Annotated in this window: 44 protein-coding genes and 1 pseudogene (1 of these 45 running past the window's edge); 22 read left to right on the forward strand and 23 right to left on the reverse strand. The window is 37.6% G+C overall.

Features of this window, described 5'->3' with window-relative positions; translation table 11 throughout:
• The first annotated feature begins 642 nt into the window (after positions 1–642).
• The 3 genes from PALI_RS05060 to PALI_RS05070 all read left to right on the forward strand — a co-directional run bounded on the left by PALI_RS05060 (position 643) and on the right by PALI_RS05070 (position 7,614).
• On the forward strand, positions 643–3,903 hold the full coding sequence (locus tag PALI_RS05060; protein WP_193155104.1) for a methyl-accepting chemotaxis protein: 3,261 nt from the start codon (positions 643–645) through the stop codon (positions 3,901–3,903).
• Positions 3,904–4,046: 143 nt separating this feature from the next.
• Positions 4,047–5,039, forward strand: a complete 993-nt coding sequence (locus tag PALI_RS05065) for a fatty acid desaturase (RefSeq protein WP_182702944.1) — start codon at positions 4,047–4,049, stop codon at positions 5,037–5,039.
• 1,204 nt (positions 5,040–6,243) lie between these two features.
• Complete coding sequence (locus tag PALI_RS05070; protein WP_193155105.1) at positions 6,244–7,614, forward strand: linear amide C-N hydrolase; 1,371 nt, start codon at positions 6,244–6,246, stop codon at positions 7,612–7,614.
• A 482-nt stretch (positions 7,615–8,096) separates the two neighbouring features.
• Here the strand turns inward: PALI_RS05070 and lodB are convergent, their stop codons facing one another.
• The 4 genes from lodB to PALI_RS05090 form a co-directional block, all read right to left on the reverse strand.
• Complete coding sequence (gene lodB, locus PALI_RS05075; protein ID WP_193155106.1) at positions 8,097–9,212, reverse strand: lysine-epsilon-oxidase maturase LodB; 1,116 nt, start codon at positions 9,210–9,212, stop codon at positions 8,097–8,099.
• Positions 9,213–9,217: 5 nt separating this feature from the next.
• A complete protein-coding gene (gene lodA, locus PALI_RS05080; protein WP_193155107.1) occupies positions 9,218–11,302 on the reverse strand; it encodes a CTQ-dependent lysine 6-oxidase LodA in 2,085 nt (694 codons plus the stop codon).
• Positions 11,303–11,714: 412 nt separating this feature from the next.
• Positions 11,715–13,895, reverse strand: a complete 2,181-nt coding sequence (locus PALI_RS05085; RefSeq protein WP_193155108.1) for a GAF domain-containing hybrid sensor histidine kinase/response regulator — start codon at positions 13,893–13,895, stop codon at positions 11,715–11,717.
• Positions 13,896–14,303: 408 nt separating this feature from the next.
• The gene (locus PALI_RS05090; RefSeq protein ID WP_193154366.1) at positions 14,304–15,923 is read right to left on the reverse strand and encodes an IS1634 family transposase; all 1,620 of its coding nucleotides are present in this window, start codon (positions 15,921–15,923) and stop codon (positions 14,304–14,306) included.
• A gap of 93 nt (positions 15,924–16,016) precedes the next feature.
• Here PALI_RS05090 and PALI_RS05095 point away from each other — a divergent pair.
• Positions 16,017–16,979, forward strand: a pseudogene (locus PALI_RS05095) (DNA topoisomerase IB).
• A gap of 80 nt (positions 16,980–17,059) precedes the next feature.
• On the opposite strand, the gene PALI_RS05100 reads toward PALI_RS05095, so the two are convergent.
• The gene (locus tag PALI_RS05100) at positions 17,060–17,536 is read right to left on the reverse strand and encodes a YqhA family protein (protein ID WP_077535876.1); all 477 of its coding nucleotides are present in this window, start codon (positions 17,534–17,536) and stop codon (positions 17,060–17,062) included.
• Positions 17,537–18,018: 482 nt separating this feature from the next.
• Between PALI_RS05100 and PALI_RS05105 the strand changes: the two genes are divergently transcribed.
• A complete protein-coding gene (locus PALI_RS05105; protein ID WP_193155109.1) occupies positions 18,019–18,513 on the forward strand; it encodes a hypothetical protein in 495 nt (164 codons plus the stop codon).
• A gap of 253 nt (positions 18,514–18,766) precedes the next feature.
• Here PALI_RS05105 and PALI_RS05110 read toward each other — a convergent pair whose 3' ends face one another.
• The 8 genes from PALI_RS05110 to prs all read right to left on the reverse strand — a co-directional run bounded on the left by PALI_RS05110 (position 18,767) and on the right by prs (position 28,519).
• On the reverse strand, positions 18,767–20,473 hold the full coding sequence (locus PALI_RS05110; protein ID WP_193155110.1) for a SulP family inorganic anion transporter: 1,707 nt from the start codon (positions 20,471–20,473) through the stop codon (positions 18,767–18,769).
• A gap of 278 nt (positions 20,474–20,751) precedes the next feature.
• The gene (gene dps, locus PALI_RS05115; protein ID WP_077535873.1) at positions 20,752–21,276 is read right to left on the reverse strand and encodes a DNA starvation/stationary phase protection protein Dps; all 525 of its coding nucleotides are present in this window, start codon (positions 21,274–21,276) and stop codon (positions 20,752–20,754) included.
• A gap of 236 nt (positions 21,277–21,512) precedes the next feature.
• Positions 21,513–21,881, reverse strand: coding sequence for a DUF2237 family protein (locus tag PALI_RS05120; RefSeq protein WP_182702954.1), 369 nt, complete (start codon positions 21,879–21,881; stop codon positions 21,513–21,515).
• A gap of 66 nt (positions 21,882–21,947) precedes the next feature.
• Positions 21,948–23,816, reverse strand: coding sequence for a bifunctional glutathionylspermidine amidase/synthase (gss, locus tag PALI_RS05125; RefSeq protein ID WP_193155111.1), 1,869 nt, complete (start codon positions 23,814–23,816; stop codon positions 21,948–21,950).
• Positions 23,817–24,010: 194 nt separating this feature from the next.
• On the reverse strand, positions 24,011–24,517 hold the full coding sequence (locus PALI_RS05130) for a hypothetical protein (protein WP_193155112.1): 507 nt from the start codon (positions 24,515–24,517) through the stop codon (positions 24,011–24,013).
• A 721-nt stretch (positions 24,518–25,238) separates the two neighbouring features.
• Positions 25,239–25,658 (reverse strand): CBS domain-containing protein, encoded by a 420-nt coding sequence (locus PALI_RS05135; protein ID WP_193155113.1) that lies wholly within the window; start codon positions 25,656–25,658, stop codon positions 25,239–25,241.
• Between the two features lie 400 nt (positions 25,659–26,058).
• Positions 26,059–27,654 carry a nicotinate phosphoribosyltransferase gene (locus PALI_RS05140; protein ID WP_193155114.1) on the reverse strand — a complete coding sequence of 532 codons (1,596 nt, stop codon included), beginning with the start codon at positions 27,652–27,654 and terminating at the stop codon, positions 26,059–26,061.
• A gap of 10 nt (positions 27,655–27,664) precedes the next feature.
• Positions 27,665–28,519: a ribose-phosphate diphosphokinase gene (prs, locus tag PALI_RS05145; RefSeq protein WP_193155115.1), complete on the reverse strand. Its 855-nt coding sequence runs from the start codon at positions 28,517–28,519 to the stop codon at positions 27,665–27,667.
• A gap of 186 nt (positions 28,520–28,705) precedes the next feature.
• Here prs and PALI_RS05150 point away from each other — a divergent pair, with 186 nt between their 5' ends.
• The 3 genes from PALI_RS05150 to PALI_RS05160 are packed head-to-tail and all read left to right on the forward strand — an operon-like array spanning position 28,706 to position 32,649.
• Positions 28,706–29,404 carry an NUDIX hydrolase gene (locus tag PALI_RS05150; RefSeq protein ID WP_193155116.1) on the forward strand — a complete coding sequence of 233 codons (699 nt, stop codon included), beginning with the start codon at positions 28,706–28,708 and terminating at the stop codon, positions 29,402–29,404.
• A 19-nt stretch (positions 29,405–29,423) separates the two neighbouring features.
• Positions 29,424–32,105 (forward strand): DEAD/DEAH box helicase, encoded by a 2,682-nt coding sequence (locus PALI_RS05155; protein ID WP_226894493.1) that lies wholly within the window; start codon positions 29,424–29,426, stop codon positions 32,103–32,105.
• Positions 32,106–32,124: 19 nt separating this feature from the next.
• Positions 32,125–32,649 (forward strand): hypothetical protein, encoded by a 525-nt coding sequence (locus PALI_RS05160; RefSeq protein WP_193155117.1) that lies wholly within the window; start codon positions 32,125–32,127, stop codon positions 32,647–32,649.
• A gap of 288 nt (positions 32,650–32,937) precedes the next feature.
• On the opposite strand, the gene PALI_RS05165 is transcribed toward PALI_RS05160, so the two are convergent.
• Complete coding sequence (locus PALI_RS05165) at positions 32,938–34,077, reverse strand: alkene reductase (RefSeq protein ID WP_193155118.1); 1,140 nt, start codon at positions 34,075–34,077, stop codon at positions 32,938–32,940.
• A 113-nt stretch (positions 34,078–34,190) separates the two neighbouring features.
• On the opposite strand from PALI_RS05165, the gene PALI_RS05170 reads away from it, so the two are divergent.
• Positions 34,191–35,108, forward strand: coding sequence for a LysR family transcriptional regulator (locus PALI_RS05170; protein WP_226894494.1), 918 nt, complete (start codon positions 34,191–34,193; stop codon positions 35,106–35,108).
• A gap of 7 nt (positions 35,109–35,115) precedes the next feature.
• Here PALI_RS05170 and PALI_RS05175 read toward each other — a convergent pair whose 3' ends face one another.
• Entirely contained in the window at positions 35,116–36,195 is a 1,080-nt protein-coding gene (locus tag PALI_RS05175) for a methyl-accepting chemotaxis protein (RefSeq protein ID WP_138586111.1), read from the reverse strand.
• A gap of 168 nt (positions 36,196–36,363) precedes the next feature.
• Here PALI_RS05175 and PALI_RS05180 point away from each other — a divergent pair, with 168 nt between their 5' ends.
• The 3 genes from PALI_RS05180 to PALI_RS05190 all read left to right on the forward strand — a co-directional run bounded on the left by PALI_RS05180 (position 36,364) and on the right by PALI_RS05190 (position 39,260).
• On the forward strand, positions 36,364–36,513 hold the full coding sequence (locus tag PALI_RS05180; RefSeq protein ID WP_193155191.1) for a hypothetical protein: 150 nt from the start codon (positions 36,364–36,366) through the stop codon (positions 36,511–36,513).
• 537 nt (positions 36,514–37,050) lie between these two features.
• On the forward strand, positions 37,051–37,857 hold the full coding sequence (locus PALI_RS05185) for a trypsin-like serine protease (RefSeq protein WP_193155119.1): 807 nt from the start codon (positions 37,051–37,053) through the stop codon (positions 37,855–37,857).
• A gap of 209 nt (positions 37,858–38,066) precedes the next feature.
• Positions 38,067–39,260 (forward strand): IS4 family transposase, encoded by a 1,194-nt coding sequence (locus PALI_RS05190; protein ID WP_193155120.1) that lies wholly within the window; start codon positions 38,067–38,069, stop codon positions 39,258–39,260.
• A 470-nt stretch (positions 39,261–39,730) separates the two neighbouring features.
• Here PALI_RS05190 and PALI_RS05195 read toward each other — a convergent pair whose 3' ends face one another.
• On the reverse strand, positions 39,731–40,030 hold the full coding sequence (locus tag PALI_RS05195) for a hypothetical protein (protein WP_193155121.1): 300 nt from the start codon (positions 40,028–40,030) through the stop codon (positions 39,731–39,733).
• Positions 40,031–40,083: 53 nt separating this feature from the next.
• Entirely contained in the window at positions 40,084–41,253 is a 1,170-nt protein-coding gene (locus PALI_RS05200; RefSeq protein WP_193155122.1) for an acyltransferase family protein, read from the reverse strand.
• Positions 41,254–41,403: 150 nt separating this feature from the next.
• On the opposite strand from PALI_RS05200, the gene PALI_RS05205 reads away from it, so the two are divergent.
• Together PALI_RS05205 and PALI_RS05210 are read left to right on the forward strand one after the other, a co-directional pair.
• Complete coding sequence (locus PALI_RS05205; RefSeq protein WP_193155123.1) at positions 41,404–42,549, forward strand: sensor histidine kinase; 1,146 nt, start codon at positions 41,404–41,406, stop codon at positions 42,547–42,549.
• Positions 42,527–43,141, forward strand: coding sequence for a response regulator (locus PALI_RS05210; RefSeq protein WP_055016941.1), 615 nt, complete (start codon positions 42,527–42,529; stop codon positions 43,139–43,141). Before PALI_RS05205 ends, PALI_RS05210 begins: the two co-directional genes overlap by 23 nt.
• Positions 43,142–43,666: 525 nt before the next feature.
• Here PALI_RS05210 and PALI_RS05215 read toward each other — a convergent pair.
• Complete coding sequence (locus PALI_RS05215) at positions 43,667–45,550, reverse strand: propionyl-CoA synthetase (protein ID WP_193155124.1); 1,884 nt, start codon at positions 45,548–45,550, stop codon at positions 43,667–43,669.
• A gap of 350 nt (positions 45,551–45,900) precedes the next feature.
• On the opposite strand from PALI_RS05215, the gene PALI_RS05220 reads away from it, so the two are divergent.
• Complete coding sequence (locus PALI_RS05220; protein ID WP_193155125.1) at positions 45,901–46,317, forward strand: nucleotide triphosphate diphosphatase NUDT15; 417 nt, start codon at positions 45,901–45,903, stop codon at positions 46,315–46,317.
• A gap of 123 nt (positions 46,318–46,440) precedes the next feature.
• Here the strand turns inward: PALI_RS05220 and PALI_RS05225 are convergent, their stop codons facing one another.
• A complete protein-coding gene (locus tag PALI_RS05225) occupies positions 46,441–47,388 on the reverse strand; it encodes an alpha/beta fold hydrolase (RefSeq protein ID WP_193155126.1) in 948 nt (315 codons plus the stop codon).
• A gap of 223 nt (positions 47,389–47,611) precedes the next feature.
• Between PALI_RS05225 and PALI_RS05230 the strand changes: the two genes are divergently transcribed.
• Positions 47,612–48,799 (forward strand): GGDEF domain-containing protein, encoded by a 1,188-nt coding sequence (locus PALI_RS05230; RefSeq protein WP_226894495.1) that lies wholly within the window; start codon positions 47,612–47,614, stop codon positions 48,797–48,799.
• A gap of 14 nt (positions 48,800–48,813) precedes the next feature.
• On the opposite strand, the gene PALI_RS05235 is transcribed toward PALI_RS05230, so the two are convergent.
• Positions 48,814–49,824 carry an AraC family transcriptional regulator gene (locus PALI_RS05235; RefSeq protein ID WP_077535857.1) on the reverse strand — a complete coding sequence of 337 codons (1,011 nt, stop codon included), beginning with the start codon at positions 49,822–49,824 and terminating at the stop codon, positions 48,814–48,816.
• Between the two features lie 97 nt (positions 49,825–49,921).
• Between PALI_RS05235 and PALI_RS05240 the strand changes: the two genes are divergently transcribed.
• Positions 49,922–50,368 (forward strand): SRPBCC family protein, encoded by a 447-nt coding sequence (locus PALI_RS05240; RefSeq protein WP_193155127.1) that lies wholly within the window; start codon positions 49,922–49,924, stop codon positions 50,366–50,368.
• Positions 50,365–51,186: a sterol desaturase family protein gene (locus PALI_RS05245; RefSeq protein ID WP_193155128.1), complete on the forward strand. Its 822-nt coding sequence runs from the start codon at positions 50,365–50,367 to the stop codon at positions 51,184–51,186. The genes PALI_RS05240 and PALI_RS05245 overlap by 4 nt, the downstream gene beginning before the upstream one ends.
• Before the next feature lies 1 nt (position 51,187).
• On the opposite strand, the gene PALI_RS05250 is transcribed toward PALI_RS05245, so the two are convergent.
• Positions 51,188–51,568 (reverse strand): hypothetical protein, encoded by a 381-nt coding sequence (locus tag PALI_RS05250; protein WP_077535854.1) that lies wholly within the window; start codon positions 51,566–51,568, stop codon positions 51,188–51,190.
• Positions 51,565–51,933, reverse strand: a complete 369-nt coding sequence (locus PALI_RS05255; protein WP_226894496.1) for a hypothetical protein — start codon at positions 51,931–51,933, stop codon at positions 51,565–51,567. The genes PALI_RS05250 and PALI_RS05255 overlap by 4 nt, the downstream gene beginning before the upstream one ends.
• 195 nt (positions 51,934–52,128) lie before the next feature.
• Here PALI_RS05255 and PALI_RS05260 point away from each other — a divergent pair, with 195 nt between their 5' ends.
• From PALI_RS05260 to PALI_RS05270, 3 genes are all read left to right on the forward strand, one after another.
• Positions 52,129–52,548 carry a VOC family protein gene (locus PALI_RS05260; RefSeq protein WP_193155129.1) on the forward strand — a complete coding sequence of 140 codons (420 nt, stop codon included), beginning with the start codon at positions 52,129–52,131 and terminating at the stop codon, positions 52,546–52,548.
• 382 nt (positions 52,549–52,930) lie between these two features.
• Positions 52,931–53,902: an LNS2 domain-containing protein gene (locus PALI_RS05265; RefSeq protein ID WP_226894497.1), complete on the forward strand. Its 972-nt coding sequence runs from the start codon at positions 52,931–52,933 to the stop codon at positions 53,900–53,902.
• A 172-nt stretch (positions 53,903–54,074) separates the two neighbouring features.
• A complete protein-coding gene (locus PALI_RS05270) occupies positions 54,075–55,760 on the forward strand; it encodes a hemolysin D (protein ID WP_193155130.1) in 1,686 nt (561 codons plus the stop codon).
• Between the two features lie 278 nt (positions 55,761–56,038).
• Here the strand turns inward: PALI_RS05270 and PALI_RS05275 are convergent, their stop codons facing one another.
• Positions 56,039–56,917: an AraC family transcriptional regulator gene (locus tag PALI_RS05275; RefSeq protein WP_193155131.1), complete on the reverse strand. Its 879-nt coding sequence runs from the start codon at positions 56,915–56,917 to the stop codon at positions 56,039–56,041.
• A 179-nt stretch (positions 56,918–57,096) separates the two neighbouring features.
• Between PALI_RS05275 and PALI_RS05280 the strand changes: the two genes are divergently transcribed.
• A protein-coding gene (locus PALI_RS05280; protein WP_193155132.1) for an iron-containing alcohol dehydrogenase crosses the window boundary here: on the forward strand, positions 57,097–57,671 show its 5' portion. The gene runs 571 nt beyond the window's last position; 575 of the gene's 1,146 nt are visible here — the first part of the coding sequence; the start codon lies at positions 57,097–57,099; the stop codon falls past the right edge of the window.

Here is a 57,671-nt window from a genome sequence, read left to right on the forward strand (position 1 = left end):
TTACCAGGCTTCAAATTAAAGAAACCCGTTACAGCAATGTGACGGGTTTTTTGCTATCTGGGATTTAGCTAATAGCCAAGAGCCCAAACCGAACTTAATAGTGAAACCAAAGCTTCGAGCGATGATAGTGTGCATTTGCTATGTGGCTCTCCACCGCTGTAGGCACTACGACATCACAAGGCTTCAAATTAAAGAAACCCGTTACAGCAATGTGACGGGTTTTTTGCTATCTGGGATTTAATAAATAGCCAAGAACCCATGCTGAACTCAGTAGTGAAACAAAACAGCTCGAAGGCGAGCCCGCCCCGACGCAAAGATAGTATCCCATTAGCACTGTAGCTCTCCACCGCTATGGGTACTACGACATTCTACTGCGTAGGGCACCGACTTCAAATTATAGAGAGCCTGAATCTAACGATTCGGGCTTTTTTACGTCTGCAGAAAAGTAAAGTTGGATGAATAATATCAATCTCCATAAGTATTGAAAAATTTATCATCCTATAACGTCATTCTCCCATCGTTAAATTGACTCCATATCGAAGTAATATTGGTATTAACATTTCGAAAAATTATCTGTGTTTGCTCACGCTTTAAAATATTATGTCCTACACTAGGCTAAGTTATCTTTTATAAGGATATTTTATGACATTGTCTAGCGGTTCAATTTGGGATACGTTTCGCAATATTGGGTTAACTAAAAAGCTTATTTTTTCCTTTTTATTCGTTGGATTAATCCCTTTAATGCTTGTTATTGGCCTTGCTCTTTTTAGTTCATCAACTGCGTTAAACAAGCAAACTTATGCTCAGCTTGAGGCTGTAAGTGAAATAAAAAAAAGCGCTATTGAGCGCTATTTTGATGATATAAAGTCCCAGTTATTGTTTTTGTCCCAAAGCCCAGAGGTTTTGGTTGCAGCAAATAAATTTATTGAAACATTTAAGGAGTCTGAATCTTCATTTATCCTAAATGAATCTGAAAAACAGCACCTTTCTGATTTTTATTTAAATAGCTTTAATCCGAAGTACATTATTGAGAACGAGCAAAAAAAACCACCTACAACGATATTTCCACAACTTTCACAAAAAGCGCTCTTTTGGCAGTATCAATATATAGCCGATAATCCTCATCCTCTTGGTGAAAAAGCAAGCTTAAATCAATCTTCAATGGCTAATAGCTATAATTTAGTGCATCTTAAGTTTCATCCTTTTTTATATAATTTTGCAGAAAAATTCGATTTTTACGATGTATTTATTGTAGATAATATGTCAGGTAATGTGGTTTATTCGGTTTACAAAGAAGCTGATTTTGCTACATCTTTAACTAACGGCCCTTTTTCTAAGAGTAATTTAGCTAAAGTATTTAACCAAGCTAAAGATATTGCTGAAACTGAAGTTGTTTTTTCGGATTACCAGCAATATCTTCCTTCCTATGATGCACCAGCGAGCTTTATTGCTACACCTATTTACACCCAAGGAATTCATACAAGCACCTTAATTTTTCAATTATCTATCGATGCTCTAAATGAAATTATGACTGAACGTGCTGGTTTAGGTGTAAGCGGTGAGACTTATTTAGTTGGGCCTGATTTTTTAATGCGGTCTGACTCTTATCTTGATTCTAAAAATCGTTCTGTTATTAATTCATTTCGTAACCCTGCAGCAGGAGCTGTAAAAACAATTGCAACAAAAGAGGCCTTACAGGGTATAGCTGGGCAGCAGGTGATCACAGATTATAATGGATCGTTGGTATTATCTTCTTATAAACCAATTTCGATTCTAGGGATTCAATGGTCTTTACTTGCTGAAATTGATAAACAAGAAGCTTTTGGTGCCGTATCTCACCTAACAATGTTACTCGTTATTACGCTGATACTTTGTATTGCTGCGATTTTAACTATTGCGATTTTGTTTTCTCGGACTTTAACTCAACCAGTGCAATTACTAGTTAATACTATGCGCCATGTTGAGCAGCAAGGTGACTTTTCAGTACGCTCCCCTGTGCTTTCCAAAGATGAAATAGGCTCAACAGCAAGCGCTTTTAATAGTTTGTTAGAGGCATTACAAAGCTCTATTTCGCAAACGAATACTGTAATGAACAAAATGGCTGCAGGAGAATTTAATCATAGGATAACAGTGGTATGTAAAGGTGAACTTGAATCATTAAAGCAAGCTACTAATAACTGCGCGAGTTCATTAGAACAAGCGATGACAGAATTAAACCATGTTATTGATGATATGAGCCAAGGTAACTTTAGCAGTCAAATAGCAACGCCGATGCAGGGGGAGCTGGCGACCCTTAAATCGAACATAAATGGCTCATTACAATCATTAAATGGCACCATTGGTGAGATAGTTGAAGTAATGGGGCATATAGAAGAAGGTGATTTTAAACAGCAAGTAACCGTAGCCGCAAAAGGAGCACTGGGACAACTGAAAGAAAGTGTGAATAATTCGGTACAAGGTTTGTCAGGGGCAATTAACAGTATAAGCGAGATAATGAGCTCGTTACATGATGGTGATTTTTCTAAGCGTATTGAGCAGCCTATGCAAGGACAATTAGGGTTTCTTAAAAATGATATCAATGCTAGCGTTGATAATTTAGCTCTGATAATAAAAGACATTAGTAATGTAATGGCGGCAGTAAGCCAAGGTGACTTTAAAAAGCATGTTGATTGTAGTGCAAATGGTCAGTTACTTACGTTAAAACAAAATATTAATGATTCTATTATGAGTTTAGATAGTGCTGTGGGTGATATATCAAATGCAATGCTAGCGATCAGCCAAGGATGCTTTGATAAAAATATTGATACCATAATGAACGGTCAATTAGATTCATTAAAATATGATATTAACAGTTCAATAAATAATCTGAGTGTTATTATTTCAGAGCTTGCACGGGTAATGGCTGCTATGCGTAATGGTGACTTTAGTCAGCAATTAGAAACGCCAATGCAAGGGCAATTGGCCCAATTACAACGTGATGTAAACAGCTCTTTAACCATTACTGGTGATGCAATCAGCGAAGTGACGGGAGTACTAAGTGCGTTAGCGCAAGGAAATTTAAATAAGCAAGTTCAATCTGATTATAAAGGCGTTTTTGCTATTTTAAAAGAAGACGTTAATCAGACTATAGAAAAATTAACCAGTGTTATTATGAGCATTCAAAATAGTGCAAATCAAGTTTCGCAAAGTGCATCTGAAATAGCTTCAAGCAACGTTGAAATCAGCCAACGAACGGAAGAGCAAGCTGCAAACTTAGAGCAAGCCAGTGCTAATAGTAAGAACATGCTCGATGAGATTATACAAATTGCGAGCCAGTCCTCTGAAGCAGTTAAATTAGCAGGTAAAGCACAAACTTCGGCGGCTGAAGGTGGTGAGCTGTCAATACAAACCGTAAGCGCGATTGTTGAAGTAAACAACTCAAGTAAAGACATTAATGAGATTGTTTCAGTTATTGATGAAATTGCCTTTCAAACAAATTTATTAGCCCTTAACGCTGCAGTAGAAGCTGCGCGTGCAGGTGAGCATGGTCGCGGTTTCGCTGTGGTCGCAAATGAAGTAAGGCAGCTTGCTGGACGCAGTGCAGAATCCGCTAAACAAATTAAAAGGATAATTGGAAACAGCAATCAAAAAATAAATCAAGGAACAACTTTAGCTAATACATCGGGCGGAAAATTAAAACAAATAGTTAGTGCAGTGGAAGCTGTAAATTATATGATTATGTCAATTAATGACTCTACGAGTACTCAGCAACAGGCTATTAAGGAGGTAGATATTGTTGTACAGCGTTTGACCGCTTTAATTCAAGAAAGCTCTGCTATTACGGAGGAGACAATGGCTGCTGCAAAACAAATGGCTGATCAGGCAAATGATATGCGTAAATTATTACAATATTTTTCGTTTTAAATATTCAGCATGTTAATTTTAACTGAGGGTTTAAAGAAAAAAAATGTCTTCGTATTATAAATTTGCAGGTGTTTTTAGGTATATTTTGGCTCTGAGCACCGCTTCGGTTACTATCGTTACAAATTAAATACTGACTGCTACTTATGAACACGTTAAGCGCTAAACAAAATATTCAAGCAATTGTTAAAGCTATTAAAACGGAAGAAGCACTGCTTCGTCAAAAGCATCCATTACTAGCTCATCAAAATACGTTAGGGCTAATTATTTTACTCTTGTCACTGAGTGCATTAATAGGTGTTGGCGTTTTATATTATCTAACCATCATACCGGCTTGGATGTGCATCATACTTGCTGCAATTGCAGCGTCTATCTCTCATGAGCTTGAACACGACCTCATACATAAACAATACTTTAGTAATCAACCACTCATGCATAATTTTATGATGCTAACAGTATGGTTAATGCGGCCAAATACTATTAGTCCTTGGTACAGACGTAAAATGCATTTACACCATCATAAAACATCAGGCACGCAGCAAGATTTAGAAGAACGCTTAGTTGGCAATGGCATTAAAAACCCGTTTTTACGTGCTTTAGTTATTACTGATGGATTGCTAGGGTTGGTTATTTCTCAAAAACGCTTTAAAAAAGAAATTGATGGCTTTAGTTTTATGAGTGTTTTTAATGCAGGATTCCCAATAGCGACAGCGTACTTTATTATTTTATATAGTGTAATAGTGTTCCATATTGTTAATTTATTTATGCCACTTTCAATAAATTCAGCTAGTTGGTTATTAAGTACTATAAACGTGTTTGAATTTTTAATGGTCGTGCTTATTGTACCTAATATCATTCGTTCTAGTTCACTTAACTTTGTTACTTCAAGTATGCATTACTATGGCGGCGTTAATAATATGCTAGAGCAAACACATGTACTAACGAGCCGTTTATTTATGCCGTTTCATTTATTTTGTTTTAACTTTGGCCACACACATACTATTCATCATTTTGTGCCAAATCAGCCGTTTTATCTACGCCAAATGCTCAGTAAAAAAGCGCTTAAAGTAATGAAACAACACAACGTGCGTTTTAATGATTTTGAAAGTATTAAAAATGCAAACTTATACAATCATTAATTAACCAGAGTTTCATTTAGAAAAATGTACTAAATGCCGCAAACAAGCTCTGTTTTTAAATGTACCTACCTCTATACCTAAAGAATGGAGCCGCTACCGTCAGTTATTTCTAAGTACTTAACAAACTTAGGGACGTTAGTGAATAGAGTATAGATCTTGCTAGTTTGACGCTGCTGTAATGCTATTACAGTAGTGAGCGGTATCGCAGTCTTACTTGGTTATTGTTTTTAAGTGAAAGCACGCCCTAGGGGCTGTTGACCTTTCAGGGTTAAAATTTGTTCAATCTAGGGGCGATTTAATCGCGGCGTGAGGTTTGTAACCTAGTGGGCTAAGTCAAAACCGAGCAACAAAGAGTTAATCGTCCCTAGAAAGAACCCAAAGGGCAGCGCATGTTTGGCATTTATACTGCGTTATCGCCTATTTATGCTGAATAAATAATGTTTTTAATACAGCACAGTTTAGGGGAGAGTATTATGTATTACTTAAAACAATAATAAAAAAGCGTTTATCCTACCAATCCGCAATGATACTTAACCTGAACTCTGGTTAAGAGATTTACTAACGTATTGAATCATGGTGATATTTAAATTTATTTTTTCTAGCCAGAGATTTTCAGTGAAAACAAGGCGAATTTACGCGTCAATAGCGGGCCTATTGCAAATAAATTCAACGCAGTTAGCGCTGAAAATAGCTGCTCAAGATAGATTTATTATCCAGAGTTCAGGTTACTGAATCAATTTGAGGATTAACCCGACGCTAACTGCGTTAAAATTTCTGATATAGAACAAAAACAACGAAATATAGTCTTGTTATCGACAAAGTTTTCTTACCTCAAAATAAACCTCTTAATTAAGTGAATTGGTATTAAAGAGATATTATTGTCAGATTTATTCATAGCAGTATTTACAAATGTGGGTGTTATTTTAGTTTTAATCCTAAAAGTACCAAAGGTTTTTATAAGCTTAATTTGGTCTTTGACTTTATTAGGTTTTTTTATTTTTTACTTTATTTAAAAGTGTTGAGACTGGTATAAGTTGATATTTACATCATGGCGAGATGAAAAGTCAATGCTTTAAACTTTGTGTTCCGATCTTGTGTAATAAGCTGTAATAGGCCTTTGTATTAATAGCTGTTAACTTAAATCTTACTGAAAAATATAAATACAGTAAATTTTATTTTAATAGTTAATATAAGGAAAATCACGATGTGTACAGATTTCTCAATTAAAGCCGTAAATTCTAACTTTCAAAAAAGTATTCCAGTGATAGGCCGCTCAATGGAGTTGGGGCCAGATTTAAAATCAGAACTATTTTTTAGGCCTAAAAAGTATATATATAAGCAAATTACCTTAACATCGAGTCAGTCAGATTTACAGGATGACTCTGCACAATTCGTTCTTCGCGACGATATTGATGTTATTAATGAACACCTTCTTGCTTGGACTGGTGATTATGGCTTTGTTGCTATGAATGGGTTTGAGCTTGCTATAGCTAAAACGTTAGGTGTAGAAGAGACATTTGCGAATATCGTCACTAACGGATTAAACACAGAAGGCTTAACTACCGGATCTATGGTATTAGCGCAAAGTGAGTACCAGTATCCAATATCAGAAGCGTGTAACAATCAAGATATTATTTACTACCCTAGCCTTCCTGCGTGGATATTATCAAGTTGTAGCACTTGCCAAGATGTTATTAATGGATTGGACTATGACAAATTGGTGTTAAACAAAGGTGGATCTGATTTAAAAGAATGCGACTCAGATAAAAAAGATAAAATTTTAGTTGTTAGTCCTTTTTCTAAAGCTCCAAATGCAATGAAGTTTCATTTTCCTGTGCATGATGCTGAAGGGAATAGCATTGTTTTAGAATATGCTCAAGGGAAGCTAACCATAACAGACCTTAATCCAATCGGTGTTCTTACTAATGATCCTTTAATTGCTTGGCAACAAGAAAATGTTCGTTATAACTATGTAAATGTAATGCCATTTAATTTTCAGAATGAACAAGGAGAGCCAACGACACCGAGTGTAAGTGCATATGAAAGTGCAGCCTCTAATTTTCAGTGTAATTCCTATGCGCAAGGAACTGGATTTTCAGGTGTTCCAGGAAGTTCAACACCCGTGGATCGTTTTGTGAGAGCGGCAATGATGACTAATTTTTCATTTCCAGTTACACAATTCACGTCCCAATATGAAATAGATGAAGCGAATGATTTTAAGTCTAATGTAGCCAAAGATGCTGAATTAATGAAAGAAGTGCCCTCAATAAACAACAATATTAAAGTAGGAAAAGAAGATGCGACTACGCTGGCTTTTCATATATTAAATACGGTCGATATTCCATTGGGAACAAGTCGAGATTCACAAGGCGAAAACGTCCATGATTTCACACAGTGGGTTACTGTATCTGATTTAAAAAATAAAATATTTTCAGTTAGAATGTACCAATCACCGCAAGTGTTTAGGATTAATTTGATGGAGTTAGAGCTTGAAGGTTTAAAAAATTACACTCATCAGTTAGACACAAATATTAAATCTATGGATATAACAACCCAAATAAATAAAAACTCTTAATCTTATATTTGAAAAATAAGTGCTAGATAGGTTTCATTTTAAAATTAATAATAGTTTTTTTTGAATTCCTATTTAGCACGAATTCTGCCTGAATGTTTTATACAATATTGAATTATAACTGTATTTAAGGTGTTTTAGCTGGGTGTTTTCAGTGAGGCAATAGAGTGGGCCTAGGGCGTGTTGATCTTTGTGGATTGAAATTTGTTCAATCCAAGGGCGATTTAATTGCGGCGCGAGGTTTGTAATCGAGTGGGCTTGGTAACGGCTCCTGCGTTACTCTAGTGGCTTACTATCCCTGTAAAGAATAAGTAAAATCCGAGCAAAGCTTCGGCGTCCTGCTCACGCCCCTTACCTACATCCGTTAAGGCAACAAAGAGTTAGTCGTCTCTGAAATAACCTAAAGGGTACGCATGTTTGGCATTTATGCTGCAGAAAAGCGGCCAGCGACAGCCGCTCTTAAGTTATTGTCTAAGTCACTTGACTTATAGTTGCTGCCGTTTAGCCCAAAATGAGACATCGCTCCAGCGCTGCTCTTTGTTGTAAAACTGCAGCTTTAAATTTAAGTATTGCTCAAATTGGCGAGCTAGATCTTGCTGATATGTTTGACTGTTTGTATTAAAGCCATTAGTGCTAGTTGAGTTGCCTATGATGGTTGCCACTTGGCAACCTGAGGTCATAGCAAAACCAAGGCCCATTGATGAAATAGGATCAAAAGCACAGGCAGCATCACCAACAGGTAAGTAGTTTTTTATATGCGTAAAATGGTTAAAGTGTGTTCCCGCAGGTCTGATCCATAGGTTATCATCAATAAAGTGTAAACCTTCTATTCTTCTAGACATATACTCACTCTTTTCGAGGTGGTTTTGCCATTGTTGTTTTCGGTTTAATTTCATCTTTGAAATTAACTCGAAGTCACTAAAATAGGTAACAACAAGAATGCGATCGGATAGGGCTGCACTATACCACCAGCCAAACTCGTCACTTTCGATAAGCTGAATTTGCTCAAGTAATGTGGTGTCTGTTTTATAAAAAGCTCCAACTCCAGTTAGTCGGTCGTATTGCGTAACAGATGCACCTAAAGATTTACTCAGCGACGAATTTCGTCCAGAAGCATCCACTAGGTATTTACAAACTATTTCAAACTTGCCCCGTTCAGGATGACTAACTTCAACAAGGTAACGGTCATCTTTTAATTGCGTCACTGTTTTGCTTTTAGTTCTTGGAAATACAATGCCGCCACGGCTTAGTACATTTTCAAGCAGTGTTAAATCAAATATCTCTCGATTAACTTGAAAAGTTGCTCGATCTGGTGCAAAAATAGCGTGCCGATTGGCAGACTTATCACTGCCCCAAAATGCACTATTGCCTTGTGTGGGAGTAAAACAATTAGAAGTAAAGCTAGATTTTGGGACTTGTAAATAATCCAATACCGAAAACATGCTTGCGGAGACGCTTTCACCAATTCGAAGTCGTTGTAGATCAGACCCTTCTATTAATGTTACTGATAAGTCTGTGTGATTGAGCAAGTTTAATGCGGTGCTGGCCCCACCTGGGCCAGCACCAACAACCAGCACATCACATTCGTGTGCATTAATCATCTTAATTACCGTCTTGTACGAGTACCGCTGCGTGGTACGGATCTGCCTGCTGGCTTCGCCGTAATGGGTTTAGACATTTTCTCTTCTAGTCCTTTAAGCAATGCTTTTGCTTTAGAGCAGCCAGATGAGAGATGGCTTTTAACATCTTCTGGAATGTAAAAAACAGGGATATCGGTTCCATCATCTTGTGGATTTCCGGTAATATCAGATACGGGTACGTCTTTATAAGCGAATAATTGGTGGTTACGCTCAGTCTCAGTAAAGAACGGAAAATTAGGTTCTTGAGCGTTTTGATTACGAATAAAGCCAAGTGAAGACCAATTTTCCACCATTTGCACAAAACTATTAATACCCCGTGCATAGTTAACTTGTTGACCTGCTGGTAAATGGGTAGCTGATTGATCATCTAACTGATTTGTTAGTACATCCCATGGGCTTTGTGGTGGCCACCAGTAACTGTAATAACTTGGTGCGAGGGGAACCATATGCGGGTTTTCTTCTGTCCCTTCATTGACTTTATTAATTGTTGGCTCAGTGAAGTTAACATTTTGAACCGTACAATTGAAAAAGTCAGCCTGCCATGGACAGGCCATGCGTTTGGTTAAATCACCAGGCTGGCACCCACCACCTTCACATTCATCACGAGAAGGGGTTAAGCCGCTTGGGAAACCATGGCCCATACTTTGATCTTTAATAACATAAGGTGCCGCGTAAACTACCGGATTTTGTAAACTCCAAGTGACTTCAATACCTGGACACATTGGCAAACCAACACAATTACCAGCACTGCCTTGGTCAGCTTGAAATACACCAAAACTATCTAGTGCTGATGTGGTTGAGGGTGGTTTTTCATTTGAGAAATTCCCACTAGCCCATTGGCTTAATAAGAAATATTGAGTCTGAGTTAAGGTTAGAAACTTATCGACAATATTATCTTCGGCATTACTGACAGAGTTACTGCCTGAATTCATTGGCATTAATGGCAGATGGCCTTCAGCTCCATATTCAAACAGCTGTTGATTGGTTTGTTCAAAAGGTGGTGTTTGTTGTACTGTAGCTAGATCGACCGGCCTTCTGAAATATTTAAAGTATGCTTGCCTATTATCTTTGTTCTCTTGTGAGTTATCTTTAAAGTCAAAAATATTTGACACGAATGCCGACATTGATTGAACGTTAGAAACCCACTGGTAGCGGCTAATACGCTGAACTATTGGTTCAATATCACGATAATAGTTAGCTTGATAAGACGGTTGAAATTCTCCGTTGCTATACATCTCTGAACATAGGTTTTGCTCTCGAATTGCAACGTCAAACATAGTGTCACTCAAATTAGAAATGTTTACAATTTCTGGTGCAAAATCGGGCGATCCTATAATTATCCATGCTGATAGTTTTAATTCTTTACCGTCGTTAAAGGTGATGGTGCAATAGACCGTGCCATCGGCCGTATCATCATGCCAAGTATCAGCACCACCGTATGACTCTAGTGGTTCATTACCGCCTGCACTACCGTAGCCACCAATTACAATTAAACGGCCTTCATTATCAGTTAATATATCACCCAAAGATTTAATTTCAGTCCCTTGGCAGGGTGGTGGAGGAAAGCTGACGGGGTAGTTATTGGGGGCACCTGTTTTATCAAAGGTTGCTTTGGCGTTTGCGCCGAATATTGTTCTTGGTCCTGGATCAATAATTAAGCTGTGGCGATTGGTCTCAGCTGCATTACGCAAAGGCGTGCCGCGACTATCGTAGCTATTATCATCTCCTAACAGTAGATTACCTTGTAATTCATTGAATTCGTACCAAGCCGCTTTTTTATTCGCAATGTGCACAGTCCATGTGATCGCTTTTACATTATCATTTGTTAAAGTGAGCTCGTTATTGTCTTCGTCAATAATTTTAAACGGCTGCCCTTGTCTTCGGATCTGTCCTTTGGAATCCTTAAAGTTGCTTACTGGGCTATCGATTTTATTGCCCCATTCATCAGCTTCAAAGGGTAAACCACCTATTTTATCCGGTGCTAAATAAAATTGGCCTTCGCTATTGCCAAGTCTAGCCACACCAACAGAAGGGTGAAGTGAATAGTTCATATTTATATCCTTTAGATACATTAACTACTGTATATAACAAAGCACCTGTTAAAAATAATTTTAACAAAGCTCACTAATTGGGCTGAAAAAGTATCAGCAGAGTAAATAAATGTAGCAGCAAAGTAGAAATAAACATATTTCACTTTATTACACGACATAGCTTCGCTTTGATTTTTCCAAGTTTAAGCACGGGCCTTTGTAATGCTCTAAACTGCCGTATTATGGGATTGAGGTTAGCGCAGCTTTATTGTAAATGTCGCTTACGAAAGCTATCTTTTTAAGTGGTGAGTTAAGCGAGTTTATGCGCTTTTTTATAAAGCTTATTAAGATTTAAAATAGGTTGCTTGATTAGTCATCTTTGCGAGCCTTATATCGCTATGTTTATTGGGGTGAAGCAGGCTATAGATAAGTCTTATAAAAGTTTAAGCTGCTTGGATAAAAATAAGGTTGTTACATCAGCTATTTTAATAAGTGACTCTTTATCTGTATGGGTCCATGATACTTTTGAGCCAACACTTTCGCAGCAAACAACACCTAATGGCCTTTTGTCGATAAAGAAAATATAATCAAGTAAGGAACACACATTACAGGGTTCAAAGTATACTTTAGTGAAATCTTTTGTTATTTCATTATTTTTTGCATCAGAAGCATCAAGTACTTGGTTGCTTAAAATATAGTTAAAGTACGCAGGAAAGTCCTGAGCCTTTAAAACCATGTCCAGAATTACCTCATCATTTTCATCAAGGCACATTAAACAATTTATTGCCGTATAGTCGTTATTAAATAGCCAAAGACTGACTCTATTAGCATTTGGGATGAGTCTTTTTAATTCTCTACAGGTTTGGTTTAGTTTTAATTGACTAGAAATATTAGGATCACTTATTTTAACTGCTAAATTTTTGAGAGTGGTTTTTTTTGGGTTATATACATTGAGAAGGCTATTGAGCTTTTCTTTATCAAATGGTTTCATTAAATAACCATCCATACCAATGTTTAGATAATGCTCAATATCTTGCTTCATTGTATTGGCGGTCATCGCGATAATAGGAATTACTGTGTTTGTTTGCTTAGATCTGATTAATTTAGTCGCTTCTACTCCATCCATTTCAGGCATTTGAATATCCATGAAAATTAAATCAACAGAATTAGCGAAAAAATAGTCAACACACTCTTTACCATTTTCGGTGATCACTATATTAGCATTGTGAGCTTGTAGCATTTTACTGACTATAATTTGATTTACTTTATTATCCTCTGCGACTAACACCGTACAGCCCTGTAAATCTGTTATTTCTTTTTTCTGTTTTATGATTTCACATGCTTGAGAAACTTCAAAATTTTGTTGATAGCTAAATACAGAGCCTTCTCCTTCTTGGCTTGTAAAATTAATTTTGCCATTCATTAAGCTACTTAATTTTGCACAGATTGCTAAGCCAAGGCCAGTGCCGCCGTACCTTCTTGAGGTTGATGCATCGGCTTGATGAAATTCTTGAAACAAATTACGCTGTGCGGTTTTGCTAATGCCAATTCCTGTATCAATAACTTCAAATAAAATATCTTGTGTATTTATTGAGTTTTTTTTCACACAAACTTTTAAATTTACCAAACCTTGTTTGGTAAATTTAATTGCATTTGAGCATAGATTATTTAAAATTTGAGAGATCCGAATAGGATCACCTTTTAAGGTAACAGCGACATTTTCATCTACAGTTAAAACAAACTTAATACCTTTATCACTTGCTTGTTTTTTCAGAGGTTGAACCGCATCGTTAATAATTTCATGGAGGTTAAAATTAATATTTTCAATATCTAATTTGCCAGCTTCAATTTTTGAAAAGTCTAAAATATCATTAACAATGCTTGATAATAAATTTGCAGAATTTAATATACTTTTTAAAGCGTTGTCTTTCTCTATGTTGGTTAGCTCAGTTAGTCCAAATTCAGCTAAATTCAAAATTCCATGTAGGGGAGTTCTGAGCTCGTGTGACATATTAGCCAAAAATTGGCCTTTTAAAGTATTCGCTATATCGGCTTCTTTTTTTAGTTCTTCTAGCTTTTTATTATATAATTTTTGTTTTTCAAGTGAGGCAGTAAGTTTTTTATTGTTTGCTCTTAGTTCAAGTTGTGCAATTACTTCTTTGCCAAGTATAGTTAAGGCATTAACTTGTCTGGCGTTTAGTTTTTTTGGCTTGTCACTGATAACACACAAGGTCCCAATTGTGCTGCCTTTTGGAGTAACCAGTGGCGTTCCTGCATAAAATCGTATGTTTGGCTCACCCATAACGAGAGGATTATCGTGAAAACGCTCGTCAAGTAGTGCGTCTTGAATTTCGAATACTTGATCTTGAAGTATTGTATGAGAGCAAAATGCAATATCCCTCTCAGTCTCATCTACCTCTATGCCATATTTTGATTTAAACCACTGCCTTTCTGGATCGACTAAACTAATAAGCGATATGGGCGTTTCACAAATATCAGAAGCAAGTTGAGTTAAATCATCAAATACTTTTTCGGCTTCAGTATCTAATATCTCATACTCATACAAGTCTTGTAGTCTTGATTCTTCATTTTGAGGGATTTGTGCTTTTATCATCGTTTCTTCCTGTGTTTATACATCTAATATAGGAGTTATTACATAAGAATAGCAACTTTGTTACTTAAATTAGGCTAAAAGTTATAGGTATTAAATTGCTCACTTTATACTTTTATAATCACTTATTTTTGCTTCTTTTCTCATTAATTTTTTCTTAAATTAATTGTGCGTAATTTAGTTATAGAACGTAGTAAGAAATGTTTATTAATGGGTATCGTATTGTTCGAGGAAGAGTTCAAAAATATATCTACAGATAAGTTTATTAATACGTTGGACAGTCATTATTATTTGCAGCAGTAGGATTTAAACAGGTTCGTGGATATTAGCTTTTTATTACTTACGCGGTTTTTACATGTTTGAAGGGCTGAAATGAAGTTAATTTACGTTGATCAGGCATTGATCAGACCCCTAGGCAACTTTTTGGATTTTATATAAATTCAACGCATGTCCACCAATGAGCCTTATTATTTTTTCCCTGAACTCATCAAAACCATCCAAGCTGATTTTGTCGCCTTGCTGGAGTAGATTAATTCCCTCAAAACACTGAAAGACCCAACGTAATGTTGGGTTAGATATTTCTTTATTGATTTGATTCGCGATCGTGGCTTTTTCTTTTTTCATATTCGCTCTCATTCGTCTTTGCGCAATTGAATAAACTAACAATGAAAGTGTCATCACCATCAACAGAGCATCTATTCTACTTGGCTTTTTGATAAATAATGATGAAACAAAAAACAAGGGGTCTTTTAAAAACCTAAACCCTTTTTCTACTTCAGATTGTGCTTTGTAATGCTTAAGTAAACCTACTGGTGAAAGGGCTTCTTTATCAATATTCGTTGCTAATACGAAGCATGACTTTTGTTCTACAATCTGTTTTATTGCGGTTTCGTTTTCTTCAATTTCTGCCGTGATTTGCCATTCAATATTTTTTACTGGCGCATCTTTTTTAGGTCGCCCTTTACCTTCATAGACTTTATGCTTAATAAATTGCTGAGTCGCTATTTGATGATGCTTCATCTTTTTCGCTAATTTATCTAATGCGCGTTGTGCGTCAGTTTGACAAGCGAAACGTTGAGCTTGTAAATGGAAGAGGTCTTTTTTGATGCCTGTGTGTGCTCGCTCAACTTGTCGAACAATGCTTTTTTGTGCTCGGCTATTAGCTGCTTTTGAATAAATAATCATCCATCTTTGCTCTATCCCCATATGATCAACCTCTTCAATAACATATTGATAATTATCATCAATATTAACCCATTGGTTGGCTGCTATGGCTGTACTTATAGAGGATTTTTCAAGAGAAATTGTTGAAGGTACTAGCGTGAGAAATTGAATTTTGGTTAAAAACTCAGCATTACTTTTATGATAAAGTTTACAGTCTGCCACAAGGTATTTAGGAGCTTGGCTTTTTGTGAACTCATCAACAAGCGCCTTACTTCGCGCTTTAAAAATAGCGGTGTCTGCGCTGTTACCATCCCAGTTTTTACATGCAAGCGGGATCCCACCATCTTGGCTAACAATGATTTCTTGTACGACTTGTTTTAAATCAGGACGGTGAGCCTTGCTATAGCCATGAGTAATTTTAATGACATTTTCATCACTATCTCCATCATCAAAAGCATATTCACCTGTCAGTGAATGACTCGTTGTATCAAGTGATTCAAAGGTTTTATCAACTTGCTCTATTTCACATGCTTGTCCGGAGACTAATGAAAATAAGCTTTCACAGCCAAACTCGAAGCATTGATCGAGAGTTCTACCAAGTTTGTGACGATTAAAATGTGATGCTTGAACCCCTTCACGAAATAAATGTTCAAGAGGCAAGTTAGTAAAAAATTGAGGGCTGAGTGATAAAGGTCGATTGGCAAAACCGAGTCCATTCATGATCATGCCTTTTACAGCTTCACCGGGGGTGATTTCTTGTTTATCGTCTTGAGGTAAGTATTGATCTAAAAGGCTGACAATTTTTAAGTCTTCTATAATACCTGAAACAATACCGTGATGGTCTAACCGTTTGATTTTTAGATTCATATACACCTCAAAGTTGAGATGTTATTTTATCAAATTAAAGAGAATTAAGCGTTTAAATTAAATCGAAATTTTTGAAATTGGTCTGATCAATGTCTGGTTGATGATAACTTGCCGGGAATAACCCGAAAGCGAGATGATAAAAGCTGGATTTATTATGATCCAGCAGGTAAAAAAATAACGATAAAACAAGAAATCACTAGGTTAAATACCTTGGCATTTCCACCTGCTTATAAAGATGTATGGCTTTGCCCTGAGGAAAATGGGCATATTCTAGCAACAGGGTACGACACAAAAGGAAGAAAACAGTACCTATACCATCCCGAGTTTAGGGAGCAATAAGAGCTTAAAAAGTTTGAAGCATGCGCATTATTTGGTAATAAGCTTACGTTATTAAGAGCAAAGCTGGCGGAGTGCCTACAGGGAAATGAACTCGATTACGAACGTACTTTAGCCGCTGTTATTAGATTAATGGATCTAGGGGCTCTGCGCATTGGTTCGAAAAAAAATGCCAACAAGAATAATAGCTTTGGTGCAACAACATTACGTAATCGACATGTAAAGCTAACGGGAAAAAGCATTCGCTTAAAGTATAAAGCGAAGTCAGGAAAGGTCAGAGAGGTAAATATAACCGACAAAATATTAAGTTCTATTATCGAAGATCTACAAGATTTACCTGGACAGATCTTATTTCAGTATGTTGATAGCTCTCAACGCACGGATGTGACATCACGAGAGGTAAATAATTTTATTCAGCGTGTTATGGGGGAGCAATTTAGTGCAAAGCACTTTAGAACTTGGCGAGCCAGTGTATTAGCGTTTGAGACGCTGTACAAAGCAAATGATAAGGTTGCTCTTAAAGAGTTGCTAGATGTTGTTTCGAGTAATTTAGGAAATACCCCAGCAATTGCGCGTAATTCATATATTCATCCAAACCTTATTGAGTTATGTAAAGAAGATAATGAAGCTCAGCAGCAGTTTAGAGAAAGCTTAAAATTACCGCGTAAAACAAAGTACTTGAGCCGCTATGAACGAGGCTTTTTAGCTTTTCTTAAATAAATATTTTAATTTTTAAAAATATTGTAGAGCTGTAATAGTCATTAAGGCTAGTTACAGCTTATAAAGCAGCATGTCTTAAATCACTCTTTCATTGAACGCCATGCAAATGTGGAGGCTGCAATAACAATTGCAATAGCTGCACCTAAATAAAGGGTTTCTATTGTACCGCCAAATTCAACCGCGTGTTCTAAGAATAGTATTACTAATACAACAGAAGTGACTTGTACTAAGGTTATTTTTAAGTCATGGAAATCTTTAATATTAAAAGCTGCTAAAAACTTACTTTCGTGAGAATTAGATGGCGTTATAAACAATCGATATAAGCTAATAGCAATCACCTGCAAGGTAATCCCAATTAGCAGTAAATCAAGAATTTTAAGCAATTCTACAATCAGCGCTTTACCTCCTTTTGCTGAATCAGGCAGATTTAATAGCGTTGCCTTTACTGTGTAAAACACAATATTAATACACGAAACATAAACTAATAAAGAGGATACTGCGGCAGTTATAACGGCTATTACGACTAAAAAACGACTTGTTTGAAATATATTTTCCATTTTACTCAAATTTATAAGGTTATATCGACTACGAGTAGCATAGTTTAAATTAGATTTTCTTTATAGAGTTTTAATTTTAGATTTTAATAAGTAACCTGAACTCTGGATAATAAATCTATCTCGAGCAGCTATTTTCAGCGCTAACTGCGTTGAATTTACTTGCAATAGATCCGCTATTGATGCGTAAATTCGCCTTGTTTTCACTGAAAATCTCTGGCTAGAGAAAATAAATTTAAATATCACCATGATTCAACACGTTAATAAATCTCTTAACCAGAGTTCAGGTTAAGTAAGCTTATTATTCGGTAATTTCATGAGTTGAGAGTAAAGTGAATTTTTTACAAAACTATAGCAATATTTACTTATAAAAATTTTACAGCTCTATATTTTTATTTTAAAGCTTTGTTTTATAAAGATTTTGTTTTTGGTTTGTAATTTGCTTATATTCCTATGTAATCAATTAAATTAATAAAGGAGTTATTATGAGTTCTGTTATTACTGGGTTATTTGAAAATGCATCTCAAGCAACATTAGCTATTTATAGATTAGAAGCATTAGGAGTAAATGAAGCGGATATTAGCATTGTGGCTAACAACTCGTATGCTAAGGACGATTTTGCAGTAGATGAAGGTACTAAAGCTGCTGAAGGTGGTTTGATTGGCGCTGCATCTGGCGGTGTTTTGGCTGCAATAATTGGTGGTTTCACTGCTGTTGGCTCTGTAACTACAGGCGGTGCAGGATTGTTAGTAGCAGGACCATTAGTTGCCGCATTTGCAGCCGGTGGCGCAGGAGCTGCTATCGGTGGTACATTCGGTGCCGCAATTGGTGCTCTTATCCCTGAACATGAAATCAAATTCTATGAGGATGCAATTGAAAAAGGCTCTATACTAATTGGTGTCAAATACAACAGCGATAACAAAAACAGTATTGAAGAAGTGCTTGAAAGCGCAGGTGCTAGCAATGTCTCTAAAGCGTAATTTTTAGCCTTATAAATACTTGCTAAATAAAAGGTGAACAGCATACACCAGAGTTCAAAGCGATTAACTCAAACGCTAAAGACTTACTATTGTTGATGGGGAAAATCGTGTGTTCGATTCGAATGCGATGTTAATGTGCCTTTCTGAAAACTATGCAAAGCTAAAATGTAAGGCAGAAGGGCGCATTGAAATACTGTCATAGTTAATGTTTACGCATCAGGTTTGGGTTAATATTCTGGTCGTTATTTTCGCCTTATTCGAACAAGCTAACTACTTGTGTATGCTGGTTTACGCTATTTCTTTTTAGGGCGATATATAAGTCTGAATGAATATAGATGCCTGCTGTTCCCGATGTCATTCCTGCAATTTCAAACCATGAAAGTAACTGACGTTTCCTGCCTGCAAGTTCAAGCCTTATATCGCGCTTTTTAAATATAACGTCTAGGTCGGCAAGCATGGACATTACACTTAAATCTAAGTGAGTAAAGCAGGGCACGGCATCAATTATTACACACTGAATGTCGTCTTTTTGTCTTGCGTATTGCTCTAGTAACCTGCGTTTAAAGTAGCTGGCATTAAAATAAGTTAAGGGCGAATTAAAGCGATAGATAAATACGCCTTGCACCGATTTTGCTTTATCTGTGGCGTCTAAGCTTCTTACTACGCCGTTAATATCTACGCCGAGTATGTTGTCGGTTGGGCGCATTACGGTACGAATAAACTGAAATAACCCCAATAATACAGCGAGTGTGATCCCTGGTATCACGCCAATAAATAATACGGCAAGCAATGTAGCTGAGGCGAGATAAAATGCTTGCTTGTCTTTGCGTTTTAGTTGCCAAACGGCTTTTAAATCGAGTAAGTGAACTGAAGAAATAATGAGCACAACGCCCAGTGCAGCACTGGGAATAAACTCAAGTGGGGCTGTTAAAAATATCGCTATTATAGCAATAATAGCGGCTGCGATTATTGATACTAACTGCGTTTTACCACCTGTTGCATCGTTAACTGCTGTACGTGAATCGGCACCACTTACAGCAAACCCTTGCGAAAGAGCTGAGGCTATATTGGCAATGCCTAACGCTCTAAATTCTTTATCTGCGTCTATGTCGTAGCCGTTTTTAGCTGCAAAGCTGCGCGCAGTTAGCATCATACTTACAAAACTAACGATAGCTAAGTTAAGTGCGGGTACAACTAATTCACGAATAATTCCTAAATCGAATGCTGGCGTGTTAAAAACCGGTAGCCCGCCTGTAACTGTACCAATGGTTTTTATATCAAGCTGTTTTAAATTGAAAATCCACACGAGCAGTGCGCCAAAAGCGATAGCAAACATAGAAGAAGGCCATGTTGGTTTTAGTCGCTTCATGGCAAAATAAACGCCGAAGGTGACAAGTGCCATTAATAATGTTGGAACATGTGTTTGCGATAAATAAGTTGGCACACCACCTAGGCGCTCAAGTAAGTAGCGTTCATCAAACGTAAAGCCAAATACTTTTGAGAATTGACCAACAATAATAGTGATGGCCACACCGTTTAATAAGCCCATTAAGATAGGTTTAGATAAAAAGTCGGCGAGTACGCCGAGCTTAAATTTACTGGCTATAAAGCACCAAAAACCGGTCATAGCGGTCATGGTTACTACAAGTTGCCAATGTTTAAAGCTGTCGCCCGCAGCAAGTGGTGTCACTACGGCCGCTATAACGGCACAGGTTGCAGCATCAGGGCCTATTATTAATTGTTTTGAGGTGCCGAAAAGGGCATAGAGCATCATAGGTAATATGCAAGAATATAATCCGACAGCAGCGTTAACACCGGTTAGTTGTGCGTAAGCAATTGCAACAGGTAAAGCGACTGCAGCTACCGATAGCGCAGCTCTTACATCATCAGCAAACCATTGACGTTCGTAGTTAAGTAATGTGTTTAAACCGGGCATGAAATTATATAAACGCGACAGCACTTAAGTTTTTCCTACTAATAGTCATAAGGTTTTGATAGTAAATTTAATATTAAAATAAGTATAGTTAGAAAAAAGAAAATTTTACGTAATCTAAATTCACTTTTTGGCATTTAAAGTGGCGTAGTTCAAAGAAGTAGTCGTGAATCAAAATCACATCGATTGTTGAGTAACAATTACTTTGTGAATAGGTTATTTTATAGCAGAAAAAGCCCAATATATTAGATATCGGGCTTAGAGTTTATTGTTTATAAAGATTAATTTGCTTTGGAGTGTCTAGATTAGCTATTTAGCTCACCGGTTGATGACTCTAAGTGTGCACGTATAAACCATTGAAACTGCTCTAATTCAGCAAGTTGGCTAGTGATCATGTCTTCTGAAACAGGATCTAACTCAGAAAGCGTCTCAATGGCTTTTCTGTGATCGGCGTTAATGCCATTATAGACTTCATTGAGTGCACCTAAATGTTCTGTCACTAAGCCTTTACCCATTGAGTATTCATTCCATGTGCGACGATCGACAATTGATTTTGGGGTGCCTACTGGTACGCCGCCAAGTGTTGCGATGCGCTCTGCTATGGTATCAGTCATTTCGCGCACAACATCCACCTGAGGGTCTAGCATTTCGTGTACGCCAATAAAGTTGGGACCAACTACATTCCAGTGAATATGCTTTAAAGTAAGTTGTAAATCTATTAATGCGACCATGCGGTTATCGAGAGTCGCTATTGTTTTTTCAGCTGATTCATTACTCATACCCGGTGCGGTAAATTTAGCTATTTTGCTTGATTCGTTACTGTTACTCATAATTCCTCCTGCTTAAATATTTAATATTACTATGTGTATTCGCTACATAATAAATATCACTAGTCTTAGTAATGCAAAGACTACGCCGAAACATCAAAACTTTAAAAGTGCTTTAAGTTCAAGTTATTATGTTTTTTTTCAGGAGTTTGGTTGGTATGAATGGCTTTTATTTTTGAAAAGTCTGCATACATTTGTAAAACTTGCAGACTTTATTTTGATTACGCTTTAGGTGTATTTTAAATTTGAGTTATATATTCATGTGCTTTTAAAACATCGAGTGAGATTATTTCTAATGCTTTTTTATTTGTTGCTTCAAGCACCACAGGCGGTGCAACATTAGCAGCAATAGCATGGAGCCATCGCACCGCACATAGACACCATTTATCACCCGCTTTTAAGCCATCAAAATCGTAAAGAGGGTTAGGGCTAACCAAATCATTACCTTGCGATTTAGAGAACTGCAAAAATTCGTCGGTCATAATTGCGCATACACTGTGATTGCCAAAATCTGAATCAGGTACATAGCAAAAGCCTTCGCGCGTGTAACCGCCATTTCCGCAACATAACTTTAAACGAGTACCGAGTACATTAAATTGATTCGCCATAAGGACGCCTTAGTTTGTTGTATTTTTATAAATTTAATCCGTATATTCTTCGGGCTTAGCGCCTAATTATTTGATACGCAGTGCCATACAGTCGCTATGACCGTTGATGATCATACTTTTATCAACGCGCACGCCACCGCCTGAGTATTTACCTGCAGCTGTGAAGCTACATATTTGTACAAAGTAGTCATCAACTTTAGGTAGTGCAAATAGCTGTTGGTATATTTGATCTTGCGATGCAAAGTGCCCAACCGTTTTTTCTATAATTTGCTGCTGTTCGTCAACAAGCTGAATATTAGCACCGCATCGGCCAACAATAGGTTTAACTACGTAACCGGATTGTAGTAGCTCTTCGTTAAGTTCAAACGCGGTATTTAGTAAATACTTATGATTTGGAAATAGACTCCACAGTATTGGCAAAATTGCTTTATTACTGGGTATCAATGTCCACAGTGGTTCAAACACCATAACATTTTTACGCAGTAATACATCGGCTAAACGCGGAGTTTCACCTGCTTGAAGTTGTGGTTCAAAATTATCAGCTAATGACTGGTCGGCCTCGCACTCCTCACGAATTTGATCAAGCGCGGTTTCCCACGACCACGTTTTCCACACATAACTCAATTGTGCACCATCGGCATCTACTATGTTTCCTGATTCATTCCAGCGAAGTGTGCTTAAGCCAATAACTAATTTGCATTCAAAGCCAGCGGCTTCAATGGCTTCTTTCATAAATAATGCATGGTAATGCTCTTCTGGCTCGTCGTCTTGTAGGATATGAACAAGGCCTTTTACCTCACTTTTACGCCATGCTTTTACTAAGTCTTTAAATAAACTTTGGCCTGCATCTACACCGGTTTTAACACCAAAATGTTTTCCCCATTTGCCCTGAATTTTACCACTTTCCATATAGCATGATGCCGAATCACAATTGTATTCGTAAACTTTTAAACCCGCAGTGGTCAAAGCAAAGTCAAATCGACTGGTAATTAACTGATTTAAGCGGTTATCCCACGATTGGCGAATTTTACTAAGCACTACATCGGGTAAATTAAACTTTTTTAATAGTTCAGGGTGCTGCAATACATAATCAGTAGCGTGCATAAACAAGCCGTGGAGTTCATTTGTTGCATGCTCTATGGTTTGTTGGGCCGTTTGTGATATTGCAAAGTAATTATGTTGCTCCTCATCTACCGAGGTTAATTTATGACCTTGCATCATGTCTACATAAGCGGCTTCATCGTCATTCGCAATATTTAACCATGACTTGTTTGCTTGCCCTATATCGGCTGCTTTATGAGCTTCTATTGTAAATAAATCTTTGTTTAGCTCAGATGTCGGTTCAGCGTATTCTGTTTTATCCGTTTGTGTCATCCAACCTAAAATAGTGGCATCACTGTACGAGCATTCAATCCAGTAGTCGCCATCTTTGGTTACTTTTGCTTTTAGCTCGCGGCACCAGCTTTGATCTTTTGGCCATATTTGATGTCCGACATTTTGCTCAGCAAGACGTATTTTATCTTCATGAACTTCAACAACGACTGCCACATGGCCTGTTTCTTCAAACTCACCGCCTTCTTCCCAAATCAGTAAACTACCTACTTGAGGATGATGTTTAGCACCATTTTTAAATGCGTTTAGCGGTAGCCTATTTTGGCTACTTACATCGCGCACAGAACGAAGCTCAAAAATATCGTAAGCCATGGCAATATCGTCAAAAATATAACCGTGATTGAGATACATCCAGCGGCGTGCAAACTCAACACATTGCCATTTATAGCCCATGTAAATACCATCAAGATAACTGCGATAGGCACTACGGTTAGGGTAAGTGCTTTCGTCAGCGGTATCGTAATCAGATGAGTAAACAGCCACGTTACCGGGCGCATAACCGAGCAAAGTGCCAAAAACGCTAGCAGGGGCAGAAGTTTTCATAGATAAATGGGTTCAAAATAAGGGAGTGATAATTCGCTGACTATAGGAGCGAAGCTGGTTTTTAGCAAGATATAAAATATGCATTATTATTTGCTAGTTTATAAATTTTGGCATGGTCAAATTAGGCGTTTTAACTAGCATCGACTCTAAAAGCCAGTAGCACTGAATAAATTGAAGATAGCTAACGATTTAATTTAGTTATCTTTTTCCAGTTTCAGTTTTTCTTCCATTAATATGAGTAATTGGCCATTTAGTTCAACGAGTTGATTTTGAAGTACCTTTTTCTGTTCAGCAACTTGTTCAGAACCATCATCAACTAGCTCGTCTAATTGGAGCTCTAAGGCTTCTATTTCTTTTTTCTTTTGTTCAATAAGCTCATCAATAGGTGTTTTTGGCTCAGTGCTTTCACCTTCGCTCACAGCTTCTGCGTCTTTGTCGTTAAGTTGCTTAATTATATTTCCACCTAACTTATCTTTATCATTTTCAATTGATTCTTGAGCACTTAACGAACTTACCTGTTTTTCATCAGCCGACGTTTCTTGTCTGAGCTTATCTTGCCCCTCTGCTGATATATTAACTTGGGAACTTGCGGTTACTGATTTTTGTGCCAGTAATTGCTGGGGTGACTTGTTCGATGATGCGAGCCCTTTAGTGTATAAATCGATATTAGGCGCTGTATTTGAAATCCGCATATTTTCCATAATATTTACCATGTTAAAAAATAAAATAAGTGTCGATAGATGCTTGTTATGTTTCGTGCATCTATTTTTACATAATTGTACCTTTATTATCGGCAAACCTTATTTATTCTTTAGCTGCTATTTATTTTATAGGCTAAATACAAGGAGCGATAAATTAATATCGTAACAAAAGGCTACTGGTTTTTATTAGGGTCTGTTGACCTTTTAAGGTTGAATTTGCAGCAGTCTGCTTGGTTTTTAGGCAAGGTAGAGCCTATGGTGTGTGGTTATTCCCCATAAATAGGCGATAAGGCAACATTAATGCCATACAGACGCTTCTCCTAGGAAGAACAAATTTTAATCCACAAAGGTCAACACGCTCTAGGGCGTGTTGACCTTTCGTGATTGATTTTGCAGCAGTACGTTTGATATTTAGGCAAGACAGAGCCTGTGATGTGTGGTTGTTCCCCATAAATAGGCGATAACGCAGCATAGATACCAAACATGCGCTGCCCTTTGGGTTCTTTCTAGGGGCGATTAACTCTTTGTTGCTCGGTTTTTACTTAGCCCACTAGGTTACAAACCTCGCGCCGCGATTAAATCGCCCCTAGATTGAACAAATTTCAATCCACAAAGGTCAACACGCCCTAGTTAAAGTAAATATGATTTATTTGAAAAATAAGTCATATTTAGTGCGCCATTTTCTGTAAATGTTTACTAGCGCACATTGAGTATGGTTTCGTTAAGATAATAGGGCTGCTGCAAGTCTTACAAAATCTGATGATGTTAAGATGCCGACTAATTTATTTTGTTCATCAATTACCGGCATGCAGCCGTGTCTATTTTCAACAAAAAAAGTGACAACATCACGCAGTGGTTGCGTAGGTGTTACGCTTACAAAGTCGGTAACCATGATATCTTCTACTTTTGTTTGCTTTTCTTTGCGCATAAGCGCATTTTCGCCGTAGGTTGTTAAAATACCCATTACTTTGGCTATCATGATTTTTTGGGTCAGCATACCAACTAGTTCACCATTTCCATTAATTACAGGAATATGGCGAATATTTTTTTCTTTCATCAGGTTATGTGCATCATGCAAGGTGTGATCTGCACTTACTGCCAATGGATCTGACGTCATTAGATCTGAAACTATTTGGTTCATTTTTATACCTTGTAGTCATTATTTAGTCAGTATTATTTTAGTTCCATTTACTTTCATTGCACTTTATCTAGATCAAGTTTTAGTCTTATTTGAGTAATTAACCTGAACGCTGGATAATAAATCTATCTCAAGCCGCTATTTTCAGCGCTAACTGCGTTGAATTTATTTGCAATAGGCCCGCTGTTGACGCGTAAATTCGCCTTGTTTTCACAGAAAATCTCTGGCTAGAGAAAATAAATTTAAATATCAGCATAATTCAATACGTTAGTAAATCTCTTAACCAGAGTTCAGGTTAATTAGTGATAATTATCATTTTTGCCAAATTTAAATTTTAAATACCAACAATCCACAATTGAAAACCGCTGTATCACTACAGCGGCTTTTTTCTCGTTAATAAGAGTTAAATTTGTTGATCTACTAAGCTTCTTATTTCGCTTAGTGTGGTTTCTTTCACTATTTTGCCGTTTTCAAAAACGACCTCTAATAAACCTTGCGCTTCTTCTTGCTCGCTTACGTCATCAAACAAAGTGAGTTCGCCGTTTACTCTGTCGATTTTTAAAAGCCCTTTAGCTGACTTTTTCTTTGAATCAGTTTTTGGATCTTTAAAAATAGCCAAACGTTCACCAGCTTTAACTACGCTCGTTGCTTTTACGGCAGAGCCATGCGTATCACGTGTTACATATTGGTAGCTGTAAGAGCCAATACCAAGCACTACTTTTGATGCAAACCCTTTATCCATGAGGCGTTGTAAAATTTGGCGTTGGCGGGTTAGTGTTATAGCGTCGCCGTAAATAGCGCCAATATGATCATCAAGCAGTTTATAACCTTTTGATGTTGTTGTGCCGCCAAATATATCCCATAGGCACTCTATAAGTCCTTTAACTTCACATTCCATCAGTTCAATCGTGTTGTTATCTTCAAATCCAAAGTATTGGCCATTAAAGCGATATGCCTCAAAGCCATTTTGAATAGTCTCTTTTTCAGCTTCTTTTTGTGTTTCAAATAACTCACTGTAATCAGAGATAGGTGAAACCTTGTAACCCGTTAATACTTTAACAGGGTCGCCCGAGTCGGGACGTATAACTAAGGTGCCATCGCGCGCCATAATTTCGCTTTTTAACTGAGGTAGATAATCAGTTACTAACGTCCAAAAATCCCATGTGTCAGATACAACACTTAAAATCCCTTTTGGTGATTGCTCTTTCATTAAGTACTTAAAAAACTCTATTTCACCTTCCATAATCCATGAGCAGGTAACCGAGTGTTCAGTTGCATCTACAGAGCAGCCAACGAGCTCGTTATCTACATTTGCTCCGTAATATTTTTCTGCAAATAAAACAGCGGGAATGGTATCTGTACCTACCAGTCCTGATGCTAAATGACCAAAGCCACTCATTGCCGCAGCGTGTTTGCCAAACATACCTCTAAAGCTAAAGTCATGGCCTTGAAACGGCACAAATTCCATAGGCATTCCTGTTTTTTGTGCAAATTCTTTGAATACTTTTAAATATGCGACAGAAGTTGTCGTACTGGTTTGTATTGGCCAGTTTTCGCAGCTCAATACTGTTTCAATCATATTTGTTAACCATTGAAAGCCAGCTTTAGTATTTACTATCGTCATAGGAGGTACTAAATAAGGGACTAGCGTTCCCTCCGGTAATGCTTTAATTTTTAGTGGCAAGTAACCTAAATCGTGTAAGTCTTCTAAATATTTTACATCAACTGTATAGCCAAGCATTGAGCTCATAATACGCTTGTGATTAGCGACTGCGGTTGCTTTATCAGCTTTAAAAAACTCACTCCATTCTTCTAAAAGATAACTTTTAATAAAGTATTGAAGGCCAACAAACGCAACTTTATCGTTATTTTCTATGTTGCTAAGTTTTCCGCTTCTTGATGTGAAGTTTGCATATACTTCACTTACGTCAGGATGATAAGCGCGGCTATGGAATTCTTTGTAAACGTCTTTTTGCATACTTGCAGCTATTATAGTCATGGTGTTTTCCTTACATCTCAATTATTTGTAAACTAATGGTGTTACTATTTTTAAACTCATTAGCCGGTTTAAATGAATCTGTTGTATAAATACGCTCTATCAGGCCCTCAAAAACATCAAGCCCCTTTGAAAAAATACCGTGAGTAATAAAAAGAGAAACTTCAACAGCGCCATTACTTTTTAGTACCTTGGCCAGTTCGATAAAGGTTCTGCCGCCGTCACAAATATCATCGGCAATAAGCACGCTTTTACCTTTAACATCGCCAATAATTTCGGTTTTGATTATTTCGCCTGTTTTTAAGTTTCTCACTTTTTGAGCTTGAATAACCTCAGGTACGCCATTGAACTTTTCTGAAATTTTAATGGTTTTTTTACTTGCTCCTGCATCTGGAGAGATGAGTGTTAATTCGCCTTGCAAGAGTCTTTGGCTTAGCTCTTCAGAGCGCTCAAGTAACAAAATTTGTTCAACATTGGTTACTTTATTAATTAAAGCTGGGGATACATCGCTATGGGCATCCCAAATAGTAACCTTTGAAAAATTTAAGCTATTAATAAAGTTAGCCATAACAGCAGCGCCTAAAGCTTCTCCTTCAACGCATACACGGTCTTGGCGTGCATAAGGAAAGTAGGGAATAACAAGTTCGATAGGCGTACTGTCATTTGTTAATCTTTTTAACGCATCGACAGCAATCATTAATCTAACCATTTTTGAAGAGTTGGTTAGTCGTTCAAAAATCTCTATTTTTATAGAGTCTGAAAAATTAGCGGCGTTAAATCTGACATGCTCTTCACCACCAGAAAAAGTGAAATTATCATAATCAACTAACGATTTACTTCCTGTTGAGTTATAGCTAAATACTTTCATTTTTTGTCCTTTCAATGTTTGTGTCCTAGCGACACAATTAAATTATCAAATGTACCTATAGTAATCAAGCTATTTTTTAAACTAAATCACTGAGCAAATTGTATGTTTGTAATTGTACTGTAGGTTGAAATTGAGATATGTTTGATTTATTGTGTCATTAAGACATTAACTTTGCATGGGCATGCAATGACTAATCATTACGATATTACTGAATACAAAAACCCATTATTTACAGTTGATAGTGTGCTGTTTACTGTTAAAAACGGTGCTCTAAAAGTGCTCATGGTTAAGCGTGCGAACGAACCTTTTGCTGGGCGATGGGGACTTCCTGGTGGATTTGTTGATATAGACATTGACGATAGCGTGAGTATGACGGCGCTTAGAAAGCTTAAAGAAAAAACCAGTGTGGCGCCTCAATATTTAGAGCAATTACAAACATACTCAGGCATTAATCGTGATCCTAGAGGATTTAGTGTCACTTTAGTTTATTTTGCTTTAATTGCAGAGGCGCAAGTATCAACCCACATAGAAACAGTTGATGATGCAAAGTGGATTGATGTTGAAAAAGTTAGTGATTTACCAGTGGCTTTTGATCATAAGTATATTATTGAGCAAGCTAAAGATCGTTTAAAGCAAAAAGCATTGTATTCAATGGCACCTGTTTATTGTTTGCCAGAGCATTTTACCGTAGGGCAATTGAAGTCAGTAATTGAAACTATTATAGGTAAACCTGTTCAGCGTAAAAGTATAATTAGACGTATTGAGGCTGCTGATATGTTTGAAACACTAGATGAAAAAGTTAAATCTGGCGGGCGCTTAGCGCAGTTATATAAAGTAAAAGCCGGCGTTGATATTGTAAATTTTGAACGTAATTTAAGTGTCTAACTTTAAATGGAATTAAATTTTGAGTAGTAAAAACGTCCTGTCGTATTATCGCGATTGCTATAAAGAAGATAGCGCGGATTTAAATTTATGGAATCTAAATAAATTAAAAAAAGAGGATCGCCTTGTTCTTGAAGGCCGAGATGATTTAGGTTCAGGGTTTTTACCACGTCTTCCAATTCCTGCAGAATTTGCTGAGCAAATGATGAAGCGTGTAGAAGTCTATCAGCGAGAACGGGTATTACTTTATGCTCGCTTTATATTAGTTGGTAATCTTGAGGTTAGGGGGGAGTTAAAACACGTTGTTACGCCTATTTTATTTAATGAGGCGATTATTGAAAAAGATCAGGATGACTATTATTTTTCTCTTAATGATGCTCAACCGGATGTAAATGAATCATTAACTCAACTATTAATACCACAGGTTAACAAGCTTACAAGTATTGATGAAACGGCTGATATTCAGTCAGCTTATTTTTGGACTTCATTATTAAAAGAAAGCCCGATAGCGCTAAACCTATTTGAGCTTTTAAACTATCCTGAGCTTGCTGATTCTGACGAAATCAAAAAAGCCTTAAAAAGTAAAATCCCAACACTTTTACCCGCTTCTATGCTGGTTTTTGTCGAGCGCTCAAATAGTAGCCGGGGTGTGCTGCATGAGCTAGAAGAAATCATTGAATCAGATAAACTATCACCGCCTATTAACGGTTTAATTGACACTGTAAAGCCTTCAATTAAAAATAAAAACCTAAAGTACGATTATTTGCCTGGGTTATTATCAGCTGCGCAAAAGAAAGTTATCTCAATTGCTGCAAATATTAATTTAGGCTGTGTTTCTGGGCCGCCAGGTACGGGGAAAAGCTACACCATTGCAGCTATTGCAGCCGAACATATGGCTCGAGGAGAGTCGGTGCTTATTGTAGCAAACAATAATCCCGCACTGGATGTAATAGCCGATAAGCTTGATGAAAACTTTGGGCTAAGCGACGTATCTATACGCGCCGGACAAAAAGAATTCTTAAAAAAGTTAAAAGATTATATTGCTGATTTATTAGCAGGATATTTAGCTGACGAACACGACAACTCTGTGTTTATTGAGTCTGAACTAAACAAGCTAAATACCTCATTAAATGAATTAGAGTTACGTTTTAGCCAATTCTGTCAACGAGCAATAATCAGAGGGAATAGGCTCAAAAATCTCGAAGAAAAAGAGATCAAATGGCTTACAGATTTATATATTCGGTTTGCGCGACGCGGTATTCAAAAATTAGCAAAGCAATGGTCTTCGTTAGAGCAAATAAATACGCAGCAAATTAAAAGAGAAAAGCTGGCGAGTAGTTATTTAAGCGCGTTAAAAAATAAAAACCTTAAAGCGCTAATTGATACTCAGCGTAAATCGTTAAACGCATTTAACCAAGCTATTCGTAGTCGCACATCTAAAAGACAGTTTGAGCTTTTTGATAATATAGAATACGAGGCTTTATTATCGGCTTTTCCGGTGTGGCTCGTAAGTTTAAATACCTTGTATAGAGTACTACCGTTAAAAGCCGAAATGTTCGACTTAGTTATTATTGACGAAGCGACACAATGTAATATCAGTAGTTGTTTACCTGCACTTTATCGCGCAAAAAGAGCGATTATTGTCGGTGATACTAAGCAGTTAAGACATTACTCTTTTTTGGCAAAAAACAAAGAAGCCCAGCTTATGTCTAAGAATAATGTGAGCTTTAGCGATAAAGGCGTTATGAGCTATCGTGATAACTCTATTTTAGATCTAACCTTAAATGCATTAAACGATAATAAACAACTGGCATTTTTAGATGAACACTTTAGAAGCAAGCCTGAATTAATTAATTTTAGTAACGAGCATTTTTATCAATCAAAGTTAAAAATAATGCAGCACAGGCCCTGTACAAGTACGGGTAACTTACTGGTACAACGCGTTAATGGAACTCGAGATAGTTCAGGTATTAATCATCTTGAGGCGAGCAGTATTATAAACACGATTAAGCAACAAATTACTGATGATAAAAGCGCAGGGATCAGCCATAGCATTGGGGTTGTTTCACCTTTTAGAAGCCAAGCTGATTATATTACCAAAGAGATAGAAACTCACTTTAATGAAGCTGAGATAATAAAGCATAAACTGAGATCTGCCACTCCATTTGGTTTTCAAGGCGAGGAGCGAGATATTATGCTCATCTCTTTTGCGCTAGATAATAACGCTAAAAGAGCTGCGGCTTATATTAATAAAGCAGATGTATTTAATGTGTGTATTACACGAGCAAGGCAAAAACAATGTGTATTTTTATCAATAGATGAAACGCAATTGCCAGAGTATTATTTACTAAGACGCTATATAAGTTCAATAACGCAGTTTGAAGCAACTCACAATGTAACCTCCGATATTGATAAATTTCAGCGAAGCGTTATTTGCAAATTAACTAGTTTAAAAATAGAAACGTGGGCTGGTTACACGATAGCCGGAACGGATGTTGATATTCTTTGCCGTTATAATGGTCGATATCTTGCGATTAATTTAATTGGTTTTCCAGGGCCATGGGCTGATTTTTTTGAGCTCGATACCTATAAATTATTTAGCCGCGCTAACATTGAGATACTACCAATTAGTTACGGATTATGGGTTGTAGATAAAAGTACGTGTGTACAACACATTATTAGTAAGCTTAAAGTAATACAGTAAGTTATAAAAAGGAATTTAAATGTTGTTATCATTATTAAGGCCTGAGTATGGCTACTATGCATTTTTATTATTAGCATTATTAACTTTACTTGCTTCGATAGATGAGTATTTTTTTGTAAAAAGAGAAAAAATTAGAGATAAAAATATTTCTAATAAACAGAAAAAATTGAATATATCTTTAGATGAGTCAATTCAGCAAAATAATAACGAATACCGTCGAAAATTAGCTCAACGAAGTGATGTAATAAAGTCACTAGTGTTAATTTATGAAACAAGCGCATACGTACTGACTCTTTTTATCATGTTATTTCCTTTTGTTTTAACTGTTTATATTCCCTTTGTTTTACTTTTTACAGGTAACTATTTTTATTATTTTGTCGTTTATTTTGCTATTTGGGGTGCTTATTTTCTTTTACTCACTTTATATACAAAGCTAAAGCGCGATGGTATTCCTCTTCTTACTGCTATTATGGCATTCGCTGCTTATTTACTAATAAGTATATTAATGGTCATTATTAGATGGTTAATAGAAGTGATTGGGTAATGGTTAAAGCACATTGCTCGGGTTGATATTTATCGCTTTTATTTTTACAACTATTGATGTTTCTATAGCTAAATAGCTATTTAACCTGAACTCTGGATAATAAATCTATCGCGAGCAGCTATTTTCAGCGCTAACTACGTTGAATTTACTTGCAATAGGCTAGCTATTGACGCGTAAGTTCGCCTTGTTTTCACTGAAAATCTCTGGCTAGAGAAAATAAATTTAAATATCAAAATAATTCAATATGTTAGTAAATCTCTTAACCAGAGTTCAGCTTAATTAAATTAACTATTTTTCGTAGAACGGATAATCGCTATACCCAAGCTCGGTGCCACCATACATAGTGGCCGCATCGGCTTCGTTAAGAGGCCAATTATTAGCGATACGCTCTGGTAAATCAGGGTTAGCTATAAATGGGCGGCCAAATGCAAATAAATCACCGTAGCCTTTGCCTAAAATACGAATTGCTTTTTCGACGGTGTATTTACCAGCATAAATAATTCGCCCAGAAAACTCAGCTCTAACGGCTTTATAAAATTGCTCTGGCAAATCGGGGGCGTTATCCCAATCAGCTTCAGCAATTGATAAGTAAGCAATACCAGCTTGTTCAAGCACTTTTACGGCTTCTACGTAGGTGTGATGAGGGTCTGATTCTACAAGTCCTAAATACACACGGTCTTCATCTGTACTTGCAAATAATGGGGCAAAACGCACACCCAAACGATCAGCGCCAACTACGTCACTAACTGCTGCAACAATCTCTTTTAAAAAGCGTAAACGGTTAGTAAGCGTTCCACCATATTGATCATCACGGTTGTTGGTGTGTTCAGAAATAAATTGGTTAACTAAATACCCGTTAGCGCAATGTAGTTCAACACCATCAAAACCGGCTTCAAGCGCATTACGTGCTGCTTGAGCGTACATATTTATAAGCTCACCTACCTCAGCAGTACTTAATGCGCGAGGTTCACTTGGATCGGCTAATGCGCCCTCACCAGGTGCCGTTTCAATAAATACTTTTACGTTGTCTGCAGTAATATTTGAAGGACCCACAGGTTTATCTGCATTAGGTTGCAACGTGGTATGTGAAACACGGCCTACATGCCAAAGCTGAGCAAAAATAATGCCGCCTTTTGCATGTACGGCTTGCGTTACTTTTTTCCAGCCTTCAATTTGTGCTTGTGAATGTAGGCCAGGGGTCCATGCATAACCTTGACCTCGTGGTTCTATTTGGGTGCCTTCAGTAACCATAAAGCCTGCTGAAGTACGTTGTGCATAATAGCTGGCCATTAAATCGTTAGGAATATTACCTGGCTGAGTACTTCGAGAACGTGTCAGTGGAGGCATTACAATACGGTTTTTAAGCGTGAAAGGGCCAAATTCTACTGATGAAAATAACGTACTGGTATCTGAAATAGGGTTGTTCATTAAAACTCTCTCTTAAAGCAAACTTAGTGGCTTACTATAATTTACAAGGCAAAATATTTTGATGCTTAGCTGTTTAAGCAATGTTGGTAAGTTTAGAGTTTTAAAGATACAATTTGAAACAACACCTTTTTGTTTTAGATACAATTATGAATGGTATTAGTCGGCTCGATATTAAACAGCTCAGAGTGCTTAACGCATTACTGGATTTAAAAAACCTTTCGCAAGTAGCACGTAAAATGGGCTTAACTCAGCAAGCTATAAGTGAGCAGTTGCGTAAATTACGAGACTTATTTGATGATCGCTTGTTTATACGCCAAGGCAATAGCATGGTGCCGACGCCTAAAGCACTCTCTATGCAGCAACCTATCATTCATATACTAAAACAGTTAGAAACCCTATTAGAGCCTGAATTATTTACACCACAAACGTACAAAGGTGTGTTTACTATCAGTGCTACCGATTATGCCACTCAAGCACTGCTTCCTCAGCTTTTTAATATAACAAGACGTGAGGCACCTGGTTTAAAGCTTATTGTTCGAGACTTTGCATCTGATAATGTTAATCAGCTAATAACAGCAGGCGAGCTTGATTTGCTCATCAGTTTTCCTGAATTTATTCCAGATAATTTAGCGTATGTAACTTTACTTGAAGAGCAGCACTTGTGTATTACTGGTTGTGAAAATGATCTAGGGGAAGAGCAACTAACACTTGCGAAAATTGCAGCGCATCCACAGCTGGTGGTATCGCCTTCGCGCGCTAACTTACGAGGTTCGCACGATCAATGGTTTGCTAATAAAGGGTTAAAGCGAAACATAGTTATGTCGGTACCGAGTTTTTCAGCGGTTCCCGACATTCTTCACACTACTGATATGTTGGCATTTTATCCATCGAGGCTGTTGCCAAATAGTAAGGTTAAACAGTTAGATATTGAGGCGCTACCACCTACTTTTAAAGTAATAGCAGCGTGGCATCCTCGAACTAACAACAGCCCAATACACCGTTGGTTAATAGAGCAGTTGCAAAGTTTTTAATAAAAAGCTAGCCAATTTCATCAAGTAAATGCATTACACGCTCACTGGCGGCTTCCATTTTATGTATGTGTTTAATAGCAGTCGCTTTATCGCCATTTTTAATCAGTCGTAATGCTTCAACTCCATTTTTATGCACTTCGCTATGTGGGGATTCTAACTGCTTAAATGCATTTGAATTTTTAAATCCAGCTGATTGTTCTGAGTTATACCATTTACCAAGTCGACACATTTTATGATCGCTAAAGTCATCAACAGACTTATTACTTTGCCCATTTGCAACGGCATAAACGTCACCTTTCCAAACAATATGATCAAGTTTAACCGTTTGTATGAACGATAACGTGGCAGCTTGAGAAATTGTATTTTTCATATTGTTACAAAATTCGATAATCGCTGAGTAATCATTGTTCAGAGATCCAAAATTAGTGCTTAAATGTGAGCTGTTTTCTTTTATGCCTTCTACAGATACAACCGTTTCATTGGTTTTATTAATAATTTCGTTCACTAAATCAGCAACTTCTTGCGCTGATTTATTGGTATTTGTAGCCAACACCCTTACTTCGTCTGCAACCACGCTGAATCCTCTACCGGCTTCGCCAGCACGAGCAGCCTCAATTGCGGCATTAAGTGCAAGTAAGTTTGTTTGATCTGAAATTTTACTGATTGTCGAAACAAACGTACTAATTGTTCCGGCCATACTTGCTAAGCCAGAAATATTCTCAGTCATACTGCCCATTTTATTGGTCATCAAATCCATTTCTTTGACAATATGGTTTAGTGAGCCATTAGATTTTTCAAGGAGGGAGTTAATCTTATCACTTACTTTATTTTCTTCATCTATTTTAGAATAAGAGCCAAGAACAGTTTGTCTTATATCTTCAATCTGGCTCACACCATTGATTGAACTGCAAAGTAAAGAGTGCGTGAACTCTTGTTCTGGAGTATTGATAGGGCTGTTTAGCTCTTTCTTTAATAAATTATTTTCATTCATTAAAGAGGTGTTTTTGGTACGTAAAGACTCAATTTCTTCTTTTAATTCGTCATTTTTATTTTTAACTGATGAATACGTTTTACTTAAAACAAACATTTTTAAACCCTAATTTTAATTAAATATTTACTTATCCTTTTCATTATAGAGGTTAATTTTTAATGAGCATATATTTTTACTATTTAACCTGAACTCAGGTTAAGAGATTTCCTAACGTATTGAATTATTGTGATATTTAAATTTATTTTCTCTAACCAGAGATTCTCAATGAAAACAAGGCAAATTTACGCGTCAATAGCGGGCCTATTGCAAGTAAATTTAACGCAGTTAGCGCTGAAAATAGCTGCTCGAGATGGATTTATTATCCAGAGTTCAGGTTATTTAGATATAAAAAGCGTGACTGGTGTTAGTTGGTAGCGGGAAAGTTAACCAGAGTTCAGGTTAAATTAAAGCGAATTATTTAAAATTCGATTTATAAATAATTGTTGTTTGCAGTAATAAGTTGACATATTTGTACTAAGATATGGCGCTCTTGACGTGGTACTCGACATAATCGTTTTTGAGGTGATAGGACTATGGCACATGCAAATAAAGGCAATCAGAACGCTAATCTGCCGCATTAACCCAACAGCGAAGGCCATGTGGGTTAAAAAAGCGCAAAAAAAACGGTAAAAAGCTTACTCTGTGGGTAACTGGCACGTTTAAGGCTAACGTTACACAGCCTCTCTAGTCTTATTTATTAGGTATTCCGTGGAAGTCCCCCTTTTTTCTTTTGTAGGCGAATAATAAAGATTAGAGTTTTTTCTCGCATGGCCTATTTAACGGCCATGTAAAAAGAGTAAGGTAGCAATCAAAAATAGACAGCTTTGAGCGAATTGCAGACGGTCTAATCAGTTGTTTTCTACTAGCTTACAAGGTAGCTTGTAAAGCATTCATAAAAAACATGGGCGCACTATGAAAACTTGTTTTTTCATTTTTCTGTTTGTCTTTTCTATTAGTTGTCTCGCTGTTGTGAAAAGGCATGATATTCCCCCTGAGAATTATGTGTTGAAAGAAGCTCCTGACTTCTTAGTAGATATGCCCCATGAGGGACATGGCGCTTTAATCAACCCGAGTTGGGTTGTAACTGTCGCACATACCATTTTTTATAATTATATTGGTAAAAGTTTAAGGATTGGATCAAATACATATCAAATTAAAAAAGTGTACATACATCCTGAATTTGAAAAGCCTAGCGAAATTTTGTTGAAAGGAAATTTAGCGCCTTTAATGAGCTTTTTTAAAGCAAGAAGTGATATTGCATTAATTAAATTATCTTCACCTGTGAACGATGTATTACCGATTGCTCTTTACACAAATATAAAAGAACAAGGCAAAACAGTTACAGTTTTTGGTAAAGGTGCTACAGGTAATGGGCTTATTGGCGAAGAGTCTGATACTAAATCTTTGAAACAGCTGAATCACTTCCAAAATATTATTGAAAATGCAGAAACTAATTGGCTGACATTCAAGTTCGATAAGCCAACTAATGGATTACCTCTAGAGGGGATGCACGGTTCAGGTGATAGTGGTGGAGCCTCTGTCATTTATCAAGGTGGTAAGCCCTTTCTTGTAGGGCTTTCAAGTTGGCAACTGGCGCATGGCGATATTTCTGACTTTAAGGGTGGGTTATATGGTACAACTGCATATCAAGTGAGAATCTCCAATTATAGTGAATGGATTAAGGATGTCATAGCTGACGAACTAAAAACGGTCAATTAACGCCTGTTTTGAAACTGTAATTAAGTTCGACTTAGAGCGATAAGCAGTCAGTCAAAAGTTTGATGTCTTAAGAAAAGATTTGACCCTGACGAATCCCCACAATTTGATACTATAAATCAATAAAGTAGCTTAAAAAACAGTTGAAGTGCACAGCCAATTTTGATCTTATATGTTTTTTCCGACCAAAGAAATTACAGAGTAAATCGACTATGCACTTGGGTAAATTATTACATAAAACTTTTTCTAACACAGCGGGTATTATTGATAAGCGTAACCACTGCACATTAATGAAAGCTGTAGAAACACTCTGCCAACATAAGTTCTTATCCATTGCTGCTTTAGGGCGAAAATTAAAGAGCAACGCGAAGGTTAAACACAATATTAAACGAATAGATAGGTTATTTGGCAACCCTCGCGTCCAGCATTCTCGCTACCATTATTACCAAGAAATTACTCGCCGCGTTATAGGTCAAATTAGACGCCCATGTGTGACGATTGATTGGTCTGGGTTAACACCTTGTGGCGAGTTTCATTTATTACGAGCAGCAGTGCCAGTTAAAGGTCGAGCAATGACAATCTATGAGCAAAGCTTTCGTGAATGTGAATACATGAAGCAAAGCGTGCATAAGGATTTCCTCAAAACACTTAAATCAATATTACCTTCTGATTGCAAGCCGATCATCGTTACCGATGCAGGATTTCGTAACCCTTGGTTTAAATTAGTGCTTAAATTTGGTTGGGATTTTTTAGGCAGAGTGAGGCATCAAACACAATATCAAAAGCCAGAAGATGATACGTGTTGGTCACCAGTAAAAACACTTTATTCTAAAGCGACAGCAAAACCCGCTTATCTATTTGAAACACAACTCGCTAAAGCCAATTCATTGAGTGGTCACTTTTACTTGTTTAAATCAAAGCCTAAACAAAGAAAAAAGAAAAATCTTCGAGGAAAAACGATTCGCTGCAGCGTAAGCTTGAAACATGCTAAAGGCGCCACGGAGCCATGGTTATTATTTACCTCACTGTGCAATATTAATTATTCAGCGCAAGATATGGTTAAAATTTACAGCCAGCGAATGCAGATAGAAGAGTCCTTTCGAGACTTAAAAAACACGAGTAATGGTTTGAACTTACGTCATTGTCGTAGCTATGAAAAAGGCCGCTTGAATATCGCATTATTGATTGCATTAATTGCTAATTTTATCCTTTGGCTAGCAGGTTTAACGGCAAAAATATTGAATGTGCATAGAAGCTTTCAGGCGAATACGATAAAGGATAGAAACGTGCTGTCTAGCTTTAGTTTGGGGACGCAATACTTCGAAAAATTTGGTTATAAAATAAAACTGAAAACTTTTTTAGAAGCACTCAAGCAATTAAATAAGGATTGCCGTGAGTGCTTGTAGCTCATTAGCAATTGTGGGGATCCCTCAGGATTTGACCCTCGTTGGCTTTTTCAAAACGACTGGGCGTGAGCTTTTGTAGTATTGGCAAAACAAGCAAAGGCTCACGACACAAACAACGGCATTTGCACTACTCAGCGCTCTCACTAATGCATCAACAGAGGTTATATCATCTACAGATTCAATAAAACAATTGTCTTTCTCAAACTCACTAATATCGTCGAAATACGCATCAGGCGAAAAACAATATAACTCAAGCGACTTAACTACCGCGTCATTGTTGTTTGATAGTTTTTCCCTAAAACGACGAGGGGTTCGGCTTTTTTACCCAAACACAGCTTAAGCAAAAGCGTATTTATCAAATCCATGTGCTTACTCTATACCCAATAAAATAGTGACATGTTTTATCGTGCATTATTAGGTACATTAAAACAATAGTTACTTTTATGGACTACCAGCGTTTGTACTTTAAACTATTGGTTAATTAATTTAACCCACTCAATTGGATTCGAGACAATGAATTGATATTTATTACCATCTTTTAATACGATTTCAATTGCATCATGTGTATAAGGCAAAATACCCGCAACTTTACCAGAGCACTTACTCACTTTTACAATTTCACACCGTGCAAACATATAAGGCCCTAACCCAAATTGTGCATTCAACGGCGCAAAATGAATATCGGTGTTGGTTAGCCAAAATTTGCCGTCGGCTTTGATTGCCCCCTGTTGAATCGTGGCGATGGTCGATTTGATTGTTATTGCATGCATAATAGTATTCCTTTATGTAGTGCTACTTTTAAGTCATTAGCAAGTGACGACATTTAAGCTGACTGTATTACCTTTCTCTTGGTTTGCCTACCGTTAAGTAGTGCGCCCAACCACGTATTTTTAACTAATAATAAATAACTTACTTGACCAATAAGTAATGTAACCACCACGCTAACTATAAACTTTACTAAAACTGGCCAATTAGTATTAATCAATGGCATCTGAATATAAATCAGCACTGGCACATGTATTAAATAAATCCAATATGATGCATTTGAGATGCTGCGACTGAGCTTACTTTGGTGATTTAAAAAACGATGCCCAAGTAAAAACGTTATGGCGGTTAACAAAATAACACTCAGTCCTTGTGATAAAACATGCAATACATGTAGCTCTCCCGCTGCGGCAAAATACCCCGTAGTTGCGGCGGCAATCACGTCATCTAAGCTTGGCGCGGCTGGTAATAAAGAAAAATAACCAGTCAGTGATAGTGCAACACCCAAAATAAGAGGCCATAAGTACTTATGATATGACCAAATGAGCTGCTGTTTTTTATTAAGCCCCACTCCCAACCAATAAAAACTGCCGTAAAAACCATACGACCATAACTGTGGCGTGAGTTTATCAGGAGCAGGAAATGGAATAGATTGCCCCATTAATGAAAACGTTAACACGATGGGAAGTACAACCCACATAAATAAAGGGTGAGCGCTAAGCGCATCGAATTTATTGCCTAATAAGTTAGTTGTTTTCAACAACCAGTGAATTAAGCAAAACTGGAATAAGTTCCACAAAAACCATAAGTGCATAGTGCTAACAACAGGCTCTTTAATAACTTTAAACACAGCAAAAATCGGCGGTATTGGATTAGCTATACCGGCTCCAAAACTCAAGGCATGGTAGTAAACGGCAAAGCTTAACGGTAAAAATACAATAAAAGGTAGTAGAATATGCTTACTGCGATGATGTAAAAAGCGCGCGTTGCTCGATTTATCTATCAAAAGTGCACTGCAAAACCCTGCAATAATAAAAAATAACGGCATCCGAAATAAGTGCAGCGTATGCGTAATATAATCAAATAGACCATGTGTGCTTGGGTCTGCCGTAAACCAAATATTGCTGAAGAACGGACTGTAGGCTAAAGCGGCATGAAATACGATGCCGAGCAATAGCGCGAGGCTGCGTAAATTATCAATGTAGTGTAATCGACTGTCTTTATTCATTAATGTGCCCAACTAACTTTTATTAATCAAGCATAAATGAATGAGGTTTCATGGCACTAGTCACAAAGCTCATAGACCGAGCTATGACAGATGTCACTGTTTTTACAACGCGAGTTCTGCAATAATTGCTAAAAAAATATGGCCACAGTAATGGAATCAACTATACGACATACAACCGATTGGCATTTCTCAACATTGGCATCGTGGCTTGGGGTGACATCGGCGTGTGCCTATTATGCCAACTCAGAATTAGCGCTATATTTGCAAATCATAGTAAGTGGTTCCATTTTAGCTATTTTGCTGTATGTGTTAAAACAGCCCAACAAATTTGTTCACGGCGTAGCGCTTGGCTATTTCCTGCTTATTTTGGCAATGATACAACTGAGTTCAACATCCTTAGTTTTTATCCACCTAGTGATGTTTACCGCGGTTTTTAGTCCTCATTTTTCGCTTCCTAAAATACTGGCTTGTGTTGTGGCCGCCATGCTGGTGTATGGTTTAACGCATTATGCGCGCTGGGAAAATGGCATTCCTTGGATCACGTTTACAATTTGGTTTTTCTTTTGCTTGATGAATTGGTTTGTCAGTCGCCGGATTGTCGAAAGTTTAAATACACATTACCAATCCCGCCAAAACTACAAAGAGTTAAAAGCCACCCAACACATGATGGGGGCGATGCATGCAGCGCAAGAGCGACAAAATATATCACGCGAGCTCCATGATTCACTCGGCCATAAGCTTACCGCGCTCAGCATTAATTTAGATTTTGCTAAAAGAGCTGCAAATGAAGCCACCGTTGAAACCCTCTCTCTTTGCCACCAACTTAGCCAAGAAGTATTGGCAGAGGTGCGCGAAATCGTTTCCACTCAGCGCAATGACAAAACGATACTTAAGCAAGCTCTTGAGGCCATTTGCGAACTAACACCTAATTTACACTGTGATCTCCAACTAAGTAAGGAGACAGAGCAGCTCCCGCAAGACTTTGCCCTGTGTGTATTGCGGTTTACCCAAGAGATGATCAGCAACACCCTTAAACATACCCAAGCAAACCATTTTACTTTGCATGTAAATGTCTCCCACGTTGGCCAACAGCCGCTGTTAATTGCAAAAGCGTATCACAATCAACCAGAGACCCATTTACCAAAACAAGGGAACGGATTAGCAGGATTAAATGAGCGAATGGCACAATTTGGCGGTGAATTCTCACAACAACTTGAGCAAGAAACACTGATCAATACCATGACACTACCACTAAATTTAGAAGAAAAAAGCCATGATAAAGTGCCTACTAGTTGAAGATCAGACCTTAGTTCGTTTAGGCCTCGCTAATTTACTCAACCTCGATAGCGCCATTAATATCGAAGCCCAAGCTGAAGATGGCTTACAAGCGCTTGCACTATTAGCTGAGCATAGTTTTGACATTGCTTTACTCGATATGAGAATGCCGAATTTAGATGGGCTCGGCGTGCTGCAAAAAATGCGTGAAAAGGGTGATAAAACCCCTGTGCTGATCATCACCACATTTGAAGATTGTGATGTATTAGTCAAAGCCCTTAATCTAGGTGCTCGTGGCTATGTGCTTAAAAACATTGAACTTGAAGAGCTCATTAGCGCTATCAAGCAGGTCGTTGCAGGTGAGCGAGTATTGCAAAGTGCGGTGACTGATTTTTTACTCAAAAAGCAACTAAGCCCTCAGCTCTGCTTAACAGGCAAAGAACAAACCGTATTGCAGTGTTTGTCTTTAGGCATGTCGAACAAAGTGATTGCCAAAAAGTTAGATAACTCTGAGGGGACTATTCGTAATCATGTGTCACAAATCCTTGCTAAATTAGAGGTAAAAGACCGCACTCAGGCCGTTATAAAAGCCATTAATCAAAACCTAATTTAACACGCGAACAACACCAAATTACTATTTTTGATTAGGGTGTATTGATGAACACAAAACGCTTTTTAAGTGCCACTATTTGTCATTAGGCTTAAGTGGTGCAATCAACATAAATAAGAGTAAACAAAACCAACTAATAAACAAACAGGCGACTATCCATGCTAGCTTTTCTTGGCGTCCCACTTTTTGTGACCTAGCAATGAGTATGATTGGCATCACCCAAATCTTGATTTCAGACATTAAAGATCTTCAATGTCTGCTCATGGCACATAGCAGTCAACTAAACTTGGCTGTATTTTCATGAAATTGGCTTTTTTAAAGTCTGTATTTAATAATTTTATACCATTATAAGCTTCAATATTATGCCAAGTTACACTTCACTTGTGTCGTTGTAGCTCAGTGAAATCGAATGTGGCTTTGCCAACTTATGCTTCAAACAACAATAATGGCTCAAGAGGGCATATACCAGAAAACTGATAAATTTAGAATAAAAGCCATTTTTAAAAATGGCTTTTATTGGTTGGGGGGTTATCGTTGTGTAAGTTGTTGGTTTATTTCTTCAAATATACTGGCATCGTCTATGGTTGAAGGTATTTGTAATTCTTCGCCATCGACTAGTTGACGTAGGTTTTTACGTAAAATTTTACCTGAACGAGTTTTTGGCAACCTATCGACACTAACGATATTTTTTAAGCATGCAATAGCGCCTATTTGATTGCGAACGGCAGCCACAAGCGCTTGTTCTACTTCTTTGGTTGAACCTACAAAATCATCTTTAAGCACAATCATACCCATAGGCAGTTGGCCTTTTAGAGGATCGTTTATAGCAAAAACAGCACATTCTGCAACGGCGGGGTGTGCGGCGACTATTTCTTCCATTTCGCCAGTTGAGAGTCTATGCCCTGCTACATTTATGACGTCATCGGTGCGGCCCATAATAAATAAGTAGCCGTCTTCATCAATATAACCGCCATCACTAGATAAGTAATAACCCTCGTATTCACTTAGGTAGCTTGCTTTAAAGCGGGGTGTATCTTGCCAAATTGTTGGAAGACAACCTGGTGGAAGTGGTAGTTTAATTACCACAGCGCCTTGTTCGTTGGCAGCACATTCGTTGCCATCCATATCTAATATACGAACATCAAATCCAGGCGTAGGAACGGTTGAGCTGCCCGATTTAGTTGTTAGGTATTCAATGCCAACTGGGTTACAAGCTATAGCCCAACCGGTTTCTGTTTGCCACCAGTGATCGAGCACCGGCAGTTTGGTTTTTTCTTTAAGCCATTCGTAGGTGGGCGGATCGAGTCGCTCGCCAGCTAAAAACAAACGCTTTAAGCTAGAAGTATTATATTGTTTAAAACCATCAGCATTGGGATCTTCTTTTTTGATTGCTCTAAATGCGGTGGGCGCGCTAAATAATGCACTGACTTTATACTCTTCAACCACGCGCCAAAAAGCGCTGGCATCAGGTGTACGTACAGGCTTTCCTTCATACAATACAGTCGCGCAGCGGTACATTAATGGGGCGTATACAATATAAGAATGCCCAACGACCCAGCCAATATCAGATGCAGCCCAAAATACGTCGCCAGGCTCCATATCGTATACGGTTTTCATGCTGTAGTTCATTGCAACGGCATGGCCGCCATTTTCTCGTACAACGCCTTTTGGTGTGCCCGTCGTACCTGATGTGTATAAAATGTAAAGTGGATCATTGCCATTTACCGGTACGGGATCGGTGGCAACAGCCGTTTGCATTGCGGTGTTCCAATCAATATCGCGATCATTTATGAGTGTTGCTATTGCTTGTTTACGCTGATAAATAATGCAGTGTTCTACTTTGTGTGTGGCGAGTTCTATTGCGTTATCTATTAGTGGCTTGTATTCAATAACGCTGCATACTTCAACACCACAAGAAGCGCTCAGTATAAGCTTGGGTTTTGCATCATCAATGCGTACAGCCAACTCGTGCGCAGCAAACCCACCAAATACGACAGAGTGAATGGCCCCTATACGCGCGCACGCCAACATGCCAATAACGGCTTGTGGGATCATAGGCATATAAATAACGACTCGATCGCCTTTTGTTACGCCTAGTGATTGCATTACGCCTGCAAATTTAGCCACTTCTTGTTGTAATTGTGAGTAGCTAAAAGTTTGCTTAGTATGGGTTACAGGGGAATCGTAAATCAGTGCGGTTTGATCGCCAAATCCTGCGACAACATGTTGATCAAGAGCTAAAAAGCAGGTATTTAGTTGGCCGTCACTAAACCAATGATAAAGTCCATCTTCATCTTGTGTGTACGCTTTTTTTGGTATTTTATACCAAGGTATTTTTTTACTTTGTTCAAGCCAAAATTGCGCCGGATTTTGTTTAAATGCATTATATTGCTGTTGATATTCGCCTGACATAGTAGGCTCCTAAACTAAATGTGTGAGAGACCTTATAAAAGGTAGGCCCTTTTATGTGTGTATGCTATTCGACCTTGGTAGGCCAAGCGTTAAACAGTATGAGTAATACCAAACGGCATAAATCTTTGATCAATTTAACGAATTAAATTGCACTATAACGTCGTTAAAAAATTTTTATTTAGAACAACTAGATACAAAAGTTTTTGCCTAGTTCTAGCGTAATTTTCTTAACGTTAAATAGACCCCATATATAAGCAGATTGGTATAACAATAATTTATCTGGTTAATTTGACAAAATTAGACGCTCAGCTCAGCATAGACTCATATTAAAAATTGAATAAGATATACATATGACTAATACAGTAAGAGTAGGTGTGGCGGTTATAATAAAGCGCCAAAACACAATTTTATTAGGTGAGCGTATTGGCGCGCATGGTGCAAATACATGGGCGACCCCGGGCGGGCATTTAGAGTTTGGCGAAAGCGTTGAGCAATGCGCAATACGTGAAGTGCTTGAAGAAACAGGCTTGAATGTAAGTAAAATTACCAAGCTTGATTTTACTAACGATATTTTTAGCACTGAGAATAAACATTATATTACGCTCTATGTAAAAGCTGACTATGAAGGCGGTGAGGCTTTGCTCAAAGAGCCTAGTAAATGCTTGCAATGGCGTTGGTGCGATATCAACAATTTACCAACGCCACTGTTTACCTCACTCGAGAATTACTTAACTTGCACTCTGAGCAACAAATTTACGCGTCAATAGCGGGCCTATTACATGTGAATTTAACGCAGTTAGCGTTAAAAATAGCGCTTCGAGATAGATTTATTATCCAAAGCTCAAGTTACTTAGGGCGCATCACTTACTGCTTAGTTGCTTAGCTAAATTTCACTCTTGTAACGCCATTTTGATTTTCTTATTACGTATTTTTTTTAAGTGCTTTCGTTGAGATTTTTTTATATGCTTGGTGATCCATTTTGTCATTTTTGGCATGAGTTCTGGTACAAAATTATGGCCCATACCACGGACAATTTTTAGTTTTGATTTTTTAATGAGCTTAGCCATTTTCCTTGCTTCTGCTGCGGGGAAAACGATATCGGCGCTACCGTGAATAATTAGCGTAGGCGCTTTTATTTTTCTTATTAAATGATCTCGGTTTTTACTTGCAGTGATAGCTATAAGTTGGCGTTTATAGCCACTTTGATTATAAGAACGATCAACTGTTTTAATTGCATGCTCTCGTAGTAATTTTTCACTTTGAGGGTAGGCTGGACTACCAATAAGTTGATTCAGTTTTATATTGTAGTTAATAGCGGTATCACGACAGGGGACTTTGGTTTTAAATTTAGAAAGCTTTAAAAATACATTTAAACTTTTCGCTGTAGGTCTTGGACTTGAGCTACACGACATAATTAAGGTTAAACTAAGTACTCTTTTTTTATTTTTTACCGCCATAAGTTGAGCGATCATCCCGCCCATTGATGCCCCAACTAAGTGTGCTTTTTTGATTTTTAGTTCAGCCATTAATGCCAGTACATCTTCAGCCATATCATCAAGTAAATAAGGTACGTTTGAGCGTATTGGTAAGTGTTTGCTTAACCATGTTTTAAACAGGCTAGGGGCTGGGTGCTGATCTAAATGAGTCGATAAACCGGTATCGCGATTATCAAACCTAATAACTCTAAACCCATTGTTGACTAAACCATAGTACAGAGCGTCGGGCCAAGTGATCATTTGTGCCCCTAACCCCATGATTAAAATAATTGGAGGTGCCGATTTATCACCTTCATCTTGGTAGTTTAGTACGACCCCTGTTTTAACTTTAATCGTGCGCATAGTAAAAAGAGCATTGTTAAATGTTAACTTTAGTATAAGTAAGGTTTGTTACGGTTAAATATAGAGAAATAATTACTGTTCACTTAATCATTCATACCATTTCTGTATTTTTAGTAATCCTAAAGTATTTAATTTTGTTGTATGTTTGATATAAAAGTAGATAAAAATATTCATATCAATACAATAATGTTTTTATGTTTAGTCGATGTTATTGGGGTATCAGTTGTTGAAATTAAAAGGGATTAAATCTACTTTTATTAGTTCTATGGCCGTGATGGGATTGTTTTCTGTACTAATTTATTTTCAAGCTCAATGGCAAGATAAGCTAACAATAGTAAATTATCTTGTGTACCCGCTACTAATTATAACGGCTATTTTTGCTACTCAATTTAACCGCAGCAGGGTTGCATTATTATGTTTGTTCTGGGGATTATTTTTACTAACAGAAAATTACCCATTAGTTTGGTCAAAGTGGGTATCAACTAATCCTCAATGGCTGCTTTTATGCGGCACTAGTTTATTACTATTATTGGCGCTAATGAAAGATAGAGCTATTTTTTCAGTACATAGCATAACGCGTATTCTACTTGTTATTGGATGCGCACTTATAACGTTTGGATGGTTAAAGCTTAGTGAAAATGTAGAAAGTTTTTTTCCTAAAACAGCACTATGGAATCAAATTATCCCCTATATTCCTGTCGCATTCCCATTAACCATAATCGGGGCTTTACTGTTTTGGCGAAGCCTAAGTGTAAATAATTTAACGTTAACAGCGTTACTAGTGACATTTGCTATTTGGTGTTTAAATCAATTGGATTTAATAACATTACCTTGGTCGCTAGTCATTGTGGCACTGTCTTCGCTTTATTTACTTGCGGTGAGTACTGATTCTTATTACTTAGCTTATAGAGATGATTTAACTAGCTTGCCTACACGTCGTGCCTTAAATCAACTTGCTTTATCGTTAGGTCGAAATTACACCGTTGCAATGCTAGATATTGATCACTTTAAAAAATTCAATGACACGTATGGACATGACATTGGCGATCAAGTGTTGAAACTTGTTGCAGCTAAGATGACGGGCGTAAAGGGAGGCGGAAAAGTTTATCGTTATGGCGGCGAAGAGTTTACCGTGGTATTTCCAAGAAAAACGGCTGAACACTCAATCCCTGAATTAGAAGTACTGCGCGAAAGCATAGCAACATATGGCATGGTGATTCGAAACCCAAAAAGAACAGATAAAAACTCTAGAAAAGCAAAAAAATCGAATGATTATAAAACCGTACATGTAACGGTTTCGATTGGTGTAGCGCAAAGAGAGCCAAAACAAAGTTTTGATCAAGCGTTAAAAAATGCCGATTTAGCTTTATACCGCGCCAAGAAAAAAGGGCGTAATAACGTGAGTAAATAAGCCTTATTTTTTGTTTATTGAGGGCTTTCGCTACTGTTTTTAAAATAGCTTTTGGGGCTGCAATTAAACCAGCGTTTAAATGCGCGGTTAAACGAACTCTGATCTTTAAAACCTAATGTGAGAGCTAGATCTGTTAACGATAATTTACCTATCCACAGTGTTACACGTCTTTTTCGTTCTTGCTCAAGTAAGATTAAAAATGAGGTGTGCTCTTGCTTTAACTTTCGCTGTAATGTTCTGGGCGTAATATTAAGTGCATTTGCAGTACGTATTAATGTGCACTCTTGTAAATCGATTTTGGCCATAAGTAAATGGATAATTTTTTCGCTTAAATGTTGCTGGCTTTTAAAGCTCGAAAGTTGCTGTTCTGAAACCTGTTTAAGTGCAAAATTGATAGATGCGTTATCGGTTTTAAATGGCAGTGCTAAATAACTACTCGGAAAGGTGATCTGGTTGTATTTAGTACCTGTTTGTATTGTACAGCCAAACCATTTTATTAATGTTGCTTTTTGTTCCTGCGGCCAGTTGAAGGTAAAGCTTACGGAGCTTGGCGATAATCCTGAGTTTATTAATTGACGTATAACACTTACCCATGCTGTCATATTTCGTAAAACGACATGAGTGTTGCAGTTAGAATGAGGTAACCAGCGGATCACAGCCGTGCCATCTTGTTGTTTAAATTGTGCTTTGCCTATATCAGCCACTAAACTGTCGTAGTTTAAAAGAGCTTGAATTGCGCTTGCTAAGTTATCACTCGATTCTATTAAATAGCCTAAAATACCAAAATCAGCAGTTCGAATATGCTGTCCGAGTTTAAAGCCAAATAAAGGTTCATTAAGCGTTTGTTGTGCGTAATCAAGTAGCGTGTTGTAACTGACTAAAGTTATGCGTGAAGCGAGTTGATGAGCATTTTTATTGCTGTATTCGTTAAAGTTTATGGCATCTAAAACGGTCTGGCTATCCAGCCCTTGATTCTGTAAATAATCAAGAACACTTGAAAAATAATGATCGGCAAGAGTGTTCATTTGTCGCCTAAAGCTAAAAAATAGTCGCGTATTAGCAAGTTTGCCATGTAATATTTTTATATGCTAGAGCAATTCTTAAATAGTCACTGTGGTAAAAATGATATTTATAAATATAAGACAAAAAATTGCAGCCACACCAGAGATGGTAAAAAGTACCTTACTTGATCACGCGCAGTTACATCGTTTTTTTAATGCTAAATTTTTACTTATTAAGTCGCAAAATAGTGGGGAAGTGGTTGGGGGTAAAGGCGCTATAAGGCAAATACAGATGTCTGGCCTTGAGTTTAAAGAGCAAATTATAAGTGCAGATGATAACCACATAAGCTATCAAATAATAGGTAATAAGCCGGTAGCAAAGCATCAAGGTGATATCTATTTTTCTTCAGCTGAGGATGAAGTAACCCCCGTTACAGCCATTACTTATTGCATACAATGCGCTGCACCTTGGTGGCTACCTAGTTTTATACTTAAGTTTTTTATTGAAAAAGACATAGTCAGTGCACTTAAAAAGTTAAATAGCCACTTTAAGGAGCAAACTATATGAGCATTGAAATCATTTTATTGGCTTTAAGCCCCATCTTTTTGGCGTTTGTTTGTTATGAATTTATTAAATTTAGACGCTACTATAATATCAAAGACAGTTTAGCTAATGCGGTACTAGCATTAATGCATCAAGGCGCTGATGCTATTGCACTACTTATACTAATGCCTTTTTTTTACTGGCTTTACGAGTATCGTTTATTTGATATAGAGCTTTCTGTAGTCAATGTATTATTTGCTTTTTTACTGCAAGATTTTTTGTATTACTGGTTCCACAAAGCATCTCATCACATTCATTGGCTTTGGGCCGCGCACGTTGTACATCATAGCTCCACTAAAATGAATTTTTCTACCGCATTTAGGCAAAGTTTAATGTACCCAATTGCAGGGATGTGGGTATTTTGGTTACCCATGATATTGCTTGGCTATGATCCCATTACCGTGTTTACCGTGGTAGCGCTTAATTTGGCATATCAGTTTTTTGTGCATACCCAAATTGTAGGTAAGCTTGGCTGGTTTGAAAAAGTATTTAACACGCCTTCACATCATCGAGTTCATCATTCTATTAACGCAGGCTATTTAGATAAAAACTTTGCAGGGGTGCTAATCATCTGGGATAAGTTGTTTGGCACTTATGCGGTTGAAGAGCCAAGTAAACCTTGTAAATACGGTATTGTAGGGCAGTTAAATAGTGATAATCCATTTAAAATAACGTTTCACCAATGGGCATATTTAATTAAAAGTACCTACAGAGCAAAAGGTGTGAAAGCAAAGTTAAACATATTGTTTGGCTATCCAACAAGTGCCATAAAACATAAGTGAATTATTGTGTTTTTTTGCTTCGGGGCGCACCAAGTGTAATGCAAATATGGCAAATACATACCGACAAAAAAGCACTTATACCTAGCGCACCGCCGTATCCATCTAGCCGTGGAATTAGGTATTCAAACAATATTGAAAAAATAATGGCAGAGCTGGTTATTGTATATATTCCAAAGCGATGGGGGGCGCTCATACCTATAAATGTCCCGCCAAAAAATATAATACTATAAAGTGCAGGATTGAAGTTAAATGCGCTAAAAATTAGGTAGGCAATAATAGACAGTGAAGCGGAAGCTCTTATTGCATCAAAGCGATTATGTTTAGCTAAAAAAAATGTTAAAAATGCGCCTAGTAATGTTATTAATGGGTATTCAAGGCTCATAGCGCAATTCCTCTAGCTAACACAAATATTGCAACACTTGCAAAAGCAACACTGCCGAGCTTACCGCCAAAACCAGTAAATAAGTTCATAGTAAGTACGTACAAGCTCGCGCCTATAATCGAAATAATGGTAATTTCCCAATAGCTGGTAATTAAATTAGTCGAGCACATTCCTGCAAAGCTACCCGCATAAATAGCGGCATACGGATGATTTTTAACGCTTTTAGGAAAAGGTATAAAGGAGCCAATAAGCCCTGTTAACGCCGCCGATATAACTAATGGCACATTAAACGTTGTGTGCATCACAAAGCAAGATACAAAGCCCATAAAAAAAGTGATGAATTTTAAAGATAAGAATTTAATCATAGTGTGCGTATTTTAAAGTAAGTCTTTTAGGTTTAACAGCACTGCCTGCAAATAGCATAGTATAAGCAAGGTAATAAGGGGGTTTATTAAAGTATTAAATATGCTCAATTGTTTCGCTGTTAATGTTCTATAAATTACAATTTATGTATAATGCGCGAAATTTAGTATATTAAAAGAGTTAACCAAGGGTAATTTATGTCTAACTGCTTACATCTAGCTATCCCAGCTGGCGATTTAAAAGTGACTACAGCGTTTTATTGTGACGTACTTGGTTGTAAAACCGGTAATAGTGAAGAGGGTCGATGGGTTGATATTGACTTTTGGGGTAATGAATTAACACTACATCAAAGTGCTGAACGCCTACCAACAGTTCGTCACGACGTAGATATGGGCGCTGTGGCGGTTCCTCATTTTGGTATTCATTTATCTGAAAGCGACTTTAACGATTTAAAAGCACGAATTGAGCACGCTGGAGTTGAGTATTTAGATAAACCTTATCGTCGTTTTATTGGTGATGAGTTTGAGCAAGAAACATTTTTTATTGAAGATCCAAATGGTAACGTACTTGAAATGAAAACCATGGTAAATCCAGAGGTTTTATTTAAAAAGGGCTAGGGCATGTTGACCTTTCGTGATTGATTTTGCTGCAGTGCGTTTGGTATTTAGGCAAGGCAGAGCCTATGGAGTATAGTTATTCTCCATAAATAGTTGATATTGCAGCGTAGGATGCCAAACATGCGCTGCCCGAAAGGTTTTGCCTAGGGGCTTTACTCTTTGCTGCTCGGTTTTTACTTATTCTTACAGGGATGTAAGCCATTAGAGTAACGCAGGAGCAGTTACCGAGCCCACTAGGTTACAAACCTCGCGCCACGATTGAATCGCCCCTAGATTGAAAAAATTTAATCCTGAAAGGTCAATCGACTCTAAGTTTTAACTTTTCTGTAACATTTGTTTTTTATGCTACCTTAAGTGATAGAAACTTTACTTAAGGAAATACATGAATAATAAAAAATTGCTTTTAGCATCTCTTCTGCTTACTACTTCTTCAGTTTTTGCTCTACCTCAATGTCCCCAACCTGAATTTATGGAACAGCGCTTTAGTGCCCCTAACTTCGAAACTGGACAGTATAAAAATGGTTTGAACCGGCTTATCACCTGGTTGCCTAATTATCACATGATCCACGATGAAGTAGTGGCTGTTGGTAAGCCGATAACTATAACGGCAAAGTTTGATTATGGTGGTGTGGTACATAAGGATTTAGAGTTCGAAACTGTTAAATTTTATATTCGTAGTCAAAGCGATACGCAGTGGCAGTATTTAACTTCTGCGACCACTAATAGTGATGGTAAGGCGACTTTATCATTGAGTGCAATGTCGGCAGGTCAATATCGAATTTATGCCGGTGTACTTGCTGATGGAACAGGGACTGAAGGGTACCTAACAGTTGTTGAACCCAATACTGAAGCTGTGTTATTTGATATCGACGGCACATTAACTGAGTCTGATGCCGAACAAGTTGGTGACTATACTGAGATTGACTATGCTGATGCAAAGGATGAAGCTTATACTTTAGTGCGTAGCTATTTAGATTTGGGTTATCAACCAATTTATTTAACTGCACGTGTTTATTGGTATGGAAAAGGCACACGCAGATGGTTGTCTTGGATGGGGTTACCGCCAGGTTATTTACGCACTTCTTTGAGCAACGAAATTAGTTTATTTAAAGCTGCTAAGTACAAAACAGAGCAGATTAATAAACTTGAGGCGAATGGTATCAAGATCGTTCGTGCTTATGGCAATGCAAAAACAGATGCAGAAGCATTTATAAAATCAGGCTTGAGTGCCTCGCAAAGCTTCACGATTGGTAGAGAGGCGGGTTATTACGGCACAACTGCAATTTTAAATAACAGCTACAGTGAACATATTGCAACTGAGGTTAATAATTTCCCGAACGCCAATTGTCAGTAGTGCGTTAAAGCCCTAATATGCTTAGCTGAATTAGGGCTTTTATTTCTTATATTTTTCTTTTTATTAACATAGTTGTAACTTAAGACTTTTAACTTTAATATGCGCTTGATTTTATTGGTTAAACTATATGAATTTTAAAAATTCATATAGGCCTGTTTTAAAAAGGAAAGTTATGATTATAAAAAAATTGAGTGTTGGGCTGGTACTGTTAGGTGCAACCTCAGCAAACGCATTTACCCAACTAGGCGGGGGCGGCGTTACGCCAATGGGGCATGAGTGGCTTACTCGTACCGCTGCATTAGAATTGTTAGACCAAGAACACATTATTCAAGCAGACCCAAATGATCCCCGTCAATATTGGCAAAAAGGCCTTGCAAAGCAAGTTGATCTATCAGCTGCTTATGATGAAGTGCAACGACTCCAATCTAACCTTAATAATAACAATAGCTATCAGCCAAAATATGATGATATTTATGCCGCTATCGTAGGTGAACGCTGGGTTGATATTGCAGGCTTTAATGTAACCAAAGCAAGTACCGATCCGAGTGGGCCAAATTGCTTTAATGCGGTATCGCAGGAACCGGCCAACTTGCAGCAAGATCATTTTATGCGACGTTATGATGATATTGGTGGGCAAGGCGGAATTGACGCAGCTTATCGGGGTCAAAAGCGTTTTATTGATCACTTTGTGAGTGCCGCTATGGCGGATAAAAAACGCATAAAAGTGTCAGACGGAGGCGGTTACTCAGCAAAAGTAGAGGTTGATCATAATTATTTTTTGTTTGGTAGAGCTGTGCACCTTTTTCAAGATTCGTTTAGCCCTGAACATACAGTGCGTTTAGCGACTGATAATTTTGAAAAAGTATGGCAGGTAAAAGCTTATCTTTGTTCTGAAGGTGCTGAGCAGCATACTCATGATACAAAAGATATACTTAACTTCAGTAGTGGTGATGTAATTTGGCAAGAAAATGCACGACTTGATACTGGTTGGCGTGCTTATTCAGCGGGTAATATGAAGCCTGTGGCGCTGGTGGCACTGGAGGCCAGTAAAGATCTTTGGGCTGCATTTATTCGCACTATGGCTGTGGATAAAACTCAGCGCGAAGCGTATGCAAAGCAAGAAGCAAACGCTTTGGTTTCAAATTGGCTATCATTTGAAGAACAAGCGATGCTAACGTGGTACGAAAATCAGCAGAATCGTGATCATACCTATGTACTTGCACCACAAGAGACGGGGATAGGTAAAACGCTTGAAGCGTGCATGCGTGAATTAAATGTAGGTACGATTAGCCAAGTAGCTCGTGTGACACAGTTAGATACCGAGCGTCGCCAATGTTTATATAACATTGAAGCAGAGCCAGGTTATGCTGATTTATATGATGTTCATACTGGGGTGCCGTATAACTGGCGTTGGAAGTCTGTAACATGGCAGAGCCCTGCAATTGATTGGCAAGCTGCCCAACAGAGTGCTGATAGTGGTGAAGCTTTAGTTATTAAATCCGCAGTTGATGGTAAAGCATTATCTGCAGAGTCATTAAATAATAATGAACGACTGACAACGGCAGAAGCTAACCCTGTCAAATGGTTAAAAGTACCATCTAGTGATGATCGATATTATTTTCGAAGCGCAGAGGCACCGTCTTTATTTTTTAGTTACAGCATTAGTACATCGGGTTATGGCAAATTATGGCGCTCACCTGAACAGGCTGAATATGAGCTTATTTATCAAGGTGGACTTTGGAATATTAAAAATACTTTCTGGCAAAATTATTTTTGGTATAACCAAGATAAGCAACGTCCCCAGTTGACCTCTGATGGAGATGCTAATAAATTACAGTCTAAATGGATATTAGAGTAAAAATGCAAGGCCAGACTTTATAAAGTCTGGCTTTTTCGACGTTAACTTTTATCACCGGTGTATTTCACTTGGGCGTGTTGATCTTTGTGGATTGAAATTTGTTCAATCTAGGGGCGATTGAATCGCGGCGCGAGGTTTGTAACCTAGTGGGCTCGGTAACTGCTCCTGCGTTACTCTAATGGCTTACATCCCTGTAAGAATAAGTAAAAATCGAGCAACAAAGAGTTAATCTTCCCTAGATCGAGCTCAAAGGGCAGCGCATGATCAATCACGAAAGGTCAACACGCCCTAGGGGTTTTATTAAAATGGCGTTTAAATTCGCGGCTAAATTGCGATGCACTGGTGTAGCCTACTTTTAACGCGGCTTCATTGGCTTTGCTGCCGTTGGTTATAATGAGTTCCTTTGCTTTAGCTAAACGTACTTTTTTTAAATACTGCAATGGTGACTCAAAAGTGACTTGTTTAAAGGCGCGATGAAACGACGATACACTCATGTTTACATCTTCTGCTAAACCCTCAACAGTTATCTGGTTGGCATAATTGCTGTGCATGGTCGAAAGTGTTCGAGCGATACGAGCATAATGCCCATCATGCATCGCAAGGCCTATTAAAGTATGCCCTTGCGGGCCGCAAAGTACCCGATATACCAATTCTTTTACGATATCTTCGCCAAAAACTTCGGCCTCAAGCGGATTATTTAAAACCGTTAATAGCCTATGAGTTACGAGTTCCATTGTGGTATCTAAGGTGGCTGACTGCACGGCTCCAATTTGTATCGACGCTGAAGATGTAGCAAGCGGTTTGTGTTGTATCATTTGATTGACGAGTTTGTGTAGCATTGCTGGGTTTATATCTATAGCAATACCCATAACGGGCAGATCGTTATCGGTAAACGCTTCACACTCTAATGGCACCGGTACACCAAGCACTAAATAATCGCCTTCTCCGTATCGTATTTGATGATCCGGAAAGTGAATCACTTTATGACCTTGCCCAACAATAATAATGCCTGAGTTATATATAAGCGGCTGACGCGGTGAACTTTTAGTTGCTCGATGAAAATATACCCCAGGAATAATAGTTTCCATAGTGCCTTCAAAGCCGAGTAAAAGATTATGCTCGGCGTATTGTTGCAACATGTTGGCTATCGTGGGCATTTAAAGCATCTTTATTTGTGTGTATTTTACGTAAAATAACAATGTTGATAGTTTTAGGCAAGCTTTAGCGAGTTATTGGGCTTTTTTTATGTGTTTTTTGCCATTAATATGCACTCATCGATACTTTATTAGGTAACTAAGTAAAGTACTCAGCAATAAACCGTCACCAGGAGCAAATAATGAAATTTAGCTACGTAAACCCAACACTAATTCAGTTTGGCCAACAACAAATTGCCGCATTAGCAGACTTGATCGCAAAAGATCAAAAAGTACTTGTAGTATACGGAGGCGGTTCGATTAAAAAGAACGGCGTGTACGACCAAGTTGCTGCAGCACTCAAAGATTTTGATTGGATAGAGTTTTCGGGCGTTGGTGCTAACCCAACAATTGAAGTACTAGACCAAGCGGTTAAAATCTGTAAAGAGCAAGACATCGACTTTGTACTTGGTGTCGGCGGCGGTTCAGTAATTGACGGCGTTAAATACATTGCAGCCTCTGCAGTTTACGATGGCGAAGGTTGGGATATTCCGACAGGTAAACACACTATTACCAGCGCATTACCAATTGGCGCAGTGTTAACATTGCCTGCAACAGGTTCAGAGTCAAACCAAAACTCAGTTGTGAGCAAAGAAGCAACGAAGCAAAAACTACCGTTTGCTTCACCAGAGGTGCTTCCTAAATTTGCGATTATGGACCCTGATGTAATGAAAACATTACCACAGCGTCAATTGGTTAATGGTTTGGTTGATGCGTG

Source organism: Pseudoalteromonas aliena SW19 (assembly GCF_014905615.1).
GTDB lineage: Bacteria > Pseudomonadota > Gammaproteobacteria > Enterobacterales > Alteromonadaceae > Pseudoalteromonas > Pseudoalteromonas aliena.

Excerpts from the sequence above, each read along its gene's own strand:
- PALI_RS05255 (WP_226894496.1), bottom strand. The coding sequence starts at position 51,933 with ATGATTAAATTCTTATCTTTAAAATTCATCACTTTTTTTATGGGCTTT.
- PALI_RS05130 (WP_193155112.1), bottom strand. The coding sequence starts at position 24,517 with ATGGAAAATATGCGGATTTCAAATACAGCGCCTAATATCGATTTATAC.
- PALI_RS05260 (WP_193155129.1), top strand. The coding sequence starts at position 52,129 with ATGTCTAACTGCTTACATCTAGCTATCCCAGCTGGCGATTTAAAAGTG.
- PALI_RS05215 (WP_193155124.1), bottom strand. The coding sequence starts at position 45,550 with ATGTCAGGCGAATATCAACAGCAATATAATGCATTTAAACAAAATCCG.
- PALI_RS05135 (WP_193155113.1), bottom strand. The coding sequence starts at position 25,658 with ATGAACCAAATAGTTTCAGATCTAATGACGTCAGATCCATTGGCAGTA.
- PALI_RS05085 (WP_193155108.1), bottom strand. The coding sequence starts at position 13,895 with ATGATAAAAGCACAAATCCCTCAAAATGAAGAATCAAGACTACAAGAC.
- PALI_RS05185 (WP_193155119.1), top strand. The coding sequence starts at position 37,051 with ATGAAAACTTGTTTTTTCATTTTTCTGTTTGTCTTTTCTATTAGTTGT.
- dps (WP_077535873.1), bottom strand. The coding sequence starts at position 21,276 with ATGAGTAACAGTAACGAATCAAGCAAAATAGCTAAATTTACCGCACCG.
- PALI_RS05265 (WP_226894497.1), top strand. The coding sequence starts at position 52,931 with ATGAATAATAAAAAATTGCTTTTAGCATCTCTTCTGCTTACTACTTCT.
- PALI_RS05245 (WP_193155128.1), top strand. The coding sequence starts at position 50,365 with ATGAGCATTGAAATCATTTTATTGGCTTTAAGCCCCATCTTTTTGGCG.
- PALI_RS05240 (WP_193155127.1), top strand. The coding sequence starts at position 49,922 with ATGATATTTATAAATATAAGACAAAAAATTGCAGCCACACCAGAGATG.
- PALI_RS05220 (WP_193155125.1), top strand. The coding sequence starts at position 45,901 with ATGACTAATACAGTAAGAGTAGGTGTGGCGGTTATAATAAAGCGCCAA.
- PALI_RS05210 (WP_055016941.1), top strand. The coding sequence starts at position 42,527 with ATGATAAAGTGCCTACTAGTTGAAGATCAGACCTTAGTTCGTTTAGGC.
- PALI_RS05100 (WP_077535876.1), bottom strand. The coding sequence starts at position 17,536 with ATGGAAAATATATTTCAAACAAGTCGTTTTTTAGTCGTAATAGCCGTT.
- PALI_RS05225 (WP_193155126.1), bottom strand. The coding sequence starts at position 47,388 with ATGCGCACGATTAAAGTTAAAACAGGGGTCGTACTAAACTACCAAGAT.
- PALI_RS05200 (WP_193155122.1), bottom strand. The coding sequence starts at position 41,253 with ATGAATAAAGACAGTCGATTACACTACATTGATAATTTACGCAGCCTC.
- PALI_RS05235 (WP_077535857.1), bottom strand. The coding sequence starts at position 49,824 with ATGAACACTCTTGCCGATCATTATTTTTCAAGTGTTCTTGATTATTTA.
- PALI_RS05250 (WP_077535854.1), bottom strand. The coding sequence starts at position 51,568 with ATGAGCCTTGAATACCCATTAATAACATTACTAGGCGCATTTTTAACA.
- PALI_RS05175 (WP_138586111.1), bottom strand. The coding sequence starts at position 36,195 with ATGTTTGTTTTAAGTAAAACGTATTCATCAGTTAAAAATAAAAATGAC.
- PALI_RS05270 (WP_193155130.1), top strand. The coding sequence starts at position 54,075 with ATGATTATAAAAAAATTGAGTGTTGGGCTGGTACTGTTAGGTGCAACC.
- lodB (WP_193155106.1), bottom strand. The coding sequence starts at position 9,212 with ATGATTAATGCACACGAATGTGATGTGCTGGTTGTTGGTGCTGGCCCA.
- PALI_RS05065 (WP_182702944.1), top strand. The coding sequence starts at position 4,047 with ATGAACACGTTAAGCGCTAAACAAAATATTCAAGCAATTGTTAAAGCT.
- gss (WP_193155111.1), bottom strand. The coding sequence starts at position 23,816 with ATGAAAACTTCTGCCCCTGCTAGCGTTTTTGGCACTTTGCTCGGTTAT.
- PALI_RS05165 (WP_193155118.1), bottom strand. The coding sequence starts at position 34,077 with ATGAACAACCCTATTTCAGATACCAGTACGTTATTTTCATCAGTAGAA.
- PALI_RS05180 (WP_193155191.1), top strand. The coding sequence starts at position 36,364 with ATGAAAACAAGGCAAATTTACGCGTCAATAGCGGGCCTATTGCAAGTA.
- PALI_RS05205 (WP_193155123.1), top strand. The coding sequence starts at position 41,404 with ATGGAATCAACTATACGACATACAACCGATTGGCATTTCTCAACATTG.
- PALI_RS05070 (WP_193155105.1), top strand. The coding sequence starts at position 6,244 with ATGTGTACAGATTTCTCAATTAAAGCCGTAAATTCTAACTTTCAAAAA.
- PALI_RS05150 (WP_193155116.1), top strand. The coding sequence starts at position 28,706 with ATGACTAATCATTACGATATTACTGAATACAAAAACCCATTATTTACA.
- lodA (WP_193155107.1), bottom strand. The coding sequence starts at position 11,302 with ATGAACTATTCACTTCACCCTTCTGTTGGTGTGGCTAGACTTGGCAAT.
- PALI_RS05090 (WP_193154366.1), bottom strand. The coding sequence starts at position 15,923 with ATGAATCTAAAAATCAAACGGTTAGACCATCACGGTATTGTTTCAGGT.
- PALI_RS05105 (WP_193155109.1), top strand. The coding sequence starts at position 18,019 with ATGAGTTCTGTTATTACTGGGTTATTTGAAAATGCATCTCAAGCAACA.
- PALI_RS05195 (WP_193155121.1), bottom strand. The coding sequence starts at position 40,030 with ATGCATGCAATAACAATCAAATCGACCATCGCCACGATTCAACAGGGG.
- PALI_RS05060 (WP_193155104.1), top strand. The coding sequence starts at position 643 with ATGACATTGTCTAGCGGTTCAATTTGGGATACGTTTCGCAATATTGGG.
- PALI_RS05120 (WP_182702954.1), bottom strand. The coding sequence starts at position 21,881 with ATGGCGAATCAATTTAATGTACTCGGTACTCGTTTAAAGTTATGTTGC.
- PALI_RS05160 (WP_193155117.1), top strand. The coding sequence starts at position 32,125 with ATGTTGTTATCATTATTAAGGCCTGAGTATGGCTACTATGCATTTTTA.
- PALI_RS05275 (WP_193155131.1), bottom strand. The coding sequence starts at position 56,917 with ATGCCCACGATAGCCAACATGTTGCAACAATACGCCGAGCATAATCTT.
- PALI_RS05190 (WP_193155120.1), top strand. The coding sequence starts at position 38,067 with ATGCACTTGGGTAAATTATTACATAAAACTTTTTCTAACACAGCGGGT.
- prs (WP_193155115.1), bottom strand. The coding sequence starts at position 28,519 with ATGAAAGTATTTAGCTATAACTCAACAGGAAGTAAATCGTTAGTTGAT.
- PALI_RS05140 (WP_193155114.1), bottom strand. The coding sequence starts at position 27,654 with ATGACTATAATAGCTGCAAGTATGCAAAAAGACGTTTACAAAGAATTC.